Annotated in this window: 56 protein-coding genes, 4 pseudogenes, 2 riboswitches and 1 other annotated feature; of the genes and pseudogenes, 18 read left to right on the top strand and 42 right to left on the bottom strand. The window is 40.9% G+C overall.

Annotation, left to right across the window (positions count from 1 at the left end; genetic code table 11):
- Positions 1-177: 177 nt before the first annotated feature.
- Positions 178-480: pseudogene (locus tag DESPCE1_RS21180) on the bottom strand (DUF3102 domain-containing protein); the annotation flags it as partial.
- Positions 481-558: 78 nt separating this feature from the next.
- Between DESPCE1_RS21180 and DESPCE1_RS0107080 the strand changes: the two are divergent.
- The gene (locus DESPCE1_RS0107080) at positions 559-792 is read left to right on the top strand and encodes a DUF1659 domain-containing protein (protein WP_014793417.1); all 234 of its coding nucleotides are present in this window, start codon (positions 559-561) and stop codon (positions 790-792) included.
- A 132-nt stretch (positions 793-924) separates the two neighbouring features.
- On the opposite strand, the gene DESPCE1_RS0107075 is transcribed toward DESPCE1_RS0107080, so the two are convergent.
- From DESPCE1_RS0107075 to DESPCE1_RS24165, 6 genes and pseudogenes are all read right to left on the bottom strand, one after another.
- A complete protein-coding gene (locus DESPCE1_RS0107075) occupies positions 925-2,319 on the bottom strand; it encodes a L,D-transpeptidase family protein (RefSeq protein WP_019849964.1) in 1,395 nt (464 codons plus the stop codon).
- A gap of 94 nt (positions 2,320-2,413) precedes the next feature.
- A pseudogene (locus DESPCE1_RS21175) lies at positions 2,414-2,845 on the bottom strand (ABC transporter permease); the annotation flags it as partial.
- Between the two features lie 27 nt (positions 2,846-2,872).
- The gene (locus DESPCE1_RS23465; RefSeq protein WP_019849962.1) at positions 2,873-3,259 is read right to left on the bottom strand and encodes a hypothetical protein; all 387 of its coding nucleotides are present in this window, start codon (positions 3,257-3,259) and stop codon (positions 2,873-2,875) included.
- A 180-nt stretch (positions 3,260-3,439) separates the two neighbouring features.
- Positions 3,440-3,922 (bottom strand): pyridoxamine 5'-phosphate oxidase family protein, encoded by a 483-nt coding sequence (locus DESPCE1_RS0107060; protein ID WP_019849961.1) that lies wholly within the window; start codon positions 3,920-3,922, stop codon positions 3,440-3,442.
- 63 nt (positions 3,923-3,985) lie between these two features.
- Positions 3,986-4,816 (bottom strand): prenyltransferase, encoded by an 831-nt coding sequence (locus tag DESPCE1_RS0107055; RefSeq protein ID WP_014793414.1) that lies wholly within the window; start codon positions 4,814-4,816, stop codon positions 3,986-3,988.
- An 89-nt stretch (positions 4,817-4,905) separates the two neighbouring features.
- Positions 4,906-4,985 (bottom strand): annotated as a pseudogene (locus DESPCE1_RS24165) (prevent-host-death protein); the annotation flags it as partial.
- A gap of 264 nt (positions 4,986-5,249) precedes the next feature.
- Here DESPCE1_RS24165 and DESPCE1_RS21810 point away from each other — a divergent pair.
- Both DESPCE1_RS21810 and DESPCE1_RS23680 read left to right on the top strand, forming a co-directional pair.
- Complete coding sequence (locus DESPCE1_RS21810) at positions 5,250-6,254, top strand: hypothetical protein (RefSeq protein ID WP_019849960.1); 1,005 nt, start codon at positions 5,250-5,252, stop codon at positions 6,252-6,254.
- Positions 6,199-6,672, top strand: a complete 474-nt coding sequence (locus tag DESPCE1_RS23680; protein WP_019849959.1) for a hypothetical protein — start codon at positions 6,199-6,201, stop codon at positions 6,670-6,672. Before DESPCE1_RS21810 ends, DESPCE1_RS23680 begins: the two co-directional genes overlap by 56 nt.
- Positions 6,673-6,713: 41 nt before the next feature.
- Here the strand turns inward: DESPCE1_RS23680 and DESPCE1_RS0107045 are convergent, their stop codons facing one another.
- Both DESPCE1_RS0107045 and DESPCE1_RS0107040 read right to left on the bottom strand, forming a co-directional pair.
- Entirely contained in the window at positions 6,714-7,796 is a 1,083-nt protein-coding gene (locus tag DESPCE1_RS0107045) for a DUF1648 domain-containing protein (protein ID WP_019849958.1), read from the bottom strand.
- Positions 7,789-8,181 (bottom strand): GntR family transcriptional regulator, encoded by a 393-nt coding sequence (locus tag DESPCE1_RS0107040; protein WP_019849957.1) that lies wholly within the window; start codon positions 8,179-8,181, stop codon positions 7,789-7,791. The genes DESPCE1_RS0107045 and DESPCE1_RS0107040 overlap by 8 nt, the downstream gene beginning before the upstream one ends.
- A gap of 349 nt (positions 8,182-8,530) precedes the next feature.
- Positions 8,531-8,679, top strand: a riboswitch (FMN riboswitch).
- A 140-nt stretch (positions 8,680-8,819) separates the two neighbouring features.
- Between DESPCE1_RS0107040 and DESPCE1_RS0107035 the strand changes: the two genes are divergently transcribed.
- A complete protein-coding gene (locus DESPCE1_RS0107035; RefSeq protein ID WP_014793410.1) occupies positions 8,820-9,782 on the top strand; it encodes a DMT family transporter in 963 nt (320 codons plus the stop codon).
- 77 nt (positions 9,783-9,859) lie between these two features.
- Here DESPCE1_RS0107035 and DESPCE1_RS0107030 read toward each other — a convergent pair whose 3' ends face one another.
- Positions 9,860-10,522: a diphthine--ammonia ligase gene (locus DESPCE1_RS0107030; protein ID WP_019849956.1), complete on the bottom strand. Its 663-nt coding sequence runs from the start codon at positions 10,520-10,522 to the stop codon at positions 9,860-9,862.
- A gap of 162 nt (positions 10,523-10,684) precedes the next feature.
- Positions 10,685-11,965, bottom strand: coding sequence for a serine--tRNA ligase (gene serS, locus DESPCE1_RS0107020; RefSeq protein WP_019849954.1), 1,281 nt, complete (start codon positions 11,963-11,965; stop codon positions 10,685-10,687).
- Positions 11,966-12,050: 85 nt separating this feature from the next.
- Positions 12,051-12,246: a binding site (T-box leader), on the bottom strand.
- 486 nt (positions 12,247-12,732) lie between these two features.
- Here serS and DESPCE1_RS0107010 point away from each other — a divergent pair.
- Both DESPCE1_RS0107010 and DESPCE1_RS23190 read left to right on the top strand, forming a co-directional pair.
- On the top strand, positions 12,733-13,458 hold the full coding sequence (locus DESPCE1_RS0107010) for a hypothetical protein (protein WP_014793407.1): 726 nt from the start codon (positions 12,733-12,735) through the stop codon (positions 13,456-13,458).
- A 48-nt stretch (positions 13,459-13,506) separates the two neighbouring features.
- Positions 13,507-13,668, top strand: a complete 162-nt coding sequence (locus tag DESPCE1_RS23190; protein WP_014793406.1) for a hypothetical protein — start codon at positions 13,507-13,509, stop codon at positions 13,666-13,668.
- A 170-nt stretch (positions 13,669-13,838) separates the two neighbouring features.
- On the opposite strand, the gene DESPCE1_RS0107000 is transcribed toward DESPCE1_RS23190, so the two are convergent.
- Positions 13,839-14,837, bottom strand: coding sequence for a DUF2935 domain-containing protein (locus tag DESPCE1_RS0107000; protein WP_019849952.1), 999 nt, complete (start codon positions 14,835-14,837; stop codon positions 13,839-13,841).
- 351 nt (positions 14,838-15,188) lie between these two features.
- Between DESPCE1_RS0107000 and DESPCE1_RS0106995 the strand changes: the two genes are divergently transcribed.
- A complete protein-coding gene (locus DESPCE1_RS0106995; RefSeq protein ID WP_014793404.1) occupies positions 15,189-15,476 on the top strand; it encodes a hypothetical protein in 288 nt (95 codons plus the stop codon).
- Positions 15,477-15,643: 167 nt separating this feature from the next.
- Here the strand turns inward: DESPCE1_RS0106995 and DESPCE1_RS24160 are convergent, their stop codons facing one another.
- The 4 genes from DESPCE1_RS24160 to DESPCE1_RS0106980 form a co-directional block, all read right to left on the bottom strand.
- Complete coding sequence (locus DESPCE1_RS24160; protein ID WP_371200621.1) at positions 15,644-15,754, bottom strand: hypothetical protein; 111 nt, start codon at positions 15,752-15,754, stop codon at positions 15,644-15,646.
- A gap of 160 nt (positions 15,755-15,914) precedes the next feature.
- A complete protein-coding gene (locus DESPCE1_RS0106990; RefSeq protein ID WP_028305485.1) occupies positions 15,915-16,388 on the bottom strand; it encodes an HXXEE domain-containing protein in 474 nt (157 codons plus the stop codon).
- 284 nt (positions 16,389-16,672) lie between these two features.
- Positions 16,673-17,299 carry a flavodoxin family protein gene (locus DESPCE1_RS0106985; RefSeq protein WP_014793400.1) on the bottom strand — a complete coding sequence of 209 codons (627 nt, stop codon included), beginning with the start codon at positions 17,297-17,299 and terminating at the stop codon, positions 16,673-16,675.
- 402 nt (positions 17,300-17,701) lie between these two features.
- Entirely contained in the window at positions 17,702-18,304 is a 603-nt protein-coding gene (locus DESPCE1_RS0106980) for a class I SAM-dependent methyltransferase (RefSeq protein WP_014793399.1), read from the bottom strand.
- Between the two features lie 291 nt (positions 18,305-18,595).
- On the opposite strand from DESPCE1_RS0106980, the gene DESPCE1_RS22385 reads away from it, so the two are divergent.
- Positions 18,596-18,901 (top strand): YmaF family protein, encoded by a 306-nt coding sequence (locus DESPCE1_RS22385; RefSeq protein ID WP_014793398.1) that lies wholly within the window; start codon positions 18,596-18,598, stop codon positions 18,899-18,901.
- Positions 18,902-18,953: 52 nt separating this feature from the next.
- Here DESPCE1_RS22385 and DESPCE1_RS0106975 read toward each other — a convergent pair whose 3' ends face one another.
- The 3 genes from DESPCE1_RS0106975 to DESPCE1_RS0106965 all read right to left on the bottom strand — a co-directional run bounded on the left by DESPCE1_RS0106975 (position 18,954) and on the right by DESPCE1_RS0106965 (position 21,294).
- Entirely contained in the window at positions 18,954-19,541 is a 588-nt protein-coding gene (locus tag DESPCE1_RS0106975; RefSeq protein WP_019849950.1) for a pyruvoyl-dependent arginine decarboxylase, read from the bottom strand.
- 476 nt (positions 19,542-20,017) lie between these two features.
- On the bottom strand, positions 20,018-20,788 hold the full coding sequence (locus DESPCE1_RS0106970) for a sulfite exporter TauE/SafE family protein (RefSeq protein ID WP_014793396.1): 771 nt from the start codon (positions 20,786-20,788) through the stop codon (positions 20,018-20,020).
- Positions 20,789-20,955: 167 nt separating this feature from the next.
- Entirely contained in the window at positions 20,956-21,294 is a 339-nt protein-coding gene (locus DESPCE1_RS0106965) for a helix-turn-helix domain-containing protein (protein WP_014793395.1), read from the bottom strand.
- A gap of 180 nt (positions 21,295-21,474) precedes the next feature.
- On the opposite strand from DESPCE1_RS0106965, the gene DESPCE1_RS0106960 reads away from it, so the two are divergent.
- On the top strand, positions 21,475-22,026 hold the full coding sequence (locus DESPCE1_RS0106960; RefSeq protein ID WP_019849949.1) for a flavodoxin family protein: 552 nt from the start codon (positions 21,475-21,477) through the stop codon (positions 22,024-22,026).
- 141 nt (positions 22,027-22,167) lie between these two features.
- Here DESPCE1_RS0106960 and DESPCE1_RS0106955 read toward each other — a convergent pair whose 3' ends face one another.
- The 6 genes from DESPCE1_RS0106955 to DESPCE1_RS0106930 form a co-directional block, all read right to left on the bottom strand.
- On the bottom strand, positions 22,168-22,617 hold the full coding sequence (locus tag DESPCE1_RS0106955) for a GNAT family N-acetyltransferase (protein WP_014793392.1): 450 nt from the start codon (positions 22,615-22,617) through the stop codon (positions 22,168-22,170).
- A gap of 28 nt (positions 22,618-22,645) precedes the next feature.
- Positions 22,646-23,164: a GrpB family protein gene (locus tag DESPCE1_RS0106950; protein ID WP_019849948.1), complete on the bottom strand. Its 519-nt coding sequence runs from the start codon at positions 23,162-23,164 to the stop codon at positions 22,646-22,648.
- Complete coding sequence (locus DESPCE1_RS0106945; protein WP_019849947.1) at positions 23,161-23,721, bottom strand: GNAT family N-acetyltransferase; 561 nt, start codon at positions 23,719-23,721, stop codon at positions 23,161-23,163. Before DESPCE1_RS0106945 ends, DESPCE1_RS0106950 begins: the two co-directional genes overlap by 4 nt.
- 171 nt (positions 23,722-23,892) lie before the next feature.
- Positions 23,893-24,474 (bottom strand): phosphatase PAP2 family protein, encoded by a 582-nt coding sequence (locus DESPCE1_RS0106940; RefSeq protein ID WP_019849946.1) that lies wholly within the window; start codon positions 24,472-24,474, stop codon positions 23,893-23,895.
- A gap of 74 nt (positions 24,475-24,548) precedes the next feature.
- A complete protein-coding gene (locus DESPCE1_RS0106935; RefSeq protein ID WP_019849945.1) occupies positions 24,549-25,055 on the bottom strand; it encodes a DUF5680 domain-containing protein in 507 nt (168 codons plus the stop codon).
- 9 nt (positions 25,056-25,064) lie between these two features.
- On the bottom strand, positions 25,065-25,385 hold the full coding sequence (locus tag DESPCE1_RS0106930) for a TIGR04076 family protein (protein ID WP_019849944.1): 321 nt from the start codon (positions 25,383-25,385) through the stop codon (positions 25,065-25,067).
- Positions 25,386-25,752: 367 nt separating this feature from the next.
- Here DESPCE1_RS0106930 and DESPCE1_RS0106925 point away from each other — a divergent pair, with 367 nt between their 5' ends.
- The 6 genes from DESPCE1_RS0106925 to DESPCE1_RS21800 all read left to right on the top strand — a co-directional run bounded on the left by DESPCE1_RS0106925 (position 25,753) and on the right by DESPCE1_RS21800 (position 31,512).
- Complete coding sequence (locus tag DESPCE1_RS0106925; protein ID WP_019849943.1) at positions 25,753-26,370, top strand: TetR/AcrR family transcriptional regulator; 618 nt, start codon at positions 25,753-25,755, stop codon at positions 26,368-26,370.
- A gap of 11 nt (positions 26,371-26,381) precedes the next feature.
- The gene (locus tag DESPCE1_RS21805) at positions 26,382-28,535 is read left to right on the top strand and encodes a PEP/pyruvate-binding domain-containing protein (protein WP_242835372.1); all 2,154 of its coding nucleotides are present in this window, start codon (positions 26,382-26,384) and stop codon (positions 28,533-28,535) included.
- Positions 28,532-29,053, top strand: coding sequence for a PEP-utilizing enzyme (locus DESPCE1_RS23675; protein ID WP_019849941.1), 522 nt, complete (start codon positions 28,532-28,534; stop codon positions 29,051-29,053). The genes DESPCE1_RS21805 and DESPCE1_RS23675 overlap by 4 nt, the downstream gene beginning before the upstream one ends.
- Before the next feature lie 288 nt (positions 29,054-29,341).
- Positions 29,342-30,268, top strand: coding sequence for a S9 family peptidase (locus DESPCE1_RS0106915; protein ID WP_019849940.1), 927 nt, complete (start codon positions 29,342-29,344; stop codon positions 30,266-30,268).
- A 336-nt stretch (positions 30,269-30,604) separates the two neighbouring features.
- Positions 30,605-30,737, top strand: a riboswitch (molybdenum cofactor riboswitch).
- An 88-nt stretch (positions 30,738-30,825) separates the two neighbouring features.
- Positions 30,826-30,981 carry a hypothetical protein gene (locus tag DESPCE1_RS23670; RefSeq protein ID WP_019849939.1) on the top strand — a complete coding sequence of 52 codons (156 nt, stop codon included), beginning with the start codon at positions 30,826-30,828 and terminating at the stop codon, positions 30,979-30,981.
- A 9-nt stretch (positions 30,982-30,990) separates the two neighbouring features.
- Positions 30,991-31,512, top strand: a complete 522-nt coding sequence (locus DESPCE1_RS21800) for a hypothetical protein (RefSeq protein ID WP_019849938.1) — start codon at positions 30,991-30,993, stop codon at positions 31,510-31,512.
- Positions 31,513-31,641: 129 nt separating this feature from the next.
- Here the strand turns inward: DESPCE1_RS21800 and DESPCE1_RS0106900 are convergent, their stop codons facing one another.
- From DESPCE1_RS0106900 to DESPCE1_RS0106890, 3 genes are all read right to left on the bottom strand, one after another.
- Positions 31,642-32,469: a DUF3102 domain-containing protein gene (locus tag DESPCE1_RS0106900; protein ID WP_019849937.1), complete on the bottom strand. Its 828-nt coding sequence runs from the start codon at positions 32,467-32,469 to the stop codon at positions 31,642-31,644.
- Between the two features lie 188 nt (positions 32,470-32,657).
- Positions 32,658-33,788 carry a response regulator gene (locus DESPCE1_RS0106895; RefSeq protein ID WP_014793382.1) on the bottom strand — a complete coding sequence of 377 codons (1,131 nt, stop codon included), beginning with the start codon at positions 33,786-33,788 and terminating at the stop codon, positions 32,658-32,660.
- A complete protein-coding gene (locus tag DESPCE1_RS0106890; protein ID WP_019849936.1) occupies positions 33,785-35,521 on the bottom strand; it encodes a PAS domain-containing sensor histidine kinase in 1,737 nt (578 codons plus the stop codon). Before DESPCE1_RS0106890 ends, DESPCE1_RS0106895 begins: the two co-directional genes overlap by 4 nt.
- 356 nt (positions 35,522-35,877) lie before the next feature.
- On the opposite strand from DESPCE1_RS0106890, the gene DESPCE1_RS0106885 reads away from it, so the two are divergent.
- The 3 genes from DESPCE1_RS0106885 (at position 35,878) to DESPCE1_RS0106875 (ending at position 39,092) form a co-directional block, all read left to right on the top strand.
- Positions 35,878-36,819: an HD domain-containing phosphohydrolase gene (locus DESPCE1_RS0106885; RefSeq protein WP_028305484.1), complete on the top strand. Its 942-nt coding sequence runs from the start codon at positions 35,878-35,880 to the stop codon at positions 36,817-36,819.
- A 78-nt stretch (positions 36,820-36,897) separates the two neighbouring features.
- Positions 36,898-37,323: a chemotaxis protein CheW gene (locus tag DESPCE1_RS0106880; protein ID WP_019849934.1), complete on the top strand. Its 426-nt coding sequence runs from the start codon at positions 36,898-36,900 to the stop codon at positions 37,321-37,323.
- Positions 37,324-37,373: 50 nt separating this feature from the next.
- The gene (locus DESPCE1_RS0106875) at positions 37,374-39,092 is read left to right on the top strand and encodes a methyl-accepting chemotaxis protein (protein WP_019849933.1); all 1,719 of its coding nucleotides are present in this window, start codon (positions 37,374-37,376) and stop codon (positions 39,090-39,092) included.
- 63 nt (positions 39,093-39,155) lie between these two features.
- On the opposite strand, the gene DESPCE1_RS0106870 is transcribed toward DESPCE1_RS0106875, so the two are convergent.
- From DESPCE1_RS0106870 to DESPCE1_RS0106790, 14 genes and pseudogenes are all read right to left on the bottom strand, one after another.
- Positions 39,156-40,424, bottom strand: a complete 1,269-nt coding sequence (locus DESPCE1_RS0106870; protein WP_019849932.1) for a 4Fe-4S dicluster domain-containing protein — start codon at positions 40,422-40,424, stop codon at positions 39,156-39,158.
- Between the two features lie 179 nt (positions 40,425-40,603).
- Positions 40,604-41,161, bottom strand: coding sequence for an HNH endonuclease (locus DESPCE1_RS0106865; RefSeq protein ID WP_019849931.1), 558 nt, complete (start codon positions 41,159-41,161; stop codon positions 40,604-40,606).
- Between the two features lie 44 nt (positions 41,162-41,205).
- The gene (locus DESPCE1_RS0106860; protein ID WP_019849930.1) at positions 41,206-42,861 is read right to left on the bottom strand and encodes a restriction endonuclease; all 1,656 of its coding nucleotides are present in this window, start codon (positions 42,859-42,861) and stop codon (positions 41,206-41,208) included.
- 22 nt (positions 42,862-42,883) lie between these two features.
- On the bottom strand, positions 42,884-46,429 hold the full coding sequence (locus tag DESPCE1_RS0106855) for a restriction endonuclease (RefSeq protein WP_019849929.1): 3,546 nt from the start codon (positions 46,427-46,429) through the stop codon (positions 42,884-42,886).
- Positions 46,430-46,472: 43 nt separating this feature from the next.
- Positions 46,473-47,232 (bottom strand): annotated as a pseudogene (gene rhuM, locus DESPCE1_RS21795) (RhuM family protein).
- A gap of 190 nt (positions 47,233-47,422) precedes the next feature.
- Positions 47,423-48,739 carry a 23S rRNA (uracil(1939)-C(5))-methyltransferase RlmD gene (gene rlmD / locus DESPCE1_RS0106840; protein WP_019849927.1) on the bottom strand — a complete coding sequence of 439 codons (1,317 nt, stop codon included), beginning with the start codon at positions 48,737-48,739 and terminating at the stop codon, positions 47,423-47,425.
- A gap of 12 nt (positions 48,740-48,751) precedes the next feature.
- Complete coding sequence (locus DESPCE1_RS0106835; RefSeq protein ID WP_014793361.1) at positions 48,752-49,525, bottom strand: CPBP family intramembrane glutamic endopeptidase; 774 nt, start codon at positions 49,523-49,525, stop codon at positions 48,752-48,754.
- Positions 49,526-49,677: 152 nt separating this feature from the next.
- Complete coding sequence (locus DESPCE1_RS0106830) at positions 49,678-50,139, bottom strand: hypothetical protein (protein WP_019849926.1); 462 nt, start codon at positions 50,137-50,139, stop codon at positions 49,678-49,680.
- A 97-nt stretch (positions 50,140-50,236) separates the two neighbouring features.
- A complete protein-coding gene (locus DESPCE1_RS0106825) occupies positions 50,237-51,604 on the bottom strand; it encodes a diguanylate cyclase domain-containing protein (RefSeq protein ID WP_019849925.1) in 1,368 nt (455 codons plus the stop codon).
- A gap of 162 nt (positions 51,605-51,766) precedes the next feature.
- On the bottom strand, positions 51,767-53,359 hold the full coding sequence (locus DESPCE1_RS0106820; RefSeq protein ID WP_028305482.1) for an ABC-F family ATP-binding cassette domain-containing protein: 1,593 nt from the start codon (positions 53,357-53,359) through the stop codon (positions 51,767-51,769).
- A 68-nt stretch (positions 53,360-53,427) separates the two neighbouring features.
- A complete protein-coding gene (locus tag DESPCE1_RS0106815) occupies positions 53,428-54,021 on the bottom strand; it encodes a hypothetical protein (protein ID WP_014793357.1) in 594 nt (197 codons plus the stop codon).
- A gap of 824 nt (positions 54,022-54,845) precedes the next feature.
- Positions 54,846-55,103: an HNH endonuclease gene (locus DESPCE1_RS0106805; RefSeq protein WP_242835425.1), complete on the bottom strand. Its 258-nt coding sequence runs from the start codon at positions 55,101-55,103 to the stop codon at positions 54,846-54,848.
- Between the two features lie 123 nt (positions 55,104-55,226).
- Positions 55,227-56,024 (bottom strand): Ltp family lipoprotein, encoded by a 798-nt coding sequence (locus DESPCE1_RS0106800; protein WP_019849923.1) that lies wholly within the window; start codon positions 56,022-56,024, stop codon positions 55,227-55,229.
- 526 nt (positions 56,025-56,550) lie between these two features.
- On the bottom strand, positions 56,551-56,841 hold the full coding sequence (locus DESPCE1_RS0106790; protein WP_019849921.1) for a hypothetical protein: 291 nt from the start codon (positions 56,839-56,841) through the stop codon (positions 56,551-56,553).
- Positions 56,842-57,671 lie beyond the last annotated feature (830 nt).

Genomic DNA, 57,671 nt, shown 5'->3' with positions numbered 1-57,671 from the left:
CATTCAAAACACCTCCCTGTTTTTTTTTCCAATTCATTGGCTCGAATATAACTCTAAGGTGTGTCCTTAGGTTGGAGTCAAGTGTTTTTCAATAAAAAACATAGCCGGGTTCGGAATATAACTTTTCCTTCCCCAAAGATGGTTACCCATCTGCCCTTTTATAAAATCCCTAAAGAACTCCTTAATTGTCTGCTGCAGCTCCCGCTTGCTCATACTCCCCACATCATTATCCTCTATAAATTGCTCCCGTTCCTCTACCGGGATCCCAAAAAGGATGAGCCCCTGAGTGTAGTTCAAATGGTGCACCGGTGCACCATTTGAACCCCCTTCCCCATCAACTGAAGAGAGTTCCAGCCCGTACTCCCGGAAGATCTTCATCAATCTACTGGCTGTGCTCCGAGAGCAACTCACCGACTCAGTCAGCCATTTGATCCACTCCCCATAGCCCCAGACAAGCGTGAGGACTCTCCCAACAGTAACCATAGTACAAGCAACTCCATACACTATACAACCATGCCGAGCCTATCGGCCTCTGGATCAAGAAAGGAGGAAAAAGAAGTGGCTGTCATTGGCAAGCCGTTGACTTCAACCTTAGTGTTGAAATATGAAGACGGGCTGACACCTGCCGGCGCTCCCCGAATCAGACAAATGGGCTTAAAACACGTGAAGCCCGATGCTGATCATGCAGACCTCCACGACATTGCCGTCGCATTGTTCAGCCTCTCCGATCATCCGCTCACTGCCGTGATTCTACAGGATAGTACGGAGTTAGTGGAAGAACCGGAGGGATAACACCCTCTCCAACCTGAAAGGAGCTGTGTCGAAATTTTCGCACAGCCCCTTTCCCAATGTCAGATTTATTGGTTACATCAAATCAGTTATATATTCGGAGTGTTTCGGGGAAAGTGAGAAATTTACTGCGCCTTATTCTTTATAACTAATAATCGGGATTCCTTCTTCTATATTATCGAAAATCGCTTTTGCCACATACAACGGTGTATTTATGCAGCCATGGGTTCCATTGTTTTTATAGATCTGTCCTCCAAAAGAATGCCTCCATCCAGCATCATGGATTCCTATATTCCCGAAAAACGGCATCCAATAGCTTACTTGAGCTGAATAATTTGCTCCCCTTAAGGTTGCGCCCTTTTGTTTATAATTAAGCATAAAAGTTCCGGTCACCGTGGCATTTCCCTTATTGGGATCTCCCGTTACGATAGGACTCTGGGTAATAAGCTTTCCATTTTTATAAAACCATAAATACTGTCTGGTTATATTAATCTCTACATAAGTGCCGCCGATTTCATCTACACCCCTGGATAAGGCCTTTTGAGCATAGACAGGTTCTTTTTCAATTGTTTCACCAAGATCTATATGTTCCAATAATGCTTTGGCTTCAGCATCCAAGTCAATTTTCCATCCATAAAGCCCGCCCTCAACCTCTATTGTTTTGCCTACGGATGTTTTAAAATTTCTTTTGATCCCGACCGTATTATATTTTCTGCTTAATTCTTTTAAATATTTCATGACTTCTGTTTTGCTGATTGCCACATCTAAATTTTCATCTACAGTAAGCCATTCATTTATTTTTTCTCCATTCAGTATCTCATTTTCACTACCGAACTTATAATTTATATTTGTGGATACATACTTATTCAACAAAGATAATGTTTCCTGGGTTTTGCCGGAATTTACGGTATGCTTTGGATTTTCATAGCAAAGCTTTTCATTTATATCTAATTTTAAATCTCCGTTTGCTATGCCCAATTTTATAGCTTCATACAATTTTTCTTTCAATATCTTATTTCCCTGTACTTCTTTAATCAGTGCATAGGAGCCGTTCAAGTACTTAAAATCAACACTCCTGGGCTCAATCATATCCTTTTGCAAGCAATTCAGATTGTTTGTTTTACTATCCAAAGCATTTGCATTATAAATAAACAGATCCTTTACATAATATTTTTGTTTTTTAAACAATGAACTCCCCCAGGTAAGCGGCTTTTTCTTACGTAATATTTCAGGAATGCCGTTATCTTTATTGTATTGCATCTGTATGGCCTGCCCTGTTATTTCTTCTGTCTCACCATCTCTTTCTATCAATTGCAGTTTATAGTTTTTTACGTAATTCCTTACCACATGGTCCGTGTCTTTATGTGCTTTGCAGGAAAGGTCTACCCCATTTATAACTGTATTAAAGAAAAAATGGTTCACAAAATATAATAAAAAAAGCAAATAGATCAATACAATGAAAAATACCGGAATCAGGATACTTTCTGGAACCTTATTCTTAAAAATCTTTTTTGTCCTAATACTTTTCATACCCGCTTTCCCTGCTATCAAAGTTATACTTAAACGATTATATGTTGGTGTTACCGATTTTAAAACCCGAACTTTAGATTTATGATGTTGTCTTTTATCGATTCTTCTCACTCCTGGCAAAGAAGAAGGTGCCGATGACCAAGCAAACCACCGTCAATCCGACAATGGCGGCAAAATTGACAGCCGGATTCAACATCACCACACTGCCATATTCCGGTGTGCCCCTATACACCACCGCCCGCACCAAGTCAAGGCAGTAGGTCATGGGCATCATCCGGCTCAAAACCTGCAAAACCCCGCTGGAATGATTAATGGGGATAATCGCGCCCGACAAAAACATTTGCGGCATGATGATTATCATAACTGCCATGTTCGCAGTCTTTCTGTTTTGAATCAGCCCAATCAGAATTATGGCCAACGCCCCGGCCGAAAGACAGATTAAGGGGGATAGCGCCAAAATCAGCAACAGCTGGGGGATCGGTAGAGTAATGCCCATGAAGAACCCAACAATCAGCGTTCCCGCCATATCTTCAAGTCGATAAAAAGTCTGCCATCAAGACCTGATTGCTCCTTGATGACAGACTTTTATTTTGATTAATACCCCAGGGATTTTCCACAATAATTTTTCGAAGTCATTAGGCTTGCAGGTAAATTTCAATTCTTTCCTTGCCACCGCCCCAAATTGTTTCTTTTCATCCAGGTTGGAATCAATGAGTTGGTTTATTTTGCTCATAAGCTCAGGAAAGATCTCCGAAATATTCCCCTTCCAAAAGAAATCCACCCTGGCTTTTTCTTTCGTGATGTTTGCACCGATTTTTTCAGGATGGTCATACCCCTGATAAACCAGCTCTAAAACAAGTTCAGCCGCAAAATATAGTTTCATCAATCGATATCTTTTGTCCCTATCGATTTTTACCATAACATTTTGATTCTGTTTCAAATCATGGTTTCCCACAAGTGTATAGAAGATTTCTTTTTCGTCTTTCCGCGCTTCTACTATTTCAAATCCACCTATCGTTCCTGAGTCAGATTGTTGCCCTCCGGAAAAGGCAAAACACCTTCTTAACAGCCATATTACCCCTCTTTTCTTCTAAGATGTCCACACCAGCCCTGGGTATGGCTACTTAGCTTTGACGTATTCAATGGCCTCCTTGCCGGTTATGTGTTCGACATCAATGGCAATAAGATGAGCTCGGGTACATCCGGTTATTTCTTTATGTTTGGCTTCTTCAGACTGATCCCCTGAATACTTTTCAACCAAAGCCTTAAAAGCTTCCAGCCATTCATCACCTTCTACAATTCTTGTTTTGCCAAAAGCTATAACGCTGCGGAAATAGCTCGTATATTCTTTACTTACTATCGTATCTTCATCTATTACTGAAAAAGACACCTTCGGGTTCTTCGCAATAGCATCGATTTTATGTCCAGCTTTTGCTGAATGAAAATAGATTTTTTCATTAAAATAAACATAGCTAAGGGGAACAGCATAAGGATAATCTTCATCACCTAAGCACGCCAGGACGCCATTTGTGCATCTGTCCATTACAGCCACAGTATCTTCCCTTGATAATAATTGCTTACTTCTTCTCATTTCTCTAAACATTAGTATTTCCTCTCTTCATCCCATCCTGGGTAGCGATCGCAATTACCCCGGCTGCCGGCAATTTCAGCCCAGGTTTCTCAATATCTCATGGTAGCGTTTTGTCGCTAAGTCGCTCGGTTCTCCTTTTTTACAGAAAGCAAGCCCTGTTAATCCCCGATTCAGCCGTTCCACTACAATTTTGCCCTCAACCAACTTTGATTGCAAAACCTCCAGCGCCTCCGCAAACCGCTTGTCCTTTTTGGCTCTGTCATAAAAGGAAAGTACGTAAACATAAACAAAAATATTGTAACTGGCAAAGGGATACTCAGCCTGCATAAACAGAGTCCCAATTCCATAATGACATGGCCCGAGGGGCTTACGTATCCTCCAATGCTCCAGCAGAAATTCCACTGCTTCATCAAGAGCCGGCTCTGTATTAAGCAGCTCTGTAAAGCGAAACGCGTTCAAAGCTGTCAGCGTCGGGCCGGGATTTGAATACTCCGTTTCCGGACCTTTCCCGTAACTGAACTTATTGCATCGCCACCCTCCGTCGCTTTGCTGAATATTTAAAAGGTAATCAAAGGTTTTTTGGAGTCTTGAATCAGACGCATACCCTAAGTGACAAAGAACATTAACGGCATTAATGGTGTTACAGGGGTATATGGCACCCTGTGGGGACAACTTGAATCGCCCATCCTCACGCCAGGAACTGAAAAAAAGACCGGCAATCTCCTTCAGCACCGGTTCAGATGGCTCCACGCCCAATTCCAGCAACATATGGGCACAATTTAGGGTGGAATACGGACTTCCTTTACAAAGACGTTTGTCAGGAGTCGTCCAGAAATCCGCACCGTTATCATAACGTTTGGCCAATATCGCGTTAACATCATCCTCATATTGTTTGATCACTGCCATCGCTGCCACCTCCTATTTCTTTTCTATCAAGAACATAAATGTAAACCAGATTATTTTTCGGATCGACCATCCAGTATTCCTTAATGCCGCACGATTATTTCTTCGTTGGCTTCAACAAACTTAAGTGTTTGCCAAAATTATTCTGTACTTCTGTCGAAGGAACTCTCATGATAACCCCTCCATTTTGGCTATATATATATATTCCTATTATGCATGATTTTGGTTAATCTATCAATTTCTTCTTAAAATTAGCTAATCTCCTGACGATGGAACTATTTTTAATATTTAAGCAACACTTGAAAAATCCGAACGGATATACACTTAGAAATGGACAAAAAAGATAATATTTTAATATTATTTCCTTTTTAGAAACGTAGCAGTGAGAAAATCATGTATAATTAAGAGACATTATATTCGGATTGGGAGGAGTACAATGGGAATCGGTGTACTATTAGAAGAACTTATCTGTATAGCACAAACATCTAAAACTGATTTTGCAATAAGTATGAATATGACACCAAGTGGATTGAGCAAAATCCTGACAGGGAAAAGGCTGCCTCTTTTCAAAGAAAAAAGAGCATTCTGCAGGCAAGCCTCTAATTACTTCGCCGAAGCTATATATTGTCTGGGGTGTTATTTAAAATTTGAGAATATTTTTCCGGTCATCTATGATTTCAGTTCGAAATATGAATTGGAAACGTTTTTGGCCCATGCGTTAGAATACGAATTGGATAAAGGATTGTCCACAGAAAATGACATAAATCTGGACTATCCAGAAAGAGAAACAAGCTTTCTGGGGAAAAAGACCATTTTGAATATGCTTTGTGTGATTGTTTCAGATTCCATCGTAAATGAGAATACTCCCTTAGAGCTTTACAGTACTCTGCCTCTGTTCAGCCGACGGTATTCCGATATTTTTCGTCGAATTAAAATAATAAACCCAAAAAAGCAAAAAAATATCTCCTTCAATCACTTCTTTGATATGCCATCCTTTGAGGACTCATATGAGGAATACGATATTGACGTTCTTTCATCTATCGTCAAAGCGCAGCAGTATGTTGATTTGAATTTATGGAAAATCACAAAAGAGATAGATTCTACCTTTTTGTTATTAAAAGGACAATTCCTCTTGCTTTTCAGCATTCAGATGGATGGGACACCCCTCATGGTACTCATCACTCATAAAGGTTATTTAACCGTGTTTTTCAATTCCCTTATGAAAAAGAACGTAAAAAAAATCAGCTATAACAGAAATGAAGTTATTTCCGCCTTAGAAGCTGATCCTTCACTCATCGATAAGCTGACGGATAGGCATATTGATGCCGTGTATAATTTCATATCCATAGGATATTTGATTGAACAGAAAGAATTGGAAACTAGAATTGGAAACTATAGAAAGCAAAGAAATCGTAAAGAAGAGCATTCTGAAACTTTTTAACGATATCCTTTTAAAAGAGACTACTTTTTTTGTAACGATAGATGCCATGATGAGTATTTACGCCACGGGTAAGGCCATTGTACCTCTCCTTGGTGCTGTTGATCTTGCACCTGAGCAACGCATCCCCTACCTTAAACGGTTTGAGTCATATATCAATGAAAAAAGCCATGATAAAATCAGGATTGTGAACAGCGAACCTCCTAAAGTCGCGGTGCTCTGTTCACAGGGGTTAAGCCTGCTTTATTGGATTGACCATGACTATAAGTCCGAAAAAATACATTGTTTTGAAACGGATATGCTCAACAATCTATTGAACAGCGAAGTGGCAGGGAGTACTCTGACAATCATGGATTTCAGCTCCGATTTATGGAAATATTATATTGATGAGTTATCGAAGACCAAAATCCATAACGTGTAATAGATAGAAGGTATTCTTCCATCTCTTTAATAGACCTCCGTTTATTTCAAAATTAATGGCAACACCATAAGTGCAACAATTAAAATAACAAGCATGCCAATAGCCATTAAACTTTTCGGGTTTCCAAAATTCAAAGTATAGCCCATTCCAAATCGCTTTTCTACAAAAAGAGAAGGGTCGTTTTTGTTGCAGTATAGAAATCCACCGAGCCAATAACGGTCGTCATCCACCGTATTTACCAGCGCATCATCCGTTGTTTTCAATCGGCTTCCGCCCTGACCTACTTTTACCGCAAGATAAATGCAGATAATAAATGTAGCAACCAAAAAACCAATCGGCAAAAACATCATCAATTTTTCATTTAAGATGGTTAGCATGGAAAGCTGAATGCAGGTAAACATAAGCATTACCAGAAATCCGATGACAAACAAAGTAATGCTCATGACACCACGGAAGGCGCTGCTTCTCTTAAAATCCCGCTGACGCTTGGATGTGCCGATGGCAAGGTTGGTTCCTGCAAACAGCAAACCCATTAGAAGTTGCATCACCGGCATTAGGGCAAAGGTTCCGACGGATTTAGCAGCATAGCGGTCCACCTCGCCGGCAATATTATAATGCATAGGAATTTGTTCAGGCAGAGATGGGTATTTCAGCACCGATGCAAAAACGGTGATAGCGATGACAACAAGATACAAAAGGTACCACGCAGTACGGATGGTTTTATCGGACTTTTCGCTGATTTCTGCGACTGTCTTAGTTTCAATTTCCCAGTCGCTATTTTGTTTAATAGCCTTAATCTTTGTACGCATAGAGAAATATATCAGTATGCTGATTATAAAATACAAAAACAGGCCGCCGGTTTGAATCCACATTGTATTTTCTGCCGATGTCCAGATATAACAGAGAGAGCTTCCGATTCCCAAGATCAAGCCTGCCCAAAGACAGCCTATACTGTAATTGCGCCTTAATCTTTTCAACTGTGGATTGTAATATTCACTTTCTGGAACAGAAATACCAAAGCAGATGTTTCTCCGTACAAAATAAGGAGTAAAGGCCGTGACAAGCACAACAAGAAGCCAGGAGAGCCCCATAACTCCAATAATAAAATTCAAACTGTTATTCATGACTGTTTCCTCCTTCTATACTTTTCTCCCAGAGATCCTTCATTAAAGCCGCAAACCGTTCTTCACCAATATCTCGGGCACGAAGCTCAATGACAATAGGCAAGAGAAGTTTCTCAAAGACCGACAAATCCTCTTTATTCAACTTTGGCGGACTGCAAATCTCGGCACCTTTGCTTCGATGAATTTTGATATACCCTTCGTCACAAAGCATCTCATATACCTTTCGCACTGTATGAAGGTTGATCCCCAGGTCACTTGCAAGCTGCCGGATCGATGGTAAATTATCTCCTTCATGTAGTTCTCCAGATAAAATTCCACTTACAATGGCTGTTTTCAATTGCTTATAAATCGGAATTGAACTGTGCATATCAATTTCGATTAACATTAATATGCCCCCTTCACATGCATGTTATATATCGACTATAACACATATAATGAAGATTCTCAATCTCATTTTATTTCTAATTTTCCCCATCCTCATACATAGCTTGCAGCCTTATCTATTCTACAGATGCGTCTTTTTCTTTTTCTGATATTTTATCATCCCCTTTCAGAAGTAAAAAAAAATCGCCCTTCAGTTTCGATTGAAACCAAAAGACATATCTTCTAAGCCGGCCTGATGTCGGTACTAGAATTTCCAATATATTTATCCTTGCACCTTGATTGGTTTTAACTTATAAAAAATTTATCTACCACTAAGAATAATTTTGTGCTATACTTTTTTTCAGTTGAATATGAACCTTCGAGGTAGGGTGAAATTCCCGACCGGCGGTAATGATTGCCTGTGCAATCCAGCCCGCAACTCAGTGTAGCATATTGCAGCATTGACTGACTTGGTGAAACTCCAAGGCCGACGGTATAGTCCGGATGGGAGAAGGTACAAACTAGATTAGACCAAGCGGTCATATTTCTGGTTGTATGTATATGCCTTGAGGAAACATTATCTCCTTGAGGCATTTTTTAATTCTATCACATCAGAAGGCTTTTATTCTAAACACCAATTCACTAATGGAGGATTTTTAAATGTTACAATCAAAGAAAGAATCAAATAGAGGCATATGGTTAATTGCCCTCGGAGCGGCCTTGTGGGGACTCGACGGTGTCCTCATTGTAGCCTTACTACAACATGTAACATCTTCTCAGATAGTATGGTTGGAGCACCTGTTATTATCCTTATTCGCCGTACCTGTGCTCCTACTGAAGCGTCATGAGCTGAAACGACTCAATCCTGGGGACTGGCTCGCTCTTTTATTTATCGCATGGGGCGGATCGGCTCTAGCTTCGATTTTGTTTACCGCCGGATTTACTTACGGCAATCCAAATGTCGTCCTTCTCCTGCAGAAAGTTCAGCCCATCTTTGCTATTCTTCTCGCCTCCTGGTTGCTCAAAGAACGCATGCGAAAAGACTTCTATGCTCTATTTGTTGCAGCACTTATAGGCGCTTATCTACTTACTTTTGGTTTGCACATGCCAACTTCCGGAGTTAGCTCCTCAGAGCTTATCGGATCATTATGTGCCATCGGTGCAGCCGCGCTATGGGGCGGATCGACTGTTATGGGAAAGCGTCTTGTCGGAAAATTATCGTTCACGACCTTAACCGCACTTAGATTTGCTATAGCGCTGCCACTATTAACCATCATTGTATTTGCACAGCACCCGAACTGGGCTAACATTGGTCAGGCTCTCAGCCTGGCTCCGGTCTGGGCGAACCTATTATTCCAGACTCTCGTGCCAAGTCTTATAAGTCTATTGCTCTATTACCGCGGGTTAAATGGTGTGCGAGCCTCTTATGCCACCATCGCCGAACTCGCATTCCCTGCAACCGGCCTACTTTTGAACTGGTTTATTCTGCACCAAACCATAGATCTAGGGCAATGGATTGGGTTTGCCATAGTCTGGCTTGCTGTACTGCAATTATCTCGGATGCCTAACGATCCTAAGTCAACGGTGAAAACTTCCGACGGAGCGAACTTCGCCAGCTTATAACATTTTCTCCAAACCGCTTTCTAAACATTAAACGGCTAATGGGGCGATTGATTGTACCCCCTTAGTCGTTTTTATTTTCATTCTAATAAAAGAGGCAATATTGCATAATTACCATTTCTTATTATTTCATCGAATTTAAAATTTACAGGTTCTTTAAAAAGTGGTCCATCGTATACAAAGGTGTGGTATTCCCCCTCTTCTCCACAAATGTCTGCACCTTCGGCTACAATTTCTGCCATAAGGTCTTTGGTTAAGGTTCTTCCTAGAAACCTTTCACTAAGCCTGGATGAATCCACAACAGTTATAACAGCTTTAAAACCACTTTCTATAAATTCGTAAACCAATTCTTTTCTACTTTCATTCCAAAGTGGAAATATACTTTCAATCTTAGCAACTTTACAACGAGCATCACACCAATCGTAATGGGCCTGGATATCAATATCACCAAAAACACAAGCATTAATGCCATTGTCCTTTAGTTTTAACAGTGTCTTTTCAAAATCTTTAGTATAGTCATCACCCTCTCCTGTTTTTACAAGTTCTAAAGGGATATCCATAAGCTGTGAAACTCTATTCAAAACCTCTACTGGAACCCCATGAAACCATGAACGACCGGCGTTCTTGTTATAAGTAGTCAGTAAACTTACCGGCTCACACCCACTCTTTATAGCTCGATACAGCGCAAGTACACTATCCTTTCCTCCACTATAAGATGATGCGAACTTTATCTCTTTATTCATATTCACTCTCCTACTTTATGCTATTTTTTGCTTAGCTTCATAACTGTCTATATATATCTTAGTGTACAAGCAGATACCCCCTGAATCCAGTGAATCTTGGCGACTGAGTAAAATCACTCCCCCAATAAAAACCGCCACAAAAGTGGCGGTAACAAACAGCAATTATTTGATTAACTCTTTACCCCCCATATACATTTGCAATGGTTTCGGTATTGATAGGGTACCATCTTCCTTCAAATTATTTTCTAAAAATGATATCAACATTCTTGGAGGTGCTACGACTGTATTGTTAAGAGTATGCGGGATGTAGTTTTCTTTGTTTTTACTTTTTATCCGGATAGAAAGACGTCTTGCCTGTGCATCCCCCAAGTTGGAGCAACTACCAACTTCAAAATATTTTTTCTGTCTCGGTGACCACGCTTCTATGTCTATACTTTTTACTTTTAGATCTGCCAAATCACCCGAACAACACTCCAAAGTACGTACAGGGATATCCAAAGTGCGGAAAAACTCAACCGTATATTGATATAGTTTTTCGAACCAACCTGCACTATCTTCCGGTTTGCATACCACAATCATTTCCTGTTTTTCAAATTGATGAATTCGGTATACACCCCGCTCTTCAATGCCATGGGCACCAATCTCTTTACGAAAACACGGCGAATAACTGGTTAGTGTTTGAGGAAGTTTTTCTTCATCTAGGATTGTATCAATAAATTTACCAATCATAGAATGCTCGCTCGTGCCGATGAGATATAAATCTTCACCTTCAATCTTATACATCATATTTTCCATTTCTGAGAAGCTCATAACACCGTTTACAACATTGCCTCTAATCATAAATGGGGGGATATAATAGGTAAATCCTCTGTCAATCATGAAGTCCCGCGCATAGGAGAGAATCGCAGAATGCAAACGTGCTATATCACCGCAAAGATAATAAAAACCGTTTCCACTTGTTTTTCTTGAACTGTCAAAATCGATACCCTTAAACTTTTCCATAATATCAACATGATAGGGTATCTCAAAGTCTGGTACAACAGGCTCACCAAATCGTTCAATTTCGACATTTTCGCTATCATCCTTACCGATTGGTACTGTGGGATCCATAATATTGGGGATAATCAGCATCCTTTCGCGAATCTGGATGTCAAAGTCATCAATTTTTCTCTCCAATTCTGCGAGTTTATCTGCCATAGCAACTATGTCTGCCTTCGCTGATTCAGCTTCATCCTTTTGTCCTTTTAATATCAATACACCAATTTCTTTACTGATTGAATTTCTTCTGCTTCTGAGATAATCACGTCTTGATTTCGCTTCCCGATTTTGAGTATCTAAGGCAATAACTTCATCTACAAGGGTGATTTTTTCATTCTGAAACTTTTTTCTGATATTTTCTTTAACGATCTCAGTGTTTTCACGCAGCAACTTAATGTCTAACATTATTTTCCTCCTCATCTATATTCTTTTCATTAGAGATAACAGTATGAGTTTAGAAAAATAAAAGCCTTCCGAACCCATACAAATAATATGGGACGGAAAGCATCCGCGGTACCACCCAAATTGTCAGATAACACTGACCACTCTAAAGTGCTGTAAAGGGCACACCCTTCGACTCATCGCCGACAGCTCAAAAAATGGAACGGTTTAATTTCTCACCGGTTCGCACCAACTACCGGCTCTCTGGGAGATTTATAAACCTTAGTTTTTATCATCGCTATTAAATGTATTATATGCATCTATAAATAAATTTACAAGAAGAATTGTTATAGTTTGGTCGTGTGTATACATTTTCCTACTTTACGAACAACACCGAAGTCAATCCATATAATATCAAAAAAGGATGATATTGGTGTATGACTTTGCGTTGCGCCTAGTCCAATATTACTGGCTTATATGGTTGTTTTTTTCCTTTCTTTTCTCTTCTATTCTGGGTTACGTTATCTTTAGAAACTATTTGACCTTACCATCTTAACAAAGGTGATGAAGATATGAACAGCATGGGCTTAACGGACAATACAAAAACGACAACTAAATTCTGGGGAATATGGTTGCCCGTCCCTACCGTCATAGCCATCATAAACTCTTTATTCTGGACATGGTTAATTCTCCGAACAGTAGGGTATGTTGAAAACCCAATTGAAAAATCAGTGCCCCAAATAATTGACTCCTTTTAGTTTTGCATAGGAATAAAAGGGGGGGGGATTTTCATGTCATCCGATAAATCTATTAATAGATTTCCGAATTGCTATTATTTTCTAAAGAGATACTGGCAGAGTGAATTCCATTCCAAACTCTGTCGAATAACTCGAAAATACTTCCATAACCGCTTAGATCCTTTTAACTTGTGTCCGCGTACAATTCTCTTTTGGTTTTTTATCCCCCCCTACAGAGCAATTGGCATTTCAATCCTTGACCTTCAGAGAATAGCAGTCTACGGACGCCAACAGATAGAACCAAATCAGACCATCTATCTAATGTTTAAAATATTAGAATTAAATTCTCCAATCCCTTTGACATTGCTCATCATGTTTGCTTCCTTGGGGTTAGTCTTAACCGACGGAGCGAATAAAATTGTTCAGGCTGTTCGTTCAGAATACGAAAATATTGTGCCAACAGATGAGTCAGTGACGCCGTCTTTAAATCCCTTCAATTTAACTCCACGCATGTCTATATATTTTCCTATCATTGATGATCACACCTCAATCGGTTTTTTGACAATCGATTTGCGACACATAGAATTTAGTATTAAACAATCCTTAGAGCCCAATGAAAATATCAAGAGCCTCATTCGATTTATAGATATATATGCACCTTTTCCCCTGCAACTTGGAATTATGTTTCTGTCTGTCGGACTTTTTCTCTGTGGCATTATTTTTAAATTTATCCTAAGCCTAAATCAGGAGCTCCTTGATGAAATAAGGTGCAGTTTATAATCGCAGAGTTACGATTTCCAGCTTATGCTCGCCAAGAGGAGAGATACCATGACTTTATATGATTTATGGGCACACGGCACACTTTTATACGCACAACCCTTTGCCTATTTCTCTCCGTTGGTATCGCTGGGGGCATTTATCTTTGTTGTTTTCATAATTACTGCCTTGAAAATGATTTTAGAGCATAAAGAACAACATGTTCTATGGTAATATAAGCTCCTTTAATTCTGGCGGGTAAGAATGGGGGATTTCATTAATTATCAGAATCAAATGTTTATCGCCGATTCTTAAACGATGGTGTTTATATAAATTTTGAGTTGGCCTTAAACAAGCTTTAAGGCCAACTCATATTGTTTTTTAACTACTTTTTGATCGTTAGATTAGAATAAAGAAGGTGTACGAATTTTTAATTGTCCTGACAACTCGTTTTTCAAACCAAAGATTCTCCCAGAAGTATCTAGTATCCGTAAGAAGTGATTTGCCTCCCGTAGGAGATGATCGGCAAGCAAAGGAAATATGATTGACTTTATGCGGTTAGCTAATATTAATTCTTCTGCAGTAGCTTTAAAATTACGCAAATTGCTTGTAGCCGCAATTTCTTGGCCAATCAATTGACCTAAAGGATTTGCACCACTCTCTGTTTGGGCACGTAAATTAAAAAATAACCTTGCAAAATTATTGGCTTGATCTATCAAGGCAGCTTCAGTCGGGTCTAACAAATGGGCAATGAATTGGGCATGTTCAGCCATTTGCAGATCCCAGAATACTTTTTGGCAAATTACTTCTTGTGTCAAGTCGATTGATCCCCTTCTCTGCAGCAATCTTAGTTGCTCAATAAAAAGGAGCGCTTCGCGTCGAATGTGGACAATAAGAAGTGGAAAGTTAAAAGTAAACAACCGACCAGATAACATCGCATCCAAGACTTGGGTTTTAAATTTAACTAATTCTCTCGTTAGCACGATAGCTCTTTCATTTAGGCTTTGAACATTTCCTTCAATAGCTGGGTTCACATTTTCTGCTGCTGGTACAAGTCTTAGCTCTTGAACAGTTAGTGACGTATCAAGTGGAACTCCACCTAATCCTTGCGTCTTCTGTTCAGCCCTTAAAGTCATATTCGTTGCAACTTCTCCAGAACACAATACAGCCGAATCTACATTGCCATTCGCTAAAAGAATAGCCTCAGTTAAAAGGGCATTAAAGGAATTCATGAAATGAATCGCCTGTTGTGACAAAGCTTCATCTTTAGAAAGAAATCCCGCTGCTAAGAAGAAGGAGTGTTCCTTCATAATACGCAAAAAGAAAAGATTTAAATTTAGTGACTGACGAATAAAGACATTTGTTGGTAATAACCCATCAGTAATTCCCGAATTAAATAACATTATTCGGTAATACCTCCTTTCTTTGACTATTTAGTACATGTTATTCCAGGATTGTACTGACGGTTACACTAGTACAAATGAATTTCATTGAACTTTTAGAGATGTCGCTCATTTAACACTTTAGGACAAGCCAAAACTCCCAAAATATATAATCGGTCTTAATACCTTATGTCGGCGGAGTAAAATAAGCAGCATCCGTTAATACAGGCAGGAATGTTCCCTTCCCCTGACCGCTAAACGATCATTATGTCAGACTGACCTAAATTACACAGAAAACCCTCTGACAACTTTCTTAGACACCCCCTGTGGAATATATTACCATCGAGAATGTATTAAGAGGTGATCTATTTAATGTACTATCCTACAACCATACCCGTCTATGCACCATATCCCCGGATGGTAGCAAGATATCCATTGACTCATATCGGTAGTTATGAACCACCGGAGTGGGAAAGATTTGAAGAACAGTTTCATCCACTTTGGCTGAAACAACTTGAACGTCGTATGGGTATAATACCGGGTCGTGAACCTATCTGGTGGGAGCTTTATGAAGAACAATTCGAGCCGCCTTGGTTACAACGTTTAGAGAGAAGGATGGGAATTCCTCAACCATTTAACCCGCTTTACGATCTTCCATGATCGGTGAGACATTTATATCTTTAGTTAAACTTCAACGGCCACAATATCGGCCGTTTTCTTATTCGCTTATACTAGATTCTGTAGACTCTGTGCCTTATATTGATATTTTTAACAGGATCTAAAAGAAATCGGGCCGAAAAATCCACTCTTTCAGCCCGATTTTTGTTCTAAAAAATCCAATTCTTTTTTATTATTGGTGCTCTTGATGGTGTCACTGTAATTATAATATCACTTTCTTTCACTGCAATTTCCAAATCTTCTACTGCTTCAAATAGGATATCTTGTGTACTAATTTCAAATTCGCTTTGAAGCTTATATCTAATACCATTGACAAACTTTTTTGCATTTACTGGATTTAAAAAGCCCTAAAAAAAGATGCTGTATGAAACTGGTATTCTATCGGCACCCAGTATATTGCAGAAAATACTCCATATTAAGCTACTCATTAAATAATCCTCTTCCTAGTTTAAATAGTGGTCGCAGCGATGTAAGTGTTGCAGTCGCAATCACAACAAAACCGATTACCAATTTGTTAACCTCGAGCTGATTACCATATTGCCAAAATATCAAATACAATCCGATCGGCAAATTTAGAAAAACACCCGTTAATGTTCCGGGAGCATACCTCTTTAGAAATATTGTAGCTATCAGGTGGGGGAATATTGAGTTAAAGCACATCATCATTATAAAACCGAGATACAAGTACTTTATAACCTCATTTGAGTTTGCTGCTACTAAAAAAGCAAACGTTAAAATATATCCAAATAATGTCACAACCATGACTGCAAAGCGAAATTCATTATTTCCTACTTGTTGATGATATCTGCCCGCGTACTTTGACCACTTTGGCAACCAAATCCCTTCTTCAAGATTATGCAGCGTGAAGGACATCAAAAATAATAATTCAAACATCTCGTTATTCCCAAACCTTTCTATTGCATATATCAAACTGTGATTATTTGGCTGACTGGATTCCGCCACTGATAGCAGAAGCTAGACCTTCTTAATTATATCAAATAAAAATCATTCTTTTCCCATATTAGTGCTTATTCTTTAAATATCTTTTTCATTACTGACATGAATAAAGTGCAATCCCTTGTCCTGAGATGCACTCTATTCATGTCTGCATATTCACTTTTCAATGGTATAAGCGTACTCCGATGGCTTGATTGCGTTTAAATTTCCTTTTTGATTTGCTATCGTATGAAATTTGTCCTAACACGATCTTCTTCTACAGGAACAGGTATTTTTTCTTTTCCAGCGTCAATTGTCTTAAGGAGCCAGGCCATTGATCTGGCATTTTTACGAAGGGTCTGAATACCTTCTCCGTCCTGAAGAACTTCTCCTTTTTCCATACCATACGCTACTGTCCAGTATTGGGACGGCGGTATGACTGTCTGAGCTAAGTTAAGATAGTTATTGAGCTGGTGTACTACATCTACACCACCGGCACGTCTTACAACAGAAATGGAAGTTGCAACCTTATATTTGAAATAGCCTGAACTTGTGTAGAATACTCTGTCCAGAAAAGCCTTCATTGTTCCTGCTATTCCTGCATAATAGGTAGGGGATGCAAGAATAAAGCCGTCCACCTCCCGCATTTTCTTTGCAACTTCATTAACAATATCCTCTTTAAAAACACAGTGATTTTCCTCAGAAGTCCGACAGTATCCACAACCAATGCACCCATGAATACTCAGCTGGCCAATTTGAATGATTTCAACTTCTATACCCTGCTGTTCCAACTCATCGGCCATAACCTTGAGTGCCTGGCTTGTATTACCATTTTTACGGGGACTACCATTAATAGCTATCACTTTCATAAATCCACACTCCTATCTCTGCTATACAACAAGTATAGACCCTATACTTAACTGTAAGTCAATAGTATGCAAAAAGAATTTTCATATATTAATAAATTTATACTCCCTAGGATACAGTAAGTATAACCTTATATAAAATATTTTCATAATCATCCTTGACTTAGAGTTAGGTGTAATTTATATAATAATTCTTTTTGGCAGCTACAACATAAACGCCATGGGGAGCGACCTTATAGCCAAAGGGGTAACGGTTGGAGAGCAGCCGAACCTTTAACTTTGCAGGTGTTGAAGAAAATTATTTTGCAGCGGAAGAAATAAACAGCTAATTTGGTGTTGTTTATTTTCTCTCCTACCATATGAAGGCCTTATGATCGCTCTAGCAGGCAATTAATATTTCTAACTTTATTTCTGAGAATCAAGAATAAACAAAGATGCATCATGCCCCATGAATATTTTACTTCCAGTATAAAAAGTTTTAGATTGAATATCCTTGTATCCTATTTTTGTCATAATATCTGCTAACTCTATTTGATCAAATCCGTTATGAACCATATCTGGAACTATTTTTTCATTTTTATTAAAATCTACGATTAATAAATGTCCTCTTTCATTTAGAACCTTATACAATCTTGATAAAACTAATTCAACATCATTAATATGGAGCAAAACCTGTGCCATAAAAATATAGTCAGCATGTAAATCCGGAAGACTATCTTTTTCAAAGTCAAAGCATAATGTTGCTGCATTCTGTATATTAGAACCAGAAATTTTTTGCTTTATTTGATTAATCATATTTTGTGATGTATCCAGAAAAAGCATAGAATTAAAATCGTTTAACAAGTTCATTCCAACTAGACCAGTTCCACACCCAAAATCAATAGCATTCTTACCTTTAGCATCAACTAAATATTCACGAATGGCATTTGATGATACCTTTGCAATTTGGATTCTTTCAGAAGTGTCATATATATTAGCTATCAGTTCAAACTTATCCGTATTTCCCATTATTACCTCTCCAATCTACCTTATGTCATCTGTTTTATCTGTCTCAACCTTGTTTCCGTATTACTTATTATAAGTAATAAAGCCTTTATTTAACAGCGCAATATACCCCCCCCGAAAATAAACGCAAGCAGCCAGGTACGTTTCACTGGCTGCTTTTCCTTAAAAAGTACTAACACGGTAATATTTGGGTTTTCCTATTAAGTATTTTGCACAAAGCATTGACATGAATTAGAGACAAATCATAACCTATATTGGATGTATTTTCCACAGAAAGGAGTTGAATGTAAGAATATGAAAAAACCTCACGTTCATGACTTTTGTAATGAAACCACTTTTGATTGTGGACATTCCCATCGAATGCGCTGTACTACAGGATATGATATACCTTGTGGTAGCTCACATGTCCATCCTTATAATGGAGTAACAACCGTTGACCATGCCCATGTCCACTCCTTCTCCGGGACTACAGGTCCCGCAATACCCTTATCCGGCGGTGGCCATATCCATCAGTACCAAGGTACTACTTCATTTGAACATGGCCATACTCACAATTACAACTCCTTAACAGGAAATGAAAAATACTCCCGACTCTTCTAAATTTGCTTATACCAGAAAGCCTATGCTTTCTGGTTAATTTACACATGAAAAATTATAAACCACCTATTACCGGATAAATATTATTTAAGAATCCAATCACAGCAATTACAGTACCGTATTGATGTTTTACTATATGTTCCTGAATACACAATCTTTCATTAAATACGGTAACATCCCGTGGGTTAAAGCGACGGAAAACCATGCTGAGTAATGACTCGTGCAAACTTCTTTTTGCCACCTGCTCATCCCCATCGCCTAAGTATTCCGCCGCATAACCTGCAATATAAAGACCATCGTAATTTCTTCTTACTTGAATTCTTCCCACCCCTGCACAGATCCGCTCTCCTTTATAACCATTAACCTGAGCCATAATTGTTCCCATTACCGCACCAGGATGATATAAAGCCCTCGCTTGCTCCATAGGGATTTCTGTAGCTTCCGGAGGCAGTATGGAAGTATATTTAACGATATTAAAATTCTCAATACTGGCCATAACACAGGCCGAGTCAAAAGACCCTGTCTTCCATGGATATTTGTTGCCTGAATTTATATCAGTATCCCCGTAGCCTTTCGTGACTACATAATCCTTCGGAATCATATTTCCGATAACCGGAAACTGTCCATAAATTCCTTGATTCATAGAACCTTCTACCCCTTCAATATTTTCTACAAAATATGCTTCACACTATCTTTTGTTACTTATTGAAGAAGTATAAAAATTTGTTTCAGACAGAGTATTTCTCAACAAGCTGTTTCTTATCGGTAATTATCTGACTTAACGCTTGAAGGAATCGACTAATTTCATCCTTAGTATTATAAAAAGCTAAACTAATCCGAACCATTCCAGGATGAGGAGGGCGGTAACTCGTTAAAAATTCATTAAAAACTTTAGGATTTCGTTGCGACATAATCTTGTGCGGAAAGATAGCCGTTTCTAACTATATTCGCACGATGTTCCATCCTGGAAAGAAGAATAACTCCAAAGTATAGTATTCTTTAAAATCCATTAATTATCAATCAATCGAAAAATACTTTTCTGTATGCCATGAAGATATAAAAAACGCCGCCTAAGCCTGATGGGGCCTTGGCGGCAGTACTCAAAAACCAAAGACATCCTTATACAAATAGTCTTAGCGCTGATAGTGCTGTCATGCAGATAATCAGATGCCTGAAAAATTTCTCATTTATTTTTTTAATTATAAAGAATCCTAAAACCGCTCCCAAAGCGATTATTGGTGTCATCACCGCCGTTAGTATGAATGACCGTAGCTCTATATTATGCCATGCAAAAATCTGAACGGGAACCTTGATGAAATTTATGATGAAGAAGAACCAGGCATTAGTTCCCATGAAATCATTCTTCTGTAATCCGAGCGCCAATAAGTAGACGCTAAAAATCGGACCGGCGGCGTTTCCAATCATGGTAGCGAATCCGCTTAAGATTCCCGCTGTTATATAGAACCATGTCCCCGTAGGCACTGTAAAGTTCTTCCCCATCTTTTCCGTGTACATTAAAATCCCTAAGCAGAATATAATAATGATTCCGATCAAGATGATAAATACCTGATCATTGATAACTTTTCCAACGACAGCACCAATGAACAGGCCGATCAAAGCCCAAGGCAGAGGCGCAAAAACCTTTTTCCAATCAACACTCTTGCGATAGGACCATACAGCAAACACATCTCCGACTAACAGTATCGGGAGCAGAATCCCTGTGGAATCCTTCCCACCAAAGGCACTCGCGAGAATAGGTATCACGAGCATTATCACACCGTTAATCCCTGTCTTTGAAAAGCCTACTAAAAATGCAGTTATAATCACTACTACACATTGTATCCGGGACAAGTCTAACATTTGTAGAAAATAATCCATATTAAGTTCCATTTATGTGTATTAGCCTCCTGAATTCTTTCATCCTTTCATGTCAAGGATAACTTCAAAAACAAGCAAGGCACCCTACAAAATCAAGCTTAGGGTGCCTTGCTTGTGGTCAAACTGGTAATCACTTTAACTCAAAAAAAGCATAATCCTTTAGCATAATACTTAATGTATTAGGTCATTCGATTGGTATTGCCCCATTCACACATGGTATCAAGAATTGGAATTAAGGATTTGCCGCGCTCGGTTAAGCTGTATTCAACCTTAGGCGGAATTTGAGGATATTCCTCTCGATGCACAAGCTTGTCAGCTTCTAATTCCTTCAACATTGTACTCAATGTCTTATATGATATTGTTTTGATATATTTCCTCATTTCATTAAATCTTACCACCTCAAACTCCATCAAACAATATAATATTACCATTTTGTATTTTCCATTTATCAGGGATAAAGTATAGCTAAATCCTGTCTTTTCCAAATCTTCAGCTTCTGAAATACACGAAAAACTCATTTCACACTCTCCTTTGGGTAAGTACTAAACCTTAATTATAGTATTGAACATTAATGTGCGTACTTGAATAACAGCTAGGTTATAATAAAATTAAAGCAAACATACCGATTGGTGTCAACATTATATTGCAATTAACACCGCTCGGTTTCGTCATCAATCAATTGAAAGAAGGTAGATTATATGAAAAAAAGTAAAAAAATCGTTATCATAACCGGCAGTCCGCGAAAAAACGGCAATAGTTTTGCTATGGTGGAGGCATTCACGAAGGAGGCCGAAAGGAACGGTCACAGTATCACGCGCTATGATGCAGCCGATATGACTATTAAGGGCTGCACCGCTTGCGAAACCTGTTTTAAGACAGGTAAGGCTTGCAGTTTTGATGATGATTTTAATAAAATAGCCCCTACAATTGAAGAAGCTGATGCAATTGTTTTTGCCACACCGCTATATTGGTTTACATTTCCGGCAAAAATTAAAGCCGTAATTGATAAGTTTTACGCTTTTCTAGTTAGCAAGAGAGCTGTTGGAAATAAGGAATGCGCACTCATTGTCTGCTGCGAAGATAATGATCTGCCTATGTTTGACGGAATCCGCTTTGCTTACAAGCAAACCACTGACTTACTTCAATGGCAATCAGTTGGTGAGGTTTTAGTTCCATCGGTTGCCGCACCTGGTGATATTCACAAGACAAACGGGATTGAACAAGCCATAGCATTAGCAGATAAGTTCTAAGACAAGGAGGAGCATTTTAACTGGGTATCAATTGAAGTAGTGAAACCAAGAGGCTTAGTCTTTAGGTCATTGAAGCCGACCTAAAAACTTAGCCTCATAATTTCATATTAAATTTTGTTCAAATAATAAACTTTTTCTTACTTATCTAAGTTTCATCTTTAAAATTGGGAATGAATTACCCTGTTCGTCAAATTCTGTACGCTCATATACCACAAAGCCAAAGCGTTTATAGAAATCCACTGCATGAGGATTTTGCTCATTTACATCTACATATGACACTTCATGCTCATGAATGGCCTTTGTAACAAGATTTTTCCCTATACCTTTGCCAATACAAGCTGGTTCAAGAAATAACATTTCAATTTTTCCTTGGGCTATCCCCATAAAGCCTATGGGCTTCTGATTCTCATACGCGACAATTAGATTGTCAACTTCTTTAATTCCTGTTTCTACAAAAGAACGTAAAGCAATGATGTCTCTTTCATTTAGAAACATATGAGTAGCTTTTACAGATGCTTCCCAAACTGAAGCTAATTCACTTATTAACTGCTCTGTTCTATTCGGATTTTCAACAACCATTTCATCGCTCATCTCCATACCTTCTTGTAAATCTGCTATGTCATCTTGTTTGGTGATACCATTCTAACGCTTTTCTTTCTAATTCCTTAACGAAGTTATCTTTACCATCACAATAAGCCTCAATGTCCAAAGGAAACATCGTAGCTAATCTGCTTTTTAATTCGCCATACTCAAGCGCATCCTCTGGGTGTGTTCTTAAATAATCGCGAACAGCTAAATGTCTTTCAATATCATTAGTATTTCTTTTTTCGAACACATGAATTTGATGGGTTCTGTCTTCCAGTCCTTTTCTAAAATATCTTCTGCCAACCATACCGAATTCACCTTTTGGCTCGTAACCCAAAGCTTCAAACTCTTTATTATATTCATCAACTTTCTTAATGTCCTTTACTACAGGCATAATATCTATAATTGGCTTAGCTTTCAAATTCACCACTGATGTGCTTCCGATGTGGTATATATCAACTAATTCATTCCCGAGTATGTTTTTGATTTTTTCAGCTTCTTCCTGATATAAATTAGCCCATTTGCTATTATATTCTACAACTTCGACTTTCATAAACAACCTCCTTTTTCGGGTTCTAGGATTTTGCCGAAAAGCAATGCATTATAATATTTATCTTCTATAAAATAGTGGTCTTTTAATCGTCCCTCTAACTCATACCCATTTTTTTTAAGTATATGGGCAGAACCAATATTTGCATCCACTACACTGGCATGGAGTTTGTGAAGATTAAGTGATGTTAAGGCAAAATCACTCATTAGTGTAACACTCTCTGTGCCATAACCCTTGCCCCAATATTCTTTATTAAAAACATAACCAATTTCAGCATGGTTTGCTTTTTGGTTAAAGTTAAAAATCATGGCGGTCCCAATAACTGCTTGGGTTGATTTTAGAACAATAGAGGCATATAGATGAGTACCTGCTGACTCACGTTGTATCATTGTTTCAATATGTTCACGAGTTTCCTTCAAGGTATTCATTAAGTTCCAGCCGATAAAACGTGAAACCTCCTCATCTGACGCATAATTATGTATATCCTTAGCATCATTTGTACTTAGTGATTTAAAGCAGATATTTTCACCTTCCAATGAATGAAATAAACTTGTGTTCATCTTTTCTCTCCTTCAACTTCCTCTTGCTTTGAATATTAATGCTATTTTACGCTCTTGCCACCTGGTTTTACATAGCCTATATTAAATAAACTTTTTTCATGTGGAGTCCTCCCCCTCTGTACATTACTGGGTTAAAACTAAATATATATGAACTATTCGCATTGCTAAATCTCAAAAATTGATGCCCCCTTTACTACCTTTATCCTCGTGCTTATTATTTAACCTTTTATTTACAAACTCAAAGAAATACACTATCATTTTGGAGCAGATAAGTCCCAGCATAATCCCTGCAATTATATCTGCAGGATAGTGGACAAATAAATACATCCTCGAAAAAGCAATCAGCAAAGCTAACATTACCACATAAACCCTGTATTTCCTCATCATTTTGGAAAGTACCCCTGCTGCTGCAAACGCTGAAGCTGTGTGCCCCGATGGAAATGAATAGGTTAGGGGCTTTGATATTAATAATTGAATCGCTGGAACAACAGTAAAGGGCCTTGGTCTCTGTACCAAATGCTTCAAGAGCCCCTCCCCCAAAATTGAACTTAATAGCAATGCGCAAATGACCATCGTCCCTACTTTTCGATATTCTTTGCTTGCAATTAAAGCCACCGCTATGAAGATCCAAATCAGTCCCTTATCCCCTAAGAAGGTTATAATGGGCATAGCTTTGTCAAACAAGGCATTTTGCGTATAATCGTGGATTAATTTAAGCAGATTCATATCTATTTTACCAAATAGCTGCATCATGATGAGCGTCTCCCCTTAAATTGGTCTGATAGGCAAGTACGTCTGGATGATAGTCCATATGCTTCCAATGCTTCTCAACGTGATGGGTTTCTCAAAAGCTGTTCGTTTAATCTTCCTGCTGAGAGCTGTTGGGCTACAAGCTTATTTTTGTAGAAAAACTCTTCCTTTTGCAATAACCCGGCCAAATTCCCTTGAAAATATGTTTTATATCGGAGGAATTCATTTTCGTACTCATAATCGAAAAAAAGGTTCCCCTGACAGTTCATCAAATGTACGCCTCTGGCTTCTTTTAGAAATGCATATATCGCTTCTGCAGACATAATAGAGTCTAGATTTACATACCCGATATAGTCGCAGGACCAAATGGGCAATTTAATTTGATCCACATAGATATATTCAACGCCGCTATATGGGTTAAAGCCCCGATATGCATCTGTGAAACTATAGTTATCAATGGGAAGGGTAAATTTCCAATCATACAAATCTGACTTTACATATGGATTATAGTCAGTGCTTTTCCTTGCGTAGCATTCATACCGTCCTTTAATAAGAATTTGCATGAGCCTATCCTGTGTGATCATTGATTCCTCCTACTCTGTCTCATCATTGACTGCTTCGACTAAAAATACGACTGGTCTGATACCATCAGTGCAACAGAGTATCTGTACCCCGTCTTGATTGTTCCACGGTTTATAGGTTGCCCCTGCAGAGAGTGCATTTACACCCCGATAAATGTCAATCCATGCCCAGGGGCAAAATCCTTTCGGTATTTCAGCTCCTCCTTCATACAGGAATATATCTCCTTCGTTCATCAAGGGGCAGGGACCGACATTCTTACCTCCCGTTAAATATCTGTCCGCAAATTCAGGATAAAATTCTTTTCGAACAACTGTAATCCTAACCTTCTTCATTTGTTGTCACCCCCGAATTTCCCCAATTAACATCTTTTTTGTTCGTAATTACTGCGAATTAATATTAACAAAAAAGACGGTGAATAGCATAAAACAAGCCTCTCAGCTTGTTTCTTCTGCGTTGGGTTTTTCCCCGTTCAATCTGTGCCGGAGGCTTTATCCTCCATTCTTGTTGACAATAATTAGTATATCATAGGTTCAGTAATCCTAGGAATAACCTTTTCCCTTGTGACCCATTATTGTTGAAAGCAGCTCACCGGCAGCATCCAAGGAGAATATATACTCCTCAAAATACCCTCTTTACCTGATGGTGAAAAAGTGCTATCTTTGAAGTATAGAATATCATTCTACACTTGGAGCTGATAAAATGGCGTATAAAACCCCCAAACATATTCAGGAGAAAAAGGATGCCAAGAAACATCATATTCTCGATACCGCTTTAAAGTTATTTGCGCTAAAGGGTTTCGAAAACACCTCGATTCAGGACATTTGTCAGGCAGCGGAGGTATCTGTGGGGTCAATGTATTTTTATTTCCCCAGCAAAGAACACATTTATGAAGAAGTATACTCCCGCATTAACAATGAATCTCTCCAGCACTTGGAACGGGCTATCGATGGTGCTGCAAATCTTGAGGAAATCATTCAAAAAGTAATCGAAACAATCGTATTGTCTGCTCTACCCGACCGTACAGAAGCACAGTTTTTTCTTGCCAATAGAACCATGAGCAATCTAAAAATTAAGCGTGACGATTCCCTGCAAAAGTTCGCCCGCTGGTTTAAGACTGTACTTGATGAGGCTGTTGAGAATGGGGAATTCAATCCTCAAAATACGGAACTGGCTGCAGTAAGCTTTATTTACGGCACATACCAGAGCGTCCGTTACTGGAATGTTTTTCAGCTTGAGACATCTCCGGAAGAGATGATCGATACCCTTTACACTTATCACAGCAAAGGTCTTGGCTTAGAAAACTGCACACAAAAGTGAGGGAGCAACCCATGATGTTTATTAAAGAATTTGGGCAAATCGATATCAACAGTATTCAGGAAGTCGGAGGCAAGGGCGCTAACTTAGGTGAAATGACTCAAGCCGGACTGCCCGTTCCGCCGGGCTATTGCATCACCGCCGAGGCTTACCGTCAATTTGTGAGCCGGGCGGGCTTAGATGAGCTCTTAGCTCAACTTGCCGAGCCCTCAACTATGAAGAATGAGGATATTGCTCTCCTTTCCCAGGAGATTTCCCAACGCATTCTGGAAACTCCCCTCCCGGAAGAAGTGGCGCAGGAGGTTGTTCAGGCCTTTACCCAAGTGATCGGCCACGGGTCTCTGGCTGCGGTCCGTTCCTCGGCCACAGCGGAAGACCTGCCTGAGGCCTCCTTTGCCGGGCAGCAGGAATCGTATCTCAATATCCCCCTGTCTGAGCTGAGCAATCATATTAAGCTGTGCTGGGCTTCCCTTTGGACGGAGAGGGCCATTCATTACCGCATAAATAACAGCTTTGACCAGCGCCAAGTTTTTTTGGCTGTTGTCGTTCAGCAGATGGTGGACTCGGAAGTTTCCGGAGTCGCCTTTAGTGTCAACCCTTTGAATGCCAAGGAAAATGAGATCGTCATCGAATCTGTCTGGGGGCTTGGGGAAGGTATCGTTTCGGGTAAGGTAACCCCGGACCACTATGTGATTAATAAACAAAATGACCCTATCATCCGTTACATCATCGCTGACAAAGAAAAAATGGCAGTGCACCCTTTGAACGGGCCTGGTACAACTTTTGCTGAGGTTGCAGAGGATCAGCGGCAAAGGAGTTCGTTAAGCAAAAAGGATATCCTGGAGCTTACGGAGCTGATTAAACGAATAGAGGAACATTACCAATTCCCTCAGGATATTGAATGGGCAAAAACAGGCAACCGTTATTACATTCTTCAAGCGCGCCCGATCACTACCCTGCATAAATCCACAGAGCAAGTTGATGAGCATATAGGAGAGAGTGAATTCTTTAACTTTGATCCGGAGCTTGAGTGGACAAATCTCGGCGGAGTCAAGGAGCGGTACAATAAGCCGTCCTCGGTCCTGGGCTGGTCGATTCTTGAACCTTGTGACACTGAAGGAGGGCTGTATGCCTACCGCTCAATCAGCAAAAAGGAACTTCCCTCTCCCATATTTGCTGCCAATATCTATGGTTATTTATATCTCAACTTCACCAACCTTAAGTCCCTTCAACCGCTAAAAATGCTCGAGCCCTATTCTTCTGTCCCGGATTGGCAGCAGTTCGCACCAAAGCGGACCTGGTTCAAGGAACTTACCCTCACCATCGGGTCCATAAAAGCCGGGAACAAACTTATAAACTCTTTGGCTAAAGCTTTTTATGCCATGCTGCCCGATTATCTGGATAATATAGACAAGCATAAAAAGACGGATGTCAAAAGCCTGACTATGCCGGAACTCCTGGATTATATCAAGAATAATCTGGAGCTGGCCAAACAGTTCTTTCAGCTTCAGCTGCCCAGCTTATCTGTGACCGAGGCTCTATATAACATGCTGACCGGTTTCATGAAAAAGTGGCTGGGAGACGAGGATTTATCCTTAAGTTCCAAGCTGGTCTCAGGCCTGCCGGATAATCTGACAGTCCGGACCAACAACAAATTATGGGAATTGACTGAGACCGTTGCCTCATCGCCATATTTGCGGGAATTATTGGCACAGAGCACTATTCCCGAGTTTTTAAGCAGGTTGGATGATTCTATAGTGGGAAAAGCTTTTAAAGCCAAATTGACTGATTTTCTAGGGGATTATGGGCATCTCAATGTAAACATGGATATTGCCGAAGACTTCTGGTGGGAGAACCCGGGGATCATATTAGCCATGGTGAAAGGCAGCCTTACCGCTGACAAACGGATCAATCCGGAAGAAAGGGAGCAGCAAAAGCAAAAAGAGCGGGAAGAGACTGAAGTCTTAGTCCGCAGCAAACTAAATTTTGTGCAGAGGGCGATCTTCGATAAACTACTTAAATCCACTCAATCCTATATGCTTCTGAGAGACAACCGCCATTTTTACGTCACCATGCCCTTCTCCTTAATCAAAAAGCTGTGGTCACCCTTACGGAAAGACTTACAGCGCAAGGATATTTGCTTGATCCACAGGATATCTACTATTTGACACTGGAAGAGCTCGAGGGATTGCTGTCCCACAGGCTGGCCTGGAGCCAGGGCTATGAAAAGATCAACAGAAGGAAATCGGCCCCCCGAGTTGCGCTTGATGATTTACCATCCTTATTTAAGGGCTGGCCTAAATTAAGCGGGGATGCAACAACAGCCGGGCAAACAGGTTCTGTCCCATCAGAAAACAGCGGGCAGGGATCAGCTCTTAAAGGTGTGGCCGGGAGTCCAGGGCAGGTGCGCGGCCAGGTCAAAATAATTTATTCTCCCTCCGATTTCTCACGATTTCAGGCCGGAGATGTCCTGGTTGCAGAAAATACCGATCCGGCCTGGACCCCGTTGTTCTCTATCGCCAGTGCGGTGGTGACTGAACACGGCGGGCTCTTGAGCCACGGAGCAATCGTCGCCAGGGAATACGGCATCCCTGCCGTTCTGGGGGTGAAGAACGCTACCAAAATCTTCAGGGATGGACAAACCATCACTGTGGATGGTAAAAAAGGTGCTGTCTATCTTGAGTGATAGCAGTGATTATCCATTAGTACATAACCATTTTTCTTGATTCGTTGTATTTTTGCCCAGTATACTATTTTAAAACACAGTTCATCCTACATGGAGAACTGTGTTATTTTATAGTGTTTCCTTGTAGTTGATTTTTCCCGGATTCAGGCAGAAAGCGACGATGTTCAACTTGCCTAAGAAACGGTTTTATATCAGGCCAAAAAAATGGAGGAGTTTATAGGAAGGTATTAAGTTTAAACTCATTCCGCTGTAATAGCGCCATTCTTTATCTAATCGGAGGTTATGGATATGAATGAAAAAATAATCATTGGCAGAGGAACAAAATACCCTTTGAATGGGATTTTGTCGTTGCCGGATAATTGTTCTTCACGGGTTCCAGCTGTGGTACTGGTGCATGGCTCCGGTCCTGCGGATATGGATGAAAGCATCGGCGCGAATAAGCCGTTTCGCGATATTGCCGAAGGGCTGTCCACTAAAGGAATCGCCGTACTCCGCTATGACAAACGCACAAAGATTTACGGAAAACAGATGCTGAAAGCAAGCCCCGGCGATGTGACTGTGAAAAGCGAGACCATAGAGGACGCCATTCTTGCCGCCGAACTGCTTAAAAATGACGGCAGAATTGACCCCGACCAGGTATATATTTTGGGTCACAGCCTCGGAGGTATGCTCGCGCCGCGTATTGACGCGGAGGGCGGCGATTTCGCGGGTATCATCATCTGCGCAGGCTCGCCGCGCCTTTTTAGCGATATTTTGTTGAGCCAAAACGAGGATATGCTCGGCCAACTGCCAAAGTTGCTGCAAAGAATCGCGAATAAGCAAATCACAGGGCTCAAAGCCAAATTCTCTGCCATCGCCGGCATGAGCGAAGAAGAAGCAAAGCAGATGAAGGTTTTTGGCAAAACCTACGCATGGTATTTTAAGGAGATGGATGCCCATCCTGCTGCAGATTACCTTTCCAAGACGGAAAAGCCCGTTCTAATTTTGCAGGGTGACAAAGATTTTCAGGTCTCCACGGAAAAGGATTTCGCACTCTATCAGCAAATCTGCATCGATAAACCTAATGTCTCTTTCAAGCTCTACCCCGGACTGAACCATCTGTTTATGAAGTCGGTTTACGGCAGGGTCAAGGATTTCAAAAAAGAGTACAAAATCCCGCAAAAAGTGTCTGCAGAGGTTTGGGCGGATATTGCGGAGTGGATATTGAGCCAATGATAAATAGATGCCCCGTTTATCTTATCGCCAGTCGATTTTGGTCGATGAACAATGGGGCTTTTCTACATCGACGCATGGTGTTAATCAGCGAAAACCAAACCACTTACTCCAGAAACCAACAAAACCATTGATAAACAGGAATGGTGTGCAGTATAATATCATTGGAAGACTTTAAATTATGTTTATGTTGGTTCTACAACAACATTCACAAACCTCATCTTCTCACCAACACTAACACAAACAAACAAAACAAACGTCTACATTTAGTTGAATATTCCCGAACTAATCGGATACCAGTCAATCGCGCTGGTTTTGACGGTAAATTTAGATTAAAAACTGAAAAACGATCTCCGAGCCGGAATGAACCTAAAGAACAATTCTATGGACACCGGACAGGGTCTAGGCCCTCGGGGTATACTTGGAAACAGGTATGCCTTCACGTTTGAAAAGGAGGTGGATTAAAGCCAACTGTATCTAAAATCAGTTATGGCTCCGCTTTCTATTGGCGGAGCCATTATTTTTTTATAAATTTTATAATTGTTAGGTGGTGAACTTCATTGGCAAGTATAAAAATGAAACAAGTCATGGAATTTTTTGCGGAGAATTATGATATAAACCTCAATGATGCTGAAAAATATTTCATGGCCATTGTTTCTGTCGGATTGTCTTTAAATAAGGAAATGAGAAAAGATATAGCTTCAATCTATAATTAGAATAAATTAATGTTTTTTGAAAGCGTTAAGAATTTTCAGGATACCTTATCAGAGCAAAGCAGATTTTATGAAGCACAAATCAATGAGTTAAATAAGGAGATCGACAGACTTAAAATAAACCTGGATACTGAAATGAAAAATAGAGAGGAACTTTTTCAGCTTCGGGAGTTTTTCATCGATCTTAAGAACGATTATTCACCCACAGATACCTCATTGGATCTATCGAGGTTTATCGCCAACAAGAAGCTCTTAATCATCGGCGGGACCCCAAGTTGGAGAAAACGGTTAAAGGCTAAATTCCCCACCATTCTTACCGTAGATGGCTTTAATGACAAGATTGAACTGAGAAGTTTTGGTGAGGTGGATTTTGTTCTCTTCTATTCAAGATATATGAGCCACAAAACCTACTATAAAACCGTCGATTTCATCAGAGCGAATGATATTCCGGCAGGTTATATTGGTAAAACAAATATGGATTTAGTCGAATTTGAAATAGCTGAAGAATTAAACAAGCGATTAGCGGCTCATTAATGGATTTTTAATCATGTTCTCGGTTTGAGCATAAAAAGACGGTATGAATCTGTACATTTCATCAAAATGTTCAGGTCTCATACCGTCTTTCATTTACTGTGGAGATAATGGGACTCGAACTGTTTTACATTAAGGAAGCGTAGTGTTCCCATGAATCTTCAAATTCGTCTTAATCCTGGGCGGATACTCCTTCAGCGTCGTCGCCATGTTGGTCGCGATCTTCAAGGCCTCTTTTCTGTTTCTTTCCTTCTTCACCGGGTCTGTTCTGTCCAGGGCGACAAGGGTTTTCAGCAACTCTGCGTAAGCGTTGAGGATGTTATCACGGTGCATAGCGTATTGGGTATCGTACCTCTCGCTGTCGGGATGAACACTTTCGGCAGGCCGCACAGGTTTCGGCATGATGACTTTCGTTACGACTGGAATCGGTTCCGCGGCCCTTTCCAACTCTTGTTGCTTGCCAGTTTCCAGTCCATTCCAAGGCTCCTGAATCTTCGCTGTCCCCGGGCTGGCTTCGCTGTTTTGGTCATTTTCCTCAGACGCCTGCTTCCTTTCTTTGACGGTCTGCTGCAATTCGCGGGCGGACATAGTTTCCACCCCGTTGTCTGCCATAAATTGCTCCCGTTCTTCATCCGGGACTCCAAAGAGGATGAGTCCCTGCATATAGCCCAAATGATGCAGCGCTGCAACATTTGAACTGTCTTCTCCATCGGGTGAGGTAAGTTTGGGACCGTATTCCCGGTAGGTTTTCATCAGTCTGGCCGCCGTGCTGCGGGAATAACTGACTGATTCCTTAAGCCAGTTGATCCACTCCCCATGGGGTACCAATTTCTTGGCCTCCGTCAGACGCCGCCCAATCTCGACGGCATTGACCAGCAGCATTTGACCGCTTTGTTCCTTAATCAGATTAATCTCGGACGCGATTTGCCCAGGCGTCCGGGCGGATATTACATCACTCATATTATGACCCATCCTTATCCGGCATGTCTTTTTCAGACTACGCTATAGAATATGCCGGGCCTCCGGACAGGTGTGCATCAGAAGCAATCTTATTCAATTCGTCTGTAACCATGATACAGGATTGACTATTCTTCTCAGATAGCTCCCTTGAATTCCATCAGTTTCAGGCTTTCTTCCAGACTGAGCCTTTACAGAAGGGATTTCTTTAGGCTTAGAAACAACTGTGCCGTCCAATTGCTTGGTGAGATTGCCAACTCCCGCTGCAGGAGTTGGACATAACGATCATAATGCCTAATAAGCGCGGGCAGGTCGTTCTGCGCAGCGTAAACTTGCATCAAAAAGCAGTGGGACTCTTCATCCAGTTCATTTATGGCCACAAGTTTTTTAAAGACTTGCAGCGCTAAGGTCAAATTCCGATTCTCCAAAAGGTATCGGCCCAGCTTTTTAGCAAAGCTGCAATAAATATCCCATAATCTCTCTTTTTCTGCTAAGGACCATTGGTAATCCTTATCTCCAAAAAGTTCTCCGGCAAACAAGTTAACCGCTTGGATGGCTTCTTCGAGATTAGCCTCCGTGATCCTCTGCAGGGTACGCACTTTGTTTTCGAACTCGATGAAATCAATATAGAAATCCTTCGTTTCCATGACATAGCTCTCATTGGAGACCACGATGGCTGATCGTTTTCCATATTGCTCTAATACTTTTCGTAATTTATAGACGGTGGTATTAAGGTAGGTTTCCGCATTCTGAGGGGACATGCCATGAAAAACATCTTCCATGATTCTCCATTTGGAGGTCAATCTTTCTCGGTTGATTAAAAGATAGGCAAATAACTCCTGCCCTTTGGATGAATTAATCATCACAAAGTCATGGTTAGTATTTCTAAGATCCAGTCCACCTAAACAATAGACGGATAGGACATTAGAATGTTGAACAGGTTTCAGCGAGGAAATCTCGGAAGCCTTGCGCTGCAGGGCGCGGCTTACCGTCCTTTCAAGCCTTTCCAGTTGGACCGGCTTGACGATATAGTCAAAGGCCTGGACTTCAAAGGCCTCCAGGGCATAATCTTTATAGGCGGTCAAAAAAACCACATACAGGTCTGGGAATTCCGCCAGGATTCTCCATGCAAAATCAAGTCCGCTTTCCTCCGGCATTCTGATATCCACAAAGGCCAGATCCACAGGATTGTTCTTAAGAAAATGATAAGCATCTCCTGCGCTCAGGAATTCACCTACGACCTCCACCCTGGGGATCCTAGCCAGCATTTTGTTCAGAATAAACAACGTAGGTTTATCATCGTCGATAAGAATTGCCTTCATTCTTCTCCCCCTACAAGAATTGATTTTCCGGATGTTGAGAGAGAAAAACTAAACGTGCTTCCTTTTCCCGGTTCACTCTCAACCCATATCTCCCCGCCGTGACTCTGCACGAATTCTTTACAGAGCATAAGTCCCAGTCCTGAACCCTTTTCACCTTCTGTTCCTCGGGTTGATAGGGTGGGTTTCTTAAATAGGGTTCTTAAATTTGCCGGGTCAATCCCTATTCCGGTATCAGTGACTGAAATAATCACATCGGTTGCGGATGAGTGTGCCTGAATGGAGATTGTCCCGCCTTTTGCAGTATATTTAAGCGCGTTGTCCACGAGATTGCGCAGAACAAATTCGATCAAATCACTGTCTGCATAGACATTCATGGTGGCTCTGATCCTGTTTTTGACTACTATCCCCTTCCCTTCCGCTCGTTTGGCATAAATCTCAATGGCTTTTTGAGTGTTCCGATACAAGTTGATCAGGGAAGGGTTTAGAATTACGTTCTCTTTCTGTTGTTGAAACCACTTCAACAAATTTTCGACCATGGTATAGGTATATTTCACCTGTTCCGACACTGTCGTTAAAAGGTGGTGATATTCAGGGTCATGTTCCTTTTCCTCAACCAATTCCAGCAGGCTGACCAGGGTTGCGATGGGGTTGCGGATATCATGGATAACCGCCTGAATGAGCTTATCCTTTGTCATATTAAGCTCTGCCAGATTCTGTGTCACCTGTGCCAGTCGCTTACGAAGGATTTGATCTGTGATGTCCAGGGTAAAGAATATAGCATAGGTCACGTTTCCTCTTTTATCATAAATAGGAGTCCCGTTAAACAGAAAATGAGTCTCACCGGTTTTCCTCTTCATCATAAAGGGATATTTGGATACTTTCTCTCCCCTGAGAACTTTTATCTCCGGGATATCACAATAGTCCATCTCTGTTCCGCAAGCAGAAAAATACAATCCTTTCCTAAAGGCCGAGCCAATCGTGAGATCGGCATCTGCTTCGACAAATTGGGGTTTGACGGCCTCGTTATATAACACGTAATTGCCGTTCCGATCCACAATGGATAACAATGCCAGGTCCGATATCGTGCTGAAAATCGTCTCCATTTGCTGCTTAAGCAGCTCCAACTCGTTTTCAACCTGTTCTTCGGCCCATTCAGCACCAGCGGCGTCCTGGGCCCGGATTCTGTTGTTTGTAATATCCGTAAGAACCGAAACCGTTCCGTTTTTCCGGAAATTATATCCTTGAAGAGGGTACACTTTTACCCGGAAGAATCTTGCTTTCCCCCAAGTCAAAAGATCAATCTCAAACTCATCTTCATGTACATTCTTACAAGCAGATTGCCATTGGGGCCAGGCAGAGAGCACCCGCTCGATGTTCTTTCCGATTACATTGCGCTTTACACCGATAATGTCGTAGATAAGCCTGTCTACGGCAATATTATTATCAACGACTCTGCCCTGTTCATCGATGATGATTATCCCTTCCTGAATCGCATCGATTGCTGCTGCTCTTGCCATGGGCAGCCATGGAAACAAACGATACCTGGATATACCTAAAAAAACACCCATGCCTGTAATAGACATAGTGGGCAGCATTTGAATTCTTTCGGCAGGGTCAAGAACGGTTTCTATGGCCAAAACAACTATTCCGACATCTTGCATCCTATACCCATAGATAATTACCCCTATTGTAACGATCGCAAAAAACAAGGTTAACGGCTGATGAAATTTCACTGAAACAAACTCCAATCTAACTTTGGAATCCATCACTCAAATCAGTCTGACGTTGTCAAAAATATACAGTTTAAAAGGATGTCTGCACTATATCGTAGCATCACACTTTGGTTTTGCATAGCCATGAGCAATTAATGACTCATGGCTTCCCTCTTTTTTAGGAAGCTTCGCAAAAAAATTCTTCCGAAATTCATGGTACTAAGGCAATTTCACATGGGCTGTCATAATTCTATCAGATCGCTATAGTATCATGTTACGAAAAAGATCTTTTATTGTCTATTAATGCAAATAAATGCAACCTAATTGTGTGTTTTGAAAACTTTTAGGGAAAAGTATGTGCTTTTTCTGGAAAGGTGATGGAAATGTACGAAATGTATTACCTTGCTTTCAACAAATCGTTGGCACCTATGTTATTCGCCGATCCCAACACAGGAAGGATCTTCGATGTCAATCAAGCCTTTCTGGATCTGTTGGGTTATCCAAAGCATGAAGTCATGGGCAAAACGGCTTTTGAGCTGGGATTATTATCAAAAGAAGGCAGCTGGCCCATATCCATCAAAACAAAAAACGGCTCCTTAAACTATGGTATGGTTTCAGCAAATAATTTATTGCATAACGAACAAACGATTCGCTTTATGGTTCTACAGGAACAAACCGATTTACCCAAATCCAATTTGGTCCAGCAGGAGAGCGAGAACGGCAACTTTACCCTTGAAGAAATGCTGACTCAAACCATCAGCCTCATCTCCAAAATCAGCGAATTTCGGGACCCCTATACTTCAGGACACCAAAAAAGGACGCAAAAACTAGCCTGCGCCATTGCCTCGGAGATGAAACTTTCCGTGGAAGCGATCAATAATCTTTCCATGGCTGCTGCGATACATGATATCGGAAAAATATATATCGGCACCGATATTTTGAACAAACCGGGGGTGTTGACCCAACTTGAGTATCAGATGCTCCAAACCCATGTGGAAGTCGGTTACGAAATTATTAAAGATTTCAAGCTTCCTTGGAAGATCCCTAAAATCGTCAGCCAGCACCACGAACGGTTGGATGGCTCAGGGTATCCCAAGGGCCTGACCTCCTCACAAATCTTGCTTGAAAGTAAAATCCTCGCCGTGGCAGATGTTGTCGAAGCTATGAATTCACACCGCCCTTACAGGCCGGCCCTCGGGATCGAGGCTGCCCTTCAGGAAATCTGCAGTTTTAAGGGTGAAAAATATGATTCTGAAGTTGTTGAGCATTGCGTGAGACTTTTTAAAGACAAACACTTTGACTTTAGTTTCAGCAGCTGACTATCTGCCGCCTCAAAAGCACGCGATGCAAATTCACTTCAAAATATGACTTTTATAAGCAAAGGAGGGATACCGCACATGCAGGTTGTCGTATTTAAACTCAATGATCAGGAGTTCGCCTTCAACATCCAATCGGTCAAAGAAATCATTAAAATAACGACCATAACTCAAGTTCCAAATGCCCAGGAGTCTGTCAAAGGCATTATCAATCTCAGAGGAATGGTTACGCCGATTATTAACTTATCTGAGAAATTCGGCCTTCAGGAGAAGCCGGTTACCGATCATTCCCGAATCATTATTCTTAATATTTCCAAAAGTACGATTGGCGTTATCGTCGATAGTGTCACCGAAGTCTTAATATTCAAGGACGAAGATATTCTGGCCCCCGAAGACGAACTGTTGGTCGTTGAACAATTCATTTATGGCATTGGAATGCTGCCAGATCGATTGCTGATTCTTTTGAAGCCTGAGGAGATTCTAGGAGGAATACCTCAAGGCGCTTAATTTTCTTGACATGCCACCTTTATCTGTGAATTTCAGAAGGGAGTACAATAATGAAAGCTTTACTCAATCTCAAGGTAGGAACCAAAATAATCACTCTTGTGATGTTAATGGCAGTCTTTCTTTCCGTGGTGGGTTACACAGGATATTACAATAATCTGAAGTCCAATGAAATTATCAATACGCTGTACACCGACAAGCTTAAATCCATATCTTTGCTTAAAGAAGCTCGGGCAGTTAACCGTAACGTTCAAGGCATGTTTTACCGGCTGCTGACCGCTCCTCTCACTCAAGCTGAATACCTTGAACTGAAAACTGAGATGGAGACTCAAATCAATCAATTCAATGAAAACTGGACTAATTATAAGCAGACCAATCCGGATACTTATGAACAGGATAGATTCCCAACCTTTGAAACAGCGTTGGAGCAATATCGGGCCGAGCGGGAAAAGGCGCTGGCCATTGCCTCAGCAGGGAATGGAGAGGAAGGATTCAGGTATTTTACAAGCGAAGTCACCCCCCATATGGAGAAGGTTAACTCCATCCTGCTGGAAATATCCGATTACAACGATCAGACATCCAAAGAAATGATGGATCAGGCCAATGAAGATTTTAAAAGTTCTACTCGGACCATAATCATCGTCTTAGCCGCAGCGGTATTGTTGGCAATCGCCGTTGGCACGTTTATAGGAAGACTTGTTTCAGTACCCTTAAACAAGGTTGTGGCCAATGTCAATGAAATTGCCCGGGGCAATCTTACCGTTGAAGAGGTAAGGCTGGATACGAAAGATGAAATCGGGATCTTGGCCAAGGCGGTAAACCAAATGACTGCCAATCTTAAGAACCTGATCCAACATGTCAGTGTCTCGGCGGAACAAGTGGCTTCTTCCTCAGAAGAACTCTCGGCAAGCTCTGAGCAGCAGGCACTTGCCACAAGCCAGGTCGCTGCAGCCATTACGGATGTGGCTACCGGTACGGAAAAGCAATCCATGGCCATTGATGAAACTTCCACGGCCATTGAACAGATATCTGCAGCTATTCAACAAGTAGCCGCAACCAGCAGCGAGGTGGCTGAACAAGCCAGCAATACTTCCCTGTCCGCCAAAGATGGGCAAAAAATAATTGACCAAGCAATAAAACAAATGAATAAAATCGGTCATGCTACAGATGTCACCCAAGGAGCCGTTGACAAACTGGCCCTGGGCTCACGAATGATCGGCGAGATAACGGATGTGATCTCCGACATTGCCTCTCAAACTAATTTACTGGCTCTTAATGCCGCAATTGAGGCTGCCCGTGCCGGTGAGCAAGGCCGCGGTTTTGCGGTTGTTGCTGAAGAAGTAAGAAAGCTGGCCGAGCAATCTTCCAAGGCAGCAAACCAAATTGCCGAGTTAATCAACGAAAATCAAACCAATATTAATAACGCTGTAACCGCCATGCTGGCTGGAAATCAGGATGTGAAGAATGGAATTGAAATGGTCTCTTCTGTCGGTGCGACTTTTGAGCAAATTGCCGGCTCAATCAACCAATCCGTCAGCAGCATCCAGGAAGTATCCGCCAGTGTGGAGGAAATGGCCAGGGGAAGCCAACAGATCGTCAATTCCATCAACCAGATCGACACGATCAGCAAACAAAATCTCAGCCAAAGCCAAACCGTTTCAGCAGCCACCGAAGAACAAAGTGCTTCCGTGGAGCAGATCTCTTCTTCCAGCCAGAGCTTAGCGAAAATGGCTCAGGATCTTCAGATTGCTGTGAGCAAGTTCAGCGTCTAGACAAAAGAAGGCCGTGGAAATACTAATCACTGACACCAACTCATTAAAGGGTTGGTGTCATTTTTATTTATTGGACAACAATTTATCCAAATAGATGGATTTGAACTGTTTGCTGGCCAGCATCTGCTTTAAAGGCGGTAACTTAAGAATAACTCCAAGTACTGCCGCCATGGCGCGATGATTAGCAAAGGCCTGGTTATCAAAGATAAGATTTTGGAGGGTTCCTTTTTCGATGGCTTGCAGTACAAAACGATGGGTACTATTCACCGGTGTAATGATTTGAACCTCTCTTCGCACTAATTCAATGGCCTTTTTGGGGCAGTTACGCACACATACACCGCAACCAAGGCATACCTCATGATCTACTAGAGCTACCTTCTTACCCTCTGTGTTTTTTGACATAGAAATGGCTAAGACCGGGCATACCTTTTCACATTTACCACATCCTATGCATTCTTGCGAAATCTTAGGGATATAGTTTGTCGTAGCCACCGGCTGCATGGGGCTAAATTTTCTCGCTGCTTGCAAGGCTTCACAACAACAACCACAACAATTGCATATAAATGCTGGGGACTCACGAACATTTTCGCCCATTTGCACCAGATTAGCCGCATAAGAACGTTCTAATACATCCATCGCCTCTTGTTTGTCAATTAACCTCACATGCTGCCCATGTTCGGCAAGGGAACGGGCCACATCTCCCAAGGTGAGGCAAACATCCCAGGGGGCATTTATTTCGCAGGGTTGATCTTTATGGGACATCTTATGCCTGCAATAACACAGGCCAAGGCCAATATGAGTGGCTTCTTCGATAATATGGCTTGCTCTTTCATAATCCAAAATATGAATGGTATTCTCACTGGTCAGAACTGGCTCCTGCACATAAACCCGCCCAAGACGGGTCTCTGTTGCGAAAAATAAGTCCTTAACAAAATCTTCTTCCACATTCATATATTGATAGTACAATTCACTTAAATACTTTTGATCAATGTCCCCTCGGGTACGCATCAAGGCAAATTCAATAAACCCTGCCATGGGTGGTGGCATTACAAATTGACGCACCCCGTTATAAAATGAATCCACAAGTAACGCCTTCTGGCAAAGTTGCTCCAAAAAAGCTTCTGCTTTCCCTTCACTGACATTCCAGATCTTTGCCGCTTTTTTGGCCGTAAATGGACGAACCGGCAATAGGGCCACCCATTTGGCTTCAGTTTCTGTATAGAGAACCTGCAAAATATTATACAGACTCTCAGATGGCGGAGCCCCTTGTGTAAACCAATTGATTCTTTCTTCTAAATTCTTATAGGCATCCTTACTTGTAATATGTCCCATGGATTCACCTTCCTAGTATCAAGATCAACTTGGTGTTTCTCGTTTATATAGCAGACAGACAGTCTCCACATGCCTTGAATCGATGATTTGGATAATTATCTTACCCGTTCGTTTAAAAAGCAGATATGCCCTGTAATGATGGAGAGCTAACATCTTGTGAGTCCATCATAAGTTAGCAGTTAATTTGCACTCACTGCCAGGTCAGCTTTATCACTGTTGGCGCTCATCTCTTCATACATTTTCAATGCCATTCTAAAAACGCCTGCCATTGTTGCCTTATTTAGGTACGCATGTCCATAATGAAATGTAGTTTTCCTCATTTGCTCTTTTAGTATTTTATTAAACCTATTAAAGTCTTCTATCTTTCTTATTTTAAATTCCTCTTCCAAGGACTTATGGTAAATAAATTCATATTCTTTCATTCCTTGGATTGCCCAAAATATGTCATAAAATGATGTCCCATAGGCACGCAGCCAATCCCACATAATTTCCGGATCTGTGACATTGGGATTTTCCAAATGACATCTGTGGCAAAGCAGCACAAGATTGGAAGGTTTATCCTCTCCTCCTAAAGAGTCAGGAACAATATGGCATCGTTCCAAAGATTTTTCACATCCGCATCTCCAGCATCTTTCATGGGCCTCGGCCGCATCAACACTTAACCCACACTCATCAACGATTGAAAACCAATAATCTACAATTTCTTCTTTTGAAGTTTTAATCTTCTCTTTCCCCATATGAATTCCTCCTTATAATTTCCAGTTTATCATTGGCACACACCTCAAAAATGCAATTGCCGGTCGTCATTTTCCAGGCTAAGCTTCACTTCCTCGATTTTCTCCCGCAAGAGATCATAAGCACTCTTTTCATTATTTACTCCCTCCAAGTCCGACAGAGAGATGGGGAGAATCATTTTACCGCCAAAAAGCTGGTGTTCAATTTCTTCCATTGCTCCTGCGGAAAAGCCGGCTCTGCTCACAATCATTGCCGCATGGATTCCTTTCGCCTCCATAGTCGGGACCAGGTTGCGGATATCCGCTGGTTCTGCTTTCTTTTTTCGGTTCTTGCATTCGATAAGAATTAATGCGCCAAGCTGCCACAGGCAGGGATCGTAGGAAACATTACAGCAGAAAAGATCTACTTCCGCCCTTCCCTGTTTGGCCCGTACCGCAGTCACGGTAAGGCCGGGCACTGAGCCGATCAAATACTGGATGAGGTCTTCCAGCCTTTTTCCTTTTTCGTAAGAACCGGTTGGTTCTGTCAGATTCGTCAGCCGGTTATGCCAATCATCGCAGTCCCAAGCATGGAAACAGGTAGTGCGAATCGCAGTCAAACCACATTCTTCTTGCATAAACCGGTGAACGGCCGGCAAATAAGCGTGCCGGTTGCGCAACATCAGCAAAATATTTTTGGAAACGCCGGTTTCCTCTTTCCCCTTTAAGTAGTCCCGGATGTCATTCACCATTTTTTTCAGCCACAGTTTCCATTCATTCACATCCAAAATTGTTTCCCCAACGGGTATATAGGGACAAATATGATTCCCGAGATAATCGCAGAAGCGCTGGTATAAAAGTTCGAGATCAACGTCCGTCAACCTGTCTTCATCCATTGTGGCCAAGGCGTAAAAAAAGACGTACAACCATTCGCCCACCAAGTCCGGATATGGGTAATGGTAGCCGAGCGTATAAACAGGATCCAGCAGGATTTCTTCTACTTCGCCCACGGTCCAGCGTTGGATATGGCTACTGTTCAGTTTACTCAAACCGGCCTCAAAGTCGTAGGCCAGCGGCAAAAACAACCCTCCTTCCAGGACCAGGCCCCAATTGCCTTCGCTGTCAGGAATCGACGCCAGTACCTTGCGGCCAGTCATATTGCGCAAAACAAAGGAACGGATCAAACACTGATAGCCTTTCAGAGCCGGTCGTTCACGGTCCAGCCAAAAAGAGACACTCTGCTCCACCCTGTCTACCGGATCATCATCGGGGTGCCGTGTCCAGTAAAATGCCCAAAGGACACACTCTTCATTTTCGATCCGCCATTGGCGTGGATACTGAATCCCCTCAGCCCTCATCCCTTCCGACAGGTAAAGCCAATAAAACGATTCCAGACAATAGGTTTCGATTGCTTGAACCTTTTGCTTGATCTTTTCTAAAACCGGTTTATGCTGGAGAAATTGAGCAAATACCTGCTGAACCTTTGTTCGCCAGGCTTGCTCCACGTGGTGAACTTTTTCCCGATTGCCGACAACAAGATAAAGCCTGGGGACTTTGAGCCAGTCTGCAAGGTCAGCCGAACTCTCATCCCCCGTCAGTACTTTCTGCGCAAAATCGCCAAAAGGATAGTGGTAATTATCGATGGGGTGGATCATCATTGTTTCATCTCCAATAAACCCATCGACAATAGTAAGCAATAAACCCGTACTATCCGGAAACTTCATGCGTCTTCCTTCTTTCCCCTTATTACTTTTCTAAAGCAAACATGCGAGCTTCCGGATTATAACGGTAATTATCGAGACGAATATTATAATCAGCAGTTGCCGCTTTTTCTACTGTTGCCAGAACATCATAATAAAAGTCCTGTAGATAGTCACACACCCCTAAAGATGCAAGGATATCCAATAACTCCGAATTCCCACTATGCTCAGCCAGATCAAGCTCATATTTATCATCCTCATATGTTTCAGATCCTTCTTTTAAAATAAAGCGACTTAAGCGCAACAAATCTGTCTGATTATTTTTACTACCTTCATCTTCCTCACAAAGGCCCAAATAGAAATCGATTTCAAAAAAATCCTTATCAATAAAATTAAGCAGAGAAATTTCCACCCCACCATAACTACCAGCCCCTGATGGTTCAGGAAGAGCGGTATCCTTGGAAATCTTAAAATCCATAGTAAAACTAAAAAACTTCAGTGTCGAAGAACATATTGTATAGCTATTTGTTGTATCGATAGCAGACAAGTATTCTTTCAAAATTGGAATTAAGTAATGTTGATTAAAATTCTGAAGATCTAATTCCGAGCATAGTAGCCAAATATCATGTTCCCTATCAGCAAAACAACCGTTTAGATCAAGAAAGTCCATATAAGAATCAATCCGTTCTCTCTCGCTGAGACCCAGAAACTTTTGCAAGGACAAATACATCTGGAAAACCGGTGTGCGGAATTCATACCATTTACCTCGCTGAACGAGAAAAGGAAAAGATAGTAATGTTGATAAATCTATCGCTCCTGTTTCCAGCTTATCTTTAAAGGCAAGGTGTTTTTCAATATATTGTTTGGGAAAAATGACCTGACCATTTTCCATCATATCGAAAGCAAACGCTGCAAACATTTCAACCCAAGAGTTAACATCACCGAGAGCTGCAGACCCGCTGTAGTCTTTGATTAAATAGGCTGTAAGCTGTTCGTAAAAAGAGGCACTGGTATAGGGGAACTTCTTTTCTTCCTGATAAAAAGCCAGTAGAAGTGATAGCCTGTTCCAATTGCTGAAAAAAGGCCAGATATACCACAAGCTTTGATTATTGAATAACTTTACCAGCTCTTCTGATTCAGTGATATTTGTTGCGTTTCTTTTGATGAAATCAATAATTTCCTCGTCAGATAGTTCCTCTCTTCCCCCTAGCAGCGCGTCCTTTTCTGACTCGATTATTTCTTCTGTTTTCTTTCTCTCTTCCCTCTTGATTCTAATTCTTGCAGCCCTTCTTTTGAGCATCTCTTCACGTTCTTGCTCATCAGGCTGATCCCATAGATAGCCGTCAACCATTCTATAGTCCTTCCAAAAGCTCTTACTATCCCGCAGTTTATAGCATTTCAATATTTCGGGATAAACCATATCAACAAGGAAACCAATGCGATCAGCCTCCCCATTCGAAGCAAAAAAATCGATGTCATCCAAAAGAACCTCTTTAATCTCACGTTTAATCTTTTTATAATTTATTTTCTTAAAATCAGCATATTCTTTCGGAAATATTTCTTGGAACTTGCTAAGCATCAAGAGATGTTCCGCAAACCTGGAACGGGCATAATAGTCATTGATTAATCCAGCACCGTCAAAATCAATCTTTAATGGCATCACCTCCTGAATCAGATAAGGGAATTCCACCATATCATCATACGAGAAGGGATAATCTTCTTCATGAAGAAGCGTGCATAAAGATTTAACTTTATCGATAATGAACCCATCAATCTGAGCATTTTCATTAACTCCTAAACTAAACGCAACATCATATAGTTTCCTTACAATGCAATTCTCCGGGACAACATGAACCGAAGGCTTATGGAAATAAGGTTCTCCTTCTGCATAAGAATACTTTAGCGTATCAAACTCAGAAACAATTCTCTTAATTAGAAGTACTCCAAGGTTATTTGGCAAGAGCACCTTTTCTTTATCAAGAGCATCCTCATCCAATCCTTCATCGATATAACGCTCTGATTCTGTAGTTTTAAACATGAAAAGAAGCTGATTGATGAATGGACACCCTTGGATAAGCATTTTGCCGTAATGATGTAAATTTTCCATCAGATGCCGGTACAAAAAATCTTTGATGGAGGGGTTCTGAAACTTTACTACAATGGAGCTTTTTTCACTTTGGGTGATGATCATTGTCTTTTCCAGTTGGGCAATTATGCTCTCGAATGCCTCGTCCTCAATTGGGATATAGTTCTGCCTGCCGGCCTCTATACAAGAATAAAAAGATTCCTTCAAATCCTCAATTCTCGTCGGTTGAGACGATAAAAGCAAGATAAGAGTGGTGAGCCGAGCCCCATAGGTTTGATTATTAAAGATATCTCTCCAGAAAGAATGCGGATCATCAAGATAACTTAACAATTTATGATAAAACTCCCTCGGAGCATTATCTTCCATGAACAAGGAACCCTTATTCAGGAAATCTTCAATAATCCTTGGATGATAGTTCTTATGGTAAATGATTCGTTCATACCCATTGGCAATTACTTCAACATAATCCCATTCTAGTTTTTCGGCAAAATAAAGGTGGTTAAACAAAATTTTGGCCTTGATTAAATCTGAGTAATCTTCCAGTTGGAGCATACATTTGCCAATATTGAAAGAGGTCCTAAGTCGTTCATTATGATATTCGGCCAGACCTTGTTGCAATATATATTCCCTTGAAGCCAAAATCAAGATCTTATTGGGCGATTCGGAAATTTGTTGGATAAATCTTAATAGGCGTTTTTCTTCGTTATGAGGAAGATTTTTATTTTTTAAAGTATCTCCCCAAAAATCATCAAAAAAGAAAACTTGCTTTTCCTCCTCTATATACATATCAAGAGCAGCACTCACTTGATCGGCATAAATAAAATCACGATAACCTAAACGCTCTAAATAATAGGCCGCCAGGCAGCGTCCCAGGGTTGTTTTCCCAATCCCCGGCTCTCCGGATATGAGTACATACCTGTTTCGTTCCAATATATCTAAAGCACGTTCAAAACTTGGATTTTGAACAAAAACGGGGATCGTTCTCTTTATTGCCTCCAGTTCAAATTTCGAACCCACTATATTACCTCTATGGACAATTTCTTCGATAAGTGTTGTTAAAACATTGGTGCTGCTGAGCCATAGTTTGTAATGCGTACGTTCAACATTATGATATTGCTCGTTTCCCAGTAGTTTATTCAGATCATCACTGTCAATGATGTCTTCTCGTTTTCTTATTAGACCATCGAATAACGCCAGAATCTTATCTTTTTGTGTCAGTTCCAGTGCAAAGGAGGTTACCAGAATATACCGAGAGGGATTGAGCGCCCTTGCTTTTTGCTTCTCCTGATTTTTCAGGACAGCGTACAACTGGTTGAAATCCTTCTGGTAACGTTTAACTTGGACAATAATTTTTGTTGCGTCTTCCCAATAGCGAAGATCAACTCCGCCATCTCTCCCCCGGCCAGAGATTTCAAAAGGAACCTTTTCTTTAATCTCTAAAACATCACGAACAAATTCCTCAAACTCCCGGGGAGAAAAACAATTATGAAAATCATAATTCGACATCTATTTAATAACACTCCTCTTCAACTTTCGGACATTTCTTCACTCAATCATCCTCAATACTGTCAACAAATCTATCAAAATCTGACTGAAAAAGCCTGTCCTGAATGACGCGATACTTTTCAAACTCACTCTCTGCAAATTCCTTGGCAATAGCGGCGGTTACTTTTCCTGCGTTCTCTAGTATGTCCTTTTCATTGAACTGCAGAAAAGTATTGAGCCTTTTAGCCCAGTCCTCCACGGTCATTGGTATATTTCTCTCCGCCTGACTTTCTGCATAATCGAGATACATCGTGACAAAACGGTCTAAGGATTTGATTTCCTTTTCTGTACGGTTTCTTGGCAACAGATACATCGCTTTTTACGATTTTGCCATGCGGTGCATTTTTCCAGGTAGTCAACCCCATATAATCCTTGGTGCTATCTGCTCTGTTAAAAATGACTTCGGCTGCTGTGCTTCCATGGATTGCATAATGTAGTTTATTTTGTTCTGTCGAAACCGGGTTGCTCTGAGTGAATTCACCCGATATCCGACTGAAATGATGGCGTCAAGATTATAAAACTTTGTATTATATTCTTTCCCATCAGCCCCAGTATGTCGGAATTCCCGACATACTGAATTTTCGTCAAGCTCGCTCTCCTTGAAAATATTTTGCAGATGTTCAGTAATCGTACTCCTGCTTTTATCAAAAAGTTCGGCAATCAATTTTTGCGTAAGCCAAACTGTCTCATCTTCAACTCGGACTTCTATTGTATTTTCATTTGCTTGCAAAGTGAAACAGAAATTCCGCTGTACTGTTTCTGATTTGTAATTTACCCTGGCGCTTTTTGTTATTATCCGTCACAGCAATACCTCCAAAATATGTAAACCATTGTCATAATATAATAATAAGACCAAACATATGTTCAGGTCAACTGATAAGCATATATTTGGTCTCAAAAACTTAAGTTACACTCACAAAATAGTTTCATAAAATCTTTACTTTAAATTCAATATTATTTTTTTGATAACAACACGCAATTTTCCACATGGCTCGTCCACGGAAACATATCCACCGGCTGTACTTCCCGCACTTGATACCCGCCATTTTGGAGTATCCCCAAGTCCCTGGCCAGCGTCCCCGGATCACAGGAGACATAGACTATCCGTGGCGGCTGTAATTCTATTAGCTCCTCAAGTACCCTGGGATGAGCACCTGCACGGGGTGGATCGAGGACGACGATATCCGGGGAATCACTGATTTGACTCAAGGTATCCTCTACTTTACCGGCAAGGAATTTAACATTGTCCATACCATTAAGCACAGCATTGAGTTTTGCGTCATGAACGGCATAGGGGTTTTCTTCGATTCCCCAAACTCTTTTAGCTATTGCCCCTAAGGCCAAGGTAATGGTTCCGATACCAGAGTAGAGATCCCAGACCACTTTATCCGGTGTCAGTTCAGCGTACTGAAGGGCCTTAGTATATAGGTTTCGTGTCTGTATCGGATTGACTTGGAGAAAAGCCAGAGGTGAAATTTTAAAATTCATTCCCAGAATTTCCTCAGTAAAATCGTCTTTTCCCCAGAGAAGTTCCGGCTTTCCCTCGAAGATGCCCCAGACAGCCCTTCCCTTACCTGACCATGGGGTATTTCTTGCCAGGAACTCCCGAATCCCTTGTAGATCGGAGATCGGGTCAAGGATCAGCATCCCTTTCCCTTGGGAATTTTCACGAAAGGTGAGGGTTTTAACTTCAGGTGCGAACTCTTGCTGAGATTTCTCTATATCCTTAACCCAATGATTCATGGATTCACTGATTAATAAGCAATCGGTAAAGGGCACGGTTGCGTTGCTTCTTTCCTGATAATAGCCCAGCCTGCCCTCTTCTCCCCGGTGAAGCCGGGCTTTATTGCGATAACGCCAGGGCTCAGCCATGCCTATGGTGGGATGAATCCTGACCTTTTCCATATCAATCTTGCCTATCCTGGCAAGGTTATCCTCCACCCAGCGCTTCTTCCACACTAAAGTCTCCTCATAGCTTAGATGTTGCAGTTGGCATCCGCCGCACACCCCGTAGACTGTACAGGGAGGATTCACTCGATGGCGGGACTCTGTTTCTTTGGCTATGGATAAAAGCTTTCCGCGCTGCCAGTTCTTTTTCTCCTCCAGGATCTGAACCTGGGCCCTTTCCCCTGGCAAGAGTCCGGTTACAAAAGTGGCTTTCCCTTTATGATAACCCACCCCGGACCCATCGGAAGATAAACGTAGACATTCCAGCTCAATTAGCCCCCTGGAAGAGAGGGCATCTCTCCTTAGGCGATCTTTTGAATTCACTGTGATTCCTCCTTACCGTTGTATCCACACCATTAAAGCCATGAGTGTGTTCCACGTTCCGTGGGCGATAATCGAAGGCCATAAGCTGCCTGTTTTTTCGTAGAGCCAAGTTAAAACCACTCCTCCTACGAGTAATGGAATAAAGCGGAGAACATCAAAATGCAGTAAAGCAAAAAGCCCTGCAGTAAAAAGAATCCCTTTCCCCCTGCCATATTCCTGGCGGAAGGGTGGGTAAAAAATCCCCCGGAAGAAAACCTCTTCCTTGATCGGGGCAATCAATCCCCCGAGGATAATAAGCAAAATCAGCTGCCAATCGTATTGAGCGCCCATAAGTACGAGAGTGAAGCTTTGGGGAGCAGGTGTCCCTAATTTATTGGCCAGGAAATTCCCTATCATCCCCACGACCACCAGGAGAAAAACACCCATCATGAGTCCCAGTACTACAAAGCGACCATGCGGTCTGACCAGACCTAATTCCCTAAGGGGACGATGAATGAGCTTAAAAAAGCATAAAATAATAACAAGATAAAGCAAAGCCTCTCCCATACCCACGGTTAAAAAGCGAAAGAACCCCTCTAATTGATCTAAATCCTTAGGAGTTCTAAGCCAACCGAAAAAGAATTCAATTCCGTAGATAATGAGCAGCAAAAAAAGTCCTTGCCAAACATTCCATACAGGACGACGTGGAGGAATTCTATTATCTTCTTTATTCATAGTTTCTTTTATATCTCGATCTTGACTTTTCTTATTTCTTTTATGCGCTTTTCGGTATGTTTTATTGTCCATATATAAATTCTTCCTAACTTTCTCTATGTAAACTCATTATGTCAGGCAAACCTCATTTTATATTGTAAACGAAAGGGGTAAAACTGTCCACAAAGCATGACCGCTCCGCCATAGCCTGAGAAAAGGGCCTCACCAGCCCTTTTCTCTTTTCCCTATTTAACATGTTTTCTTAAACCTTGTATCAGCCGCCTTACGCTACCACGCACCCCTGAATTAGTCGGGGCTCTGCCCTCGGATGGGGCCAGCCCTGTATCCATTTCCACAATTTTCAATTGGGGTATAGTACTTCTTTGCAGGGAGAATGTTGTCCTGCGGGGAGCTTGGCTTTCCGCACTCCCGGAAAGAACATCAATCTGTACCGAGCCATCCTGACCTTTGCGCAGATTCGTAACTCTTGAAATAAGCGCAAAAGCTATAGGTCCCAGAACATTAGGGGAAGTTAAGGTCGTATTCTTATCAATCACAAATTGAACACTTCGACTGCTTTCACTCCCCTGCCCAATGTTAATAGTGACTGAGCGGTCTATCGGGCCGGTAATATTAGAGTGACTATCCGAGGCTGTATCCAGTACGTCGGTCAGGGCATTCAAAAGGTTGGCTATAACATTTGTCATAATTACCCTCCATTCTTTAAGAAGACAAAAAGCTGCACCTGTCCCCTTGTACACTATATGAAGGGCAAATAATAGGTGCTACAGGTTATCTAATAGATTATGCTGAACACACACGATTTCTTCCGCTTTTTTTTGCTTTATATAATGCCAGATCGGCCTTTTGCAACAGTTCCTCCAAGGAGTTATCATCTGAAGGCAACATAGTCGCTGCCCCAACACTAACCGTCACAACTCGATCCACATCAGAAACTTGGGAAGGAATATTCAGGTTTACGATGGCCTTGCGTAGACGTTCTCCCACCAGGATTGCACCAATCCGATCCGTATCTGTAAGAATACAGGCAAATTCTTCGCCACCCCATCTTGCCACTAAATCTGAAGAACGCTTTAAATTCAACTTTAAGGTTTGGGCAATTTTATATAGACAATTATCACCCTCTAAATGTCCATAAAAATCATTGTACTTTTTGAATAAATCTGCATCGATCATCAGCACAGACAAATAACTCCCGTTACGCCGGGCACGATTCCACTCAACAGCCACATTTTCATTGAATTTCCTACGATTGGCGATTTGAGTCAATTCATCCATATAGCTGTTTTCCCTTTGCCGATCCCTATATTTCTTTTGCTCCACATGATTTTTAATCCGGCCTTTGATAATGGGTAAGCTGAAAGGCTTTGTGATGTAATCCACCACACCCAATTGAAGAGCATATTCCTCATTCTTCTCATTTTTGAGAGCTGTCAGAAGAATTACGGGAATATCTCTCGTTTCCGGCATTTCTCTCAGGCGAATGCACACTTCATAGCCATTCATTACCGGCATAATAACATCCAGCAAGATAATATCGGGCTGGCTTTTTCCTGTGGCCTGTTCCAGGGCTTCAACTCCGTTTGCGGCTGTCATAACGATATAATCCTCTTTGAGAGCATTCTCTAGAAGCTTTAAATTGAAAAGTTGGTCATCCACAATCAACACTCTCGGTTTGGAGATGTCCTTACCCCTCAGTTCGCAGGATGTATCTTTTGGGGAACCGGGCTTTTCCCGCCAATTCATCCCGCTCCCTTCGGGATGAATTCTAGGGGTATCCAGAGATGGGCTTGGGAAAATTCTATGTTCTTTCGACAAGTCTTTAACGATACCGAAAATACAAGGTTCGTTATTCCACTTCCCATGCCAGACTCGTGTTTTTCCAGGCAGGAGGGTTCCATCCTTTCTGACCAGGGATAAAGTGGCGCTTTCTCTTTTCCCTACAAACATATCACCAAAGGCCTTTTCTGCCTCATCCATCTTATCTGGAACAGTCATAGCCAAGATATGCATTTCCGTCAATTCTTCATGAGAATAGCCCAACTTCTCGATCAATGCAGTATTTGTATATAATAATTTTCCTTCCCGATTAACAATGAAGATCATATCCTTTATCGTTTCCAGAAAATCCCTCATATCAAATTCTTCCATACTATGCATCTCCTATCAAGCACTCATGAAGCTTATGAAGGCTCTATCTAATCCCAGTATCTTGATAATTCGATATATTTTAGGAATCACCTCTCAATTTCCGGGGAAGACCGATTAATTTTCGGAAAGCAAAAAGGAATGCGACTGCATTCCTAATTTTTATTATCCTATAGCCATACTATCCAGAAACTCATCATAGGTCAGCCGGACATCGATCATCTCTGTAGGAGTGATCTGAATAATGCGGTTGGCAATGGTCTGGATAAACTGGTGGTCATGAGAGGTGAAAATAATATTGCTTTTATAATCCGTCAAACCATTGTTTAGGGCTGTAATGGATTCCAGATCCAAGTGGTTGGTTGGCTGGTCCAAAAGGAGTACATTGGCCTGATTAAGCATCATTTTGGCCAGCATGCACCTGACCCGCTCTCCGCCGGAGAGGACCTTGAGGGATTTCAGTGCTTCTTCCCCGGAAAAGAGCATCTTGCCAAGGAAGCCACGGACATAGGTATCGGTTTTATCCGTAGAAAACTGCCGAAGCCAATCCACCAGGCTCAAATCCACATCTTCAAAATACTCCGTATTATCTTTAGGAAAATAAGCTTTGGTAATGGTTACGCCCCATTTATAACTTCCGCTGTCCGGCTCCATTTCACCGGCTAATATCTGCAGCAAAGTGGTATAGGCCACTTCGTTGGTTCCTACTAAAGCAACTTTATCTCCTTTGGACAAGATAAAGCTGATATTATCCAAAACCTTGACCCCATCGATGGTCTTGGTCAAACCTTCTACCGTTAGGATATCATTACCCACTTCCCGCTCAGGCTTAAAGGCTACATAAGGATATTTACGGTTGGAGGGTTCGATATCCTCGATATTCAGCTTCTCCAGCATCTTTTTCCGAGAAGTAGCCTGCTTGGATTTTGAAGCATTGGCGCTGAAACGAGCGATAAACTCCTTGAGCTGTTTTGCTTTTTCTTCTTTCTTTTTATTAAGGTCCCGAGTCATTTGCAGGGCTAACTGACTGGATTCATACCAAAAATCATAATTGCCCACATAAAGCTTAATCTTGCCAAAGTCCACATCCGCCATATGGGTACAGATCTTATTGAGAAAATGCCTGTCATGGGATACGACGATGACCGTCCCCTCAAATTCAATCAAGAATTCCTCCAGCCAGCGGATAGATTGAATATCCAGATGGTTGGTCGGCTCATCCAAAACAAGTATACCTGGATTACCGAAAAGAGCCTGGGCCAAAAGGACTTTAATCTTTTCTACACCTGAAAGCTCAGACATCTTTTTATCATGCAATTCCGTACCTATTCCTAAACCTTGCAAAAGGGTGGATGCTTCGGATTCCGCTTCCCATCCGTTCATCTCCCCGAATTCATGCTCCAGTTCAGCTGCCTTAATCCCATCCTCATCCGTAAAGTCAGCTTTCGAGTAGAGGACTTCCTTTTCTTTCATGATTTCATAAAGCCGTTGGTTTCCCATAATCACTGTGTCTAAAACCGTATAGTCATCATACTGATAATGATCCTGCTTGAGCATGGACAACCTAACTCCTGGTGCGATCGTAACATCTCCAGAGTTCGGTTCAATCTCCCCCGACAGAATTTTAAGAAAGGTACTTTTACCGGCACCATTAGCGCCAATAACTCCATAACAATTACCTGGAGTGAATTTTAGCGTTACATCTTCAAAGAGTTTCCGTCCACCATATCTTAAGCTCACGTTGTTAACACTAATCAATTTATGCCCGCCTTTATGATCTATATTTTTGTATATGCATACATCATAAGAGTATAGCACAAATAAGATCATAATGCATTAATCTTAAGCCTTCTCCTTCTAATCTCCTGTGCATACAAATCGATGGCAGTTTGCGGTTTCACGGCCTTAAGATCCCCTTGATAAATTATCCTGCCTTCAGCATGAAGCAAGTTTTGCGGTCTTACCAAATTTCTCGGCATCTTTAAGTCTGTAATACCGCTTTCTTTTAAGACAAAGTACACAAACTCCGAACACAAAAAGCGATTTTCATTAGACAGGGGCTTGTCCAGTAAACTATAAAAAAGACCCCGATAATTATATCTATAACGATCACTATGGACGATAAAGTGGTTCAGTAACTCTTTCACCTTATCGTATTGCTGCTGAGTTACCTCGACTTCAATAATTGCACCGGGTAAATTCTCACAGAAGCCATAAACCCCTTCATGGATATCTTCCCTTCTGAACCGTCCGATAAAAGGATTATAAGGATTCCTTCTTCCAAAACTGTACATATGATTCAGATCGCTGTCCAGGGATAGGGCCGCATGGGTATATTCGTCTTGTTTAAACATGTGGATAAGCTTTGATAGGACTGTATTGGTTCGAGTCAAAACGATATATAGATAATATGTTTGCATAATGAGTTCTTCCTCCATGAATTTAAAATTAAATAACATGCTCATTATGACATATAGATTTAAAGAACTCCTAAATAAAGTCTTAAAAAATGATTAATTTTACTTGCTGGTATATCAGGGCTTGAGTCCTAATTTTTGTGTATTGCGCGTATACCATACAACTGAAAAAGTAGTAACCCACCATTGACGGGCAAAAGAAGGACATACACTTTCCCTCTCGAATTCTTAAATATTACAGTATGGGAGGGAATATTGTGGGAATATTTAGCGGGATTATGGGTAATGCCTCTGAGATTGACACCAAAGAAATGCTTTTTTATATCCCCCTATTCCCACTCATCATCCTATCCATCAGCCCGTACCTCTTTTGCTCCTCAAGAAGCAACTCCGCCTCATTCCCGCATCTCTTCCCTGTCCGTCTGCGACAGTTCGCCCAGTTAACCTTAGCCGCCTTGTCTATAGGATCATATAATCTGGACAGCTGCATCACCGCCATAAAAAAAGAAAGGCCAGGCGAATTGCCCTGGCCTTTTTGTTGTTATAGGCGGCTAGTATATATTTCACCTAGCCGCTTTAAATGAAAAAGAGGGAACTGTAATACGTTTAGGCTTCTGGTTGCAAGCGGACCTGATACAATCTATGCATTTCACGAGGACATAGTTACATTTCCCATGAAGAAAGGTAATGGAAAAGGGCCCCGCGTTTAGCAGAACGCTGAGCCCCAAAGAAGAGAAGGAGAAAATATAAGCGGACCCAGCATCGAGTTCCCATCTGTATGGGCACCTGCCGTGCAGTCCGCTTCTCAAATATTTCACACTATCATATTACCACGGATAAGGCGTCAAAGTGTGCCATTTTTGTGCCACTATGCAATCAGCCCATACCGGACGGCAAACTTTTTCCGGATGCTCCTCATTGTGACAAGCAAGACATAAAGTCACCAGATTACTATCTATCAAAGCCAGCAAGGGAAACTCCCTTAAGTGCTTAATGTGATGCACTGATTCGCCCTTGCCAACTCTGCCCTCTGCCTTGCATTTCTGGCACTCTATATTGTCTCGACGCAGGATATCTCTCCGCATTCGTCGCCATGGCCTGTTGTTATAAAACTTATCGCCATCACATACCGCTAACATTTTTATACCTCCTTGTATTTAAAAAGACACCCTTTCGGATGTCTGAATGTACTTGCTATGTATAATTTATTAAAGCCCTATTTGATCTACAGCATAAACCGCATCTTCGTTACTAAAGCCTTCGTATTCTAATTGCTCTATTAGTCCGCTTCTAGAGAAAGAAGTGTAATCTAAATAATCATTAGCCATGTTTACCGCTTGCTCTTTCCAATCGACACTTATTTTATTTACAGCATAAGTGGCATCCTCATTGCTAAAGCCCTCATATTCTAGTTGTTCTATTAACCCACTTTTAGAGAATGCAGTATAATCTAAATAATCATTAGCCATAGCCACTGCGTTTTTTTGTGATAGAGTTTCAGTAACCTGTTTTTCTGGTTTTTTAACGGGATTTTCTTCTTGGAAGCCTTTTTTCTTTTCTGCTTTCTCTATGATCGTAGCCGTGATTGAAGGCATCCCCACATTGTTTTTGTCACTGTATACCCCCCATATCTCTACGTTGTCGCCCTCTGATACCTCAGCAGAAGAAAAATTGGTTATTGAGTACATCCCATACCCATCGCCTTCGGTAGTGGTTAGCGTGAATACACCTAAAGCACCGTCTTTTTCGATAGAGGTTACTTCGCCCTTTGCGGTTAACTTTGTATCCTTAGCTATCCTATAGCTGTCTATCTCTGTAAAATTTGCTGGCACTGCTTCCTTTTTTAGCTGTTCATTTAGCTCATCTTGAGTCGGCTCTTTTTGTGCCTCTTTTTGTGTCTCCTTTTGCTGCACTGAGTTATCTTGTTTTACCTTTGCGGCGTCATCACTCCCACATCCAGTCAACAAAGCAATCATGCATAATGCGGCCAATAATATTCTTTTCATTTTCCAAACACCTCCGACTAAGATTATACAGCACGACTGAGATCATCTTTGTCGAATCATGTCTTTCATGACAACGAAAAAAAGCCCGGAGGCTCCAATAAACACGTTTTAAATATTTTATAAAAAATAAGCTTATCTTTCAATTTATTGTATTTCTTTTCCTTAGATTTAATAATTTTATTAATATATTTTTCTTCAAAAGTATACACATCTTTGTTTATCCATGATAAATCTAGTCCGACCTTTAGGTATATAGGTCAATAATACCAATATAATCAACATGCTTATCAAAAATATTGGTCCAGGAATATCTAAATTGAAAATCGCAACACTTGAATAATAAGTACCATTTTTTCTCCCAACTATCTCATTAATACACGTAGGGATTAATGTGAGCCCAGTAATAAAAATAAATAAAATTATAATAAAAACAAAAAAATATTCTATAAAAAACACGCGTTTGTAAATCTTATCCATTGTCACAATTGCGGTATTTTTATAGAGGGATGATAATCTAAAAAATCAACTAATAGAACTTTTTTAGATTATCAAATTCACTCTTTTCCAATAAGTAATTTACATATGGTGGTATATAATTATCGTGATAACTATAGTTTTTATAAAAAAAATCCTTAATATTTACATTTTTATTATTCCTAAAAGCACTATAAAATCTAACTAGAAAATCATCAAAATATTTTTCTTTGTTTTTTTCATACTTTACTTGCTCCTTATTGAAGAACGTAATTATAAAACTAATAACACCAGCTATTATCGCACTATATTTCAAGTATGGTTCGATAAAGTCGAAGTTCATTGTATCCCCACCTCTTTCAGCTTACGTAATTCGCCAAAAAGGAAGGATATCCCTGTATCTTTTTGGAATTAATTTAGATATTATTATATAGTCTCCAAAAATTTAATAGAGGTGAACTAAGAATGAAATGCTTCCTTGTCTTCATGACTTTTGCTACGCTCGTAGCATTGGCGATCATCCTTCAGTAATGAAGGGGGAAGACGTACCTAAGTACGTTTTCCTGGAGACAAGAAAGTAAATATAATTTTATGGGGCCTAGAAGGGCTCCATTTTTTATTTGCCTTAATCAATCAACACTCCCCGATTCCTCCTCATCATCCGTTCATGAACATCTGAAGGACATCTCACGGACATGCTGAATAGTATAAATTAAAGCACCTCTCATTCTTACGGTAATCTGAATAAAGAGGTGAAGTATATGCTCTTAGGCTTCTTAGGTTTTCTTTCACTGCTATCACAAATATTTGTATCTTTGCTGGTGATACTAATCGGCCCCATTGGTGGTCTATAACTGTTTCGGCCTAGGTATTTATGCCTAGGCTTTTTTATAGATGTATACCCCTATTCCCCCCCTCATCATCCTATCGACCGCCCCGTACCTCCTCTGTTCATCGGCTAACAACTCCGCCTCATCACGACACTTCTTCCCCGTCCACTGGCGGCAGTTGATACAATTTGCCTTAGCCGCCTTATCTATCAGATCATATAGTCTGCACATTGCATCACCGCCTTGCACACTCCCATATTGTGGCAATTTCTTTAGACAAATCATAAGCTATAGTATCTTCGGGTAAAGGAGGAATTCAAATGGCACTTGGTTTTGACGGAGG

This window comes from Desulfitobacterium sp. PCE1, from assembly GCF_000384015.1.
Taxonomy (GTDB): domain Bacteria; phylum Bacillota; class Desulfitobacteriia; order Desulfitobacteriales; family Desulfitobacteriaceae; genus Desulfitobacterium; species Desulfitobacterium dehalogenans.
This window is presented reverse-complemented; position numbering and strand designations above follow the sequence as displayed.

What these genes read in the sequence shown, in the direction of transcription:
- DESPCE1_RS0106870 (WP_019849932.1), bottom strand. Translation starts at nt 40,424, where the DNA reads ATGGGACATATTACAAGTAAGGATGCCTATAAGAATTTAGAAGAAAGA.
- DESPCE1_RS0106860 (WP_019849930.1), bottom strand. Translation starts at nt 42,861, where the DNA reads ATGAAGTTTCCGGATAGTACGGGTTTATTGCTTACTATTGTCGATGGG.
- DESPCE1_RS0106825 (WP_019849925.1), bottom strand. Translation starts at nt 51,604, where the DNA reads ATGGAAGAATTTGATATGAGGGATTTTCTGGAAACGATAAAGGATATG.
- DESPCE1_RS0106875 (WP_019849933.1), top strand. Translation starts at nt 37,374, where the DNA reads ATGAAAGCTTTACTCAATCTCAAGGTAGGAACCAAAATAATCACTCTT.
- DESPCE1_RS21805 (WP_242835372.1), top strand. Translation starts at nt 26,382, where the DNA reads ATGATGTTTATTAAAGAATTTGGGCAAATCGATATCAACAGTATTCAG.
- DESPCE1_RS0106900 (WP_019849937.1), bottom strand. Translation starts at nt 32,469, where the DNA reads ATGAGTGATGTAATATCCGCCCGGACGCCTGGGCAAATCGCGTCCGAG.
- DESPCE1_RS0106805 (WP_242835425.1), bottom strand. Translation starts at nt 55,103, where the DNA reads ATGCGGAGAGATATCCTGCGTCGAGACAATATAGAGTGCCAGAAATGC.
- DESPCE1_RS0106980 (WP_014793399.1), bottom strand. Translation starts at nt 18,304, where the DNA reads ATGGGAAATACGGATAAGTTTGAACTGATAGCTAATATATATGACACT.
- DESPCE1_RS0106915 (WP_019849940.1), top strand. Translation starts at nt 29,342, where the DNA reads ATGAATGAAAAAATAATCATTGGCAGAGGAACAAAATACCCTTTGAAT.
- DESPCE1_RS0106815 (WP_014793357.1), bottom strand. Translation starts at nt 54,021, where the DNA reads ATGCAAACATATTATCTATATATCGTTTTGACTCGAACCAATACAGTC.
- DESPCE1_RS0106855 (WP_019849929.1), bottom strand. Translation starts at nt 46,429, where the DNA reads ATGTCGAATTATGATTTTCATAATTGTTTTTCTCCCCGGGAGTTTGAG.
- DESPCE1_RS0106950 (WP_019849948.1), bottom strand. Translation starts at nt 23,164, where the DNA reads ATGAAAGTCGAAGTTGTAGAATATAATAGCAAATGGGCTAATTTATAT.
- DESPCE1_RS0106990 (WP_028305485.1), bottom strand. Translation starts at nt 16,388, where the DNA reads ATGTTTGAATTATTATTTTTGATGTCCTTCACGCTGCATAATCTTGAA.
- DESPCE1_RS0106995 (WP_014793404.1), top strand. Translation starts at nt 15,189, where the DNA reads ATGTACTATCCTACAACCATACCCGTCTATGCACCATATCCCCGGATG.
- DESPCE1_RS0107075 (WP_019849964.1), bottom strand. Translation starts at nt 2,319, where the DNA reads ATGAAAAGTATTAGGACAAAAAAGATTTTTAAGAATAAGGTTCCAGAA.
- DESPCE1_RS0107040 (WP_019849957.1), bottom strand. Translation starts at nt 8,181, where the DNA reads ATGTTAATCGAAATTGATATGCACAGTTCAATTCCGATTTATAAGCAA.
- DESPCE1_RS0107035 (WP_014793410.1), top strand. Translation starts at nt 8,820, where the DNA reads ATGTTACAATCAAAGAAAGAATCAAATAGAGGCATATGGTTAATTGCC.
- DESPCE1_RS0106945 (WP_019849947.1), bottom strand. Translation starts at nt 23,721, where the DNA reads ATGAACACAAGTTTATTTCATTCATTGGAAGGTGAAAATATCTGCTTT.
- DESPCE1_RS22385 (WP_014793398.1), top strand. Translation starts at nt 18,596, where the DNA reads ATGAAAAAACCTCACGTTCATGACTTTTGTAATGAAACCACTTTTGAT.
- DESPCE1_RS0107045 (WP_019849958.1), bottom strand. Translation starts at nt 7,796, where the DNA reads ATGAATAACAGTTTGAATTTTATTATTGGAGTTATGGGGCTCTCCTGG.
- DESPCE1_RS0106965 (WP_014793395.1), bottom strand. Translation starts at nt 21,294, where the DNA reads ATGAGTTTTTCGTGTATTTCAGAAGCTGAAGATTTGGAAAAGACAGGA.
- DESPCE1_RS0106935 (WP_019849945.1), bottom strand. Translation starts at nt 25,055, where the DNA reads ATGATCACACAGGATAGGCTCATGCAAATTCTTATTAAAGGACGGTAT.
- DESPCE1_RS0106925 (WP_019849943.1), top strand. Translation starts at nt 25,753, where the DNA reads ATGGCGTATAAAACCCCCAAACATATTCAGGAGAAAAAGGATGCCAAG.
- DESPCE1_RS0106985 (WP_014793400.1), bottom strand. Translation starts at nt 17,299, where the DNA reads ATGAAAGTGATAGCTATTAATGGTAGTCCCCGTAAAAATGGTAATACA.
- DESPCE1_RS0107060 (WP_019849961.1), bottom strand. Translation starts at nt 3,922, where the DNA reads ATGTTTAGAGAAATGAGAAGAAGTAAGCAATTATTATCAAGGGAAGAT.
- DESPCE1_RS0106970 (WP_014793396.1), bottom strand. Translation starts at nt 20,788, where the DNA reads ATGGAACTTAATATGGATTATTTTCTACAAATGTTAGACTTGTCCCGG.
- DESPCE1_RS21810 (WP_019849960.1), top strand. Translation starts at nt 5,250, where the DNA reads ATGGGAATCGGTGTACTATTAGAAGAACTTATCTGTATAGCACAAACA.
- DESPCE1_RS0106930 (WP_019849944.1), bottom strand. Translation starts at nt 25,385, where the DNA reads ATGAAGAAGGTTAGGATTACAGTTGTTCGAAAAGAATTTTATCCTGAA.
- DESPCE1_RS0106955 (WP_014793392.1), bottom strand. Translation starts at nt 22,617, where the DNA reads ATGAGCGATGAAATGGTTGTTGAAAATCCGAATAGAACAGAGCAGTTA.
- DESPCE1_RS0106790 (WP_019849921.1), bottom strand. Translation starts at nt 56,841, where the DNA reads ATGAACTTCGACTTTATCGAACCATACTTGAAATATAGTGCGATAATA.
- DESPCE1_RS0106975 (WP_019849950.1), bottom strand. Translation starts at nt 19,541, where the DNA reads ATGAATCAAGGAATTTATGGACAGTTTCCGGTTATCGGAAATATGATT.
- DESPCE1_RS0106835 (WP_014793361.1), bottom strand. Translation starts at nt 49,525, where the DNA reads ATGGACAATAAAACATACCGAAAAGCGCATAAAAGAAATAAGAAAAGT.
- DESPCE1_RS0106895 (WP_014793382.1), bottom strand. Translation starts at nt 33,788, where the DNA reads ATGAAGGCAATTCTTATCGACGATGATAAACCTACGTTGTTTATTCTG.
- DESPCE1_RS0106800 (WP_019849923.1), bottom strand. Translation starts at nt 56,024, where the DNA reads ATGAAAAGAATATTATTGGCCGCATTATGCATGATTGCTTTGTTGACT.
- DESPCE1_RS23190 (WP_014793406.1), top strand. Translation starts at nt 13,507, where the DNA reads ATGACTTTATATGATTTATGGGCACACGGCACACTTTTATACGCACAA.
- DESPCE1_RS0106830 (WP_019849926.1), bottom strand. Translation starts at nt 50,139, where the DNA reads ATGACAAATGTTATAGCCAACCTTTTGAATGCCCTGACCGACGTACTG.
- serS (WP_019849954.1), bottom strand. Translation starts at nt 11,965, where the DNA reads ATGTTAGACATTAAGTTGCTGCGTGAAAACACTGAGATCGTTAAAGAA.
- DESPCE1_RS0106865 (WP_019849931.1), bottom strand. Translation starts at nt 41,161, where the DNA reads ATGGGGAAAGAGAAGATTAAAACTTCAAAAGAAGAAATTGTAGATTAT.
- DESPCE1_RS0106940 (WP_019849946.1), bottom strand. Translation starts at nt 24,474, where the DNA reads ATGATGCAGCTATTTGGTAAAATAGATATGAATCTGCTTAAATTAATC.
- DESPCE1_RS21800 (WP_019849938.1), top strand. Translation starts at nt 30,991, where the DNA reads ATGTTTTTTGAAAGCGTTAAGAATTTTCAGGATACCTTATCAGAGCAA.
- DESPCE1_RS0107055 (WP_014793414.1), bottom strand. Translation starts at nt 4,816, where the DNA reads ATGGCAGTGATCAAACAATATGAGGATGATGTTAACGCGATATTGGCC.
- DESPCE1_RS0106885 (WP_028305484.1), top strand. Translation starts at nt 35,878, where the DNA reads ATGGAAATGTACGAAATGTATTACCTTGCTTTCAACAAATCGTTGGCA.
- DESPCE1_RS0107030 (WP_019849956.1), bottom strand. Translation starts at nt 10,522, where the DNA reads ATGAATAAAGAGATAAAGTTCGCATCATCTTATAGTGGAGGAAAGGAT.
- DESPCE1_RS0106880 (WP_019849934.1), top strand. Translation starts at nt 36,898, where the DNA reads ATGCAGGTTGTCGTATTTAAACTCAATGATCAGGAGTTCGCCTTCAAC.
- DESPCE1_RS0107010 (WP_014793407.1), top strand. Translation starts at nt 12,733, where the DNA reads ATGTCATCCGATAAATCTATTAATAGATTTCCGAATTGCTATTATTTT.
- DESPCE1_RS0106960 (WP_019849949.1), top strand. Translation starts at nt 21,475, where the DNA reads ATGAAAAAAAGTAAAAAAATCGTTATCATAACCGGCAGTCCGCGAAAA.
- DESPCE1_RS0107000 (WP_019849952.1), bottom strand. Translation starts at nt 14,837, where the DNA reads ATGTTATTTAATTCGGGAATTACTGATGGGTTATTACCAACAAATGTC.